The 57,671-nt window shown below is 61.1% G+C and carries 47 protein-coding genes (1 of these 47 running past the window's edge); 5 read left to right on the forward strand and 42 right to left on the reverse strand.

Annotated elements, in window-relative coordinates; translation table 11 throughout:
- The first annotated feature begins 244 nt into the window (after window positions 1–244).
- A complete protein-coding gene (locus FIV39_RS27875; RefSeq protein WP_090401179.1) occupies window positions 245–880 on the forward strand; it encodes a LysE family translocator in 636 nt (211 codons plus the stop codon).
- Window positions 881–1,055: 175 nt separating this feature from the next.
- Here the strand turns inward: FIV39_RS27875 and FIV39_RS27880 are convergent, their stop codons facing one another.
- The 7 genes from FIV39_RS27880 to FIV39_RS27910 form a co-directional block, all read right to left on the reverse strand.
- Window positions 1,056–1,661, reverse strand: coding sequence for a hypothetical protein (locus FIV39_RS27880; protein ID WP_090401180.1), 606 nt, complete (start codon window positions 1,659–1,661; stop codon window positions 1,056–1,058).
- Complete coding sequence (locus FIV39_RS27885) at window positions 1,658–2,230, reverse strand: RNA polymerase sigma factor (protein WP_090401181.1); 573 nt, start codon at window positions 2,228–2,230, stop codon at window positions 1,658–1,660. Before FIV39_RS27885 ends, FIV39_RS27880 begins: the two co-directional genes overlap by 4 nt.
- Before the next feature lie 131 nt (window positions 2,231–2,361).
- Entirely contained in the window at window positions 2,362–3,984 is a 1,623-nt protein-coding gene (locus FIV39_RS27890) for a vWA domain-containing protein (RefSeq protein WP_090401182.1), read from the reverse strand.
- Window positions 3,985–4,184: 200 nt separating this feature from the next.
- Window positions 4,185–4,835, reverse strand: coding sequence for a DUF799 domain-containing protein (locus tag FIV39_RS27895; protein ID WP_027608085.1), 651 nt, complete (start codon window positions 4,833–4,835; stop codon window positions 4,185–4,187).
- On the reverse strand, window positions 4,832–5,194 hold the full coding sequence (locus FIV39_RS27900) for a DUF4810 domain-containing protein (RefSeq protein ID WP_090401183.1): 363 nt from the start codon (window positions 5,192–5,194) through the stop codon (window positions 4,832–4,834). The genes FIV39_RS27895 and FIV39_RS27900 overlap by 4 nt, the downstream gene beginning before the upstream one ends.
- Before the next feature lie 29 nt (window positions 5,195–5,223).
- Window positions 5,224–5,904 (reverse strand): CsgG/HfaB family protein, encoded by a 681-nt coding sequence (locus FIV39_RS27905; protein WP_058426355.1) that lies wholly within the window; start codon window positions 5,902–5,904, stop codon window positions 5,224–5,226.
- A gap of 43 nt (window positions 5,905–5,947) precedes the next feature.
- On the reverse strand, window positions 5,948–6,529 hold the full coding sequence (locus FIV39_RS27910; protein ID WP_090401184.1) for a hypothetical protein: 582 nt from the start codon (window positions 6,527–6,529) through the stop codon (window positions 5,948–5,950).
- 173 nt (window positions 6,530–6,702) lie between these two features.
- Between FIV39_RS27910 and FIV39_RS27915 the strand changes: the two genes are divergently transcribed.
- On the forward strand, window positions 6,703–7,314 hold the full coding sequence (locus tag FIV39_RS27915) for a hypothetical protein (RefSeq protein WP_090401185.1): 612 nt from the start codon (window positions 6,703–6,705) through the stop codon (window positions 7,312–7,314).
- Window positions 7,315–7,330: 16 nt separating this feature from the next.
- On the forward strand, window positions 7,331–7,918 hold the full coding sequence (locus tag FIV39_RS27920) for a hypothetical protein (protein ID WP_090401186.1): 588 nt from the start codon (window positions 7,331–7,333) through the stop codon (window positions 7,916–7,918).
- Window positions 7,919–8,138: 220 nt separating this feature from the next.
- Here the strand turns inward: FIV39_RS27920 and FIV39_RS27930 are convergent, their stop codons facing one another.
- The 31 genes from FIV39_RS27930 to FIV39_RS28075 all read right to left on the reverse strand — a co-directional run bounded on the left by FIV39_RS27930 (window position 8,139) and on the right by FIV39_RS28075 (window position 52,269).
- The gene (locus tag FIV39_RS27930) at window positions 8,139–8,573 is read right to left on the reverse strand and encodes an RDD family protein (protein WP_090401187.1); all 435 of its coding nucleotides are present in this window, start codon (window positions 8,571–8,573) and stop codon (window positions 8,139–8,141) included.
- 7 nt (window positions 8,574–8,580) lie between these two features.
- Window positions 8,581–9,105: an RDD family protein gene (locus FIV39_RS27935; RefSeq protein WP_090401188.1), complete on the reverse strand. Its 525-nt coding sequence runs from the start codon at window positions 9,103–9,105 to the stop codon at window positions 8,581–8,583.
- Between the two features lie 78 nt (window positions 9,106–9,183).
- Complete coding sequence (gene lepB, locus FIV39_RS27940) at window positions 9,184–9,969, reverse strand: signal peptidase I (RefSeq protein WP_090401189.1); 786 nt, start codon at window positions 9,967–9,969, stop codon at window positions 9,184–9,186.
- 36 nt (window positions 9,970–10,005) lie between these two features.
- The gene (locus FIV39_RS27945; RefSeq protein ID WP_090401190.1) at window positions 10,006–10,455 is read right to left on the reverse strand and encodes an SMI1/KNR4 family protein; all 450 of its coding nucleotides are present in this window, start codon (window positions 10,453–10,455) and stop codon (window positions 10,006–10,008) included.
- Window positions 10,456–10,477: 22 nt separating this feature from the next.
- On the reverse strand, window positions 10,478–10,939 hold the full coding sequence (locus FIV39_RS27950; RefSeq protein WP_090401191.1) for an Imm6 family immunity protein: 462 nt from the start codon (window positions 10,937–10,939) through the stop codon (window positions 10,478–10,480).
- Window positions 10,940–10,991: 52 nt separating this feature from the next.
- Entirely contained in the window at window positions 10,992–11,471 is a 480-nt protein-coding gene (locus tag FIV39_RS27955; RefSeq protein WP_090401192.1) for a hypothetical protein, read from the reverse strand.
- A 251-nt stretch (window positions 11,472–11,722) separates the two neighbouring features.
- The gene (locus FIV39_RS27960; RefSeq protein WP_074848310.1) at window positions 11,723–12,127 is read right to left on the reverse strand and encodes a hypothetical protein; all 405 of its coding nucleotides are present in this window, start codon (window positions 12,125–12,127) and stop codon (window positions 11,723–11,725) included.
- A gap of 11 nt (window positions 12,128–12,138) precedes the next feature.
- Entirely contained in the window at window positions 12,139–12,714 is a 576-nt protein-coding gene (locus tag FIV39_RS33155) for a hypothetical protein (protein WP_159440115.1), read from the reverse strand.
- Window positions 12,672–13,034, reverse strand: coding sequence for a hypothetical protein (locus FIV39_RS27965; protein WP_090401193.1), 363 nt, complete (start codon window positions 13,032–13,034; stop codon window positions 12,672–12,674). Before FIV39_RS27965 ends, FIV39_RS33155 begins: the two co-directional genes overlap by 43 nt.
- Complete coding sequence (locus FIV39_RS27970) at window positions 13,031–21,388, reverse strand: two-partner secretion domain-containing protein (protein WP_244176237.1); 8,358 nt, start codon at window positions 21,386–21,388, stop codon at window positions 13,031–13,033. Before FIV39_RS27970 ends, FIV39_RS27965 begins: the two co-directional genes overlap by 4 nt.
- 31 nt (window positions 21,389–21,419) lie before the next feature.
- Window positions 21,420–23,141, reverse strand: coding sequence for a ShlB/FhaC/HecB family hemolysin secretion/activation protein (locus tag FIV39_RS27975; protein ID WP_090401194.1), 1,722 nt, complete (start codon window positions 23,139–23,141; stop codon window positions 21,420–21,422).
- Between the two features lie 546 nt (window positions 23,142–23,687).
- A complete protein-coding gene (gene pgaD, locus FIV39_RS27980) occupies window positions 23,688–24,170 on the reverse strand; it encodes a poly-beta-1,6-N-acetyl-D-glucosamine biosynthesis protein PgaD (protein ID WP_090401195.1) in 483 nt (160 codons plus the stop codon).
- A 2-nt stretch (window positions 24,171–24,172) separates the two neighbouring features.
- Window positions 24,173–25,513: a poly-beta-1,6-N-acetyl-D-glucosamine synthase gene (gene pgaC, locus FIV39_RS27985; RefSeq protein WP_090401196.1), complete on the reverse strand. Its 1,341-nt coding sequence runs from the start codon at window positions 25,511–25,513 to the stop codon at window positions 24,173–24,175.
- Between the two features lie 2 nt (window positions 25,514–25,515).
- Entirely contained in the window at window positions 25,516–27,513 is a 1,998-nt protein-coding gene (pgaB, locus tag FIV39_RS27990; protein WP_090401197.1) for a poly-beta-1,6-N-acetyl-D-glucosamine N-deacetylase PgaB, read from the reverse strand.
- A gap of 12 nt (window positions 27,514–27,525) precedes the next feature.
- Window positions 27,526–30,006: a poly-beta-1,6 N-acetyl-D-glucosamine export porin PgaA gene (gene pgaA / locus FIV39_RS27995; protein ID WP_090401198.1), complete on the reverse strand. Its 2,481-nt coding sequence runs from the start codon at window positions 30,004–30,006 to the stop codon at window positions 27,526–27,528.
- A 300-nt stretch (window positions 30,007–30,306) separates the two neighbouring features.
- Window positions 30,307–31,803 (reverse strand): YdgA family protein, encoded by a 1,497-nt coding sequence (locus tag FIV39_RS28000; RefSeq protein ID WP_090401199.1) that lies wholly within the window; start codon window positions 31,801–31,803, stop codon window positions 30,307–30,309.
- A 251-nt stretch (window positions 31,804–32,054) separates the two neighbouring features.
- The gene (locus FIV39_RS28005; RefSeq protein ID WP_090401200.1) at window positions 32,055–32,687 is read right to left on the reverse strand and encodes an NADH:ubiquinone oxidoreductase subunit N; all 633 of its coding nucleotides are present in this window, start codon (window positions 32,685–32,687) and stop codon (window positions 32,055–32,057) included.
- A gap of 95 nt (window positions 32,688–32,782) precedes the next feature.
- Window positions 32,783–34,225 carry an efflux transporter outer membrane subunit gene (locus FIV39_RS28010; RefSeq protein WP_090401201.1) on the reverse strand — a complete coding sequence of 481 codons (1,443 nt, stop codon included), beginning with the start codon at window positions 34,223–34,225 and terminating at the stop codon, window positions 32,783–32,785.
- The gene (locus tag FIV39_RS28015) at window positions 34,222–35,112 is read right to left on the reverse strand and encodes an efflux RND transporter periplasmic adaptor subunit (RefSeq protein WP_090401202.1); all 891 of its coding nucleotides are present in this window, start codon (window positions 35,110–35,112) and stop codon (window positions 34,222–34,224) included. Before FIV39_RS28015 ends, FIV39_RS28010 begins: the two co-directional genes overlap by 4 nt.
- The gene (locus FIV39_RS28020; RefSeq protein WP_012721577.1) at window positions 35,109–35,318 is read right to left on the reverse strand and encodes a DUF1656 domain-containing protein; all 210 of its coding nucleotides are present in this window, start codon (window positions 35,316–35,318) and stop codon (window positions 35,109–35,111) included. The genes FIV39_RS28015 and FIV39_RS28020 overlap by 4 nt, the downstream gene beginning before the upstream one ends.
- Window positions 35,315–37,393 (reverse strand): FUSC family protein, encoded by a 2,079-nt coding sequence (locus FIV39_RS28025; RefSeq protein WP_090401203.1) that lies wholly within the window; start codon window positions 37,391–37,393, stop codon window positions 35,315–35,317. Before FIV39_RS28025 ends, FIV39_RS28020 begins: the two co-directional genes overlap by 4 nt.
- The gene (locus tag FIV39_RS28030) at window positions 37,390–37,800 is read right to left on the reverse strand and encodes a MarR family winged helix-turn-helix transcriptional regulator (RefSeq protein WP_090401204.1); all 411 of its coding nucleotides are present in this window, start codon (window positions 37,798–37,800) and stop codon (window positions 37,390–37,392) included. Before FIV39_RS28030 ends, FIV39_RS28025 begins: the two co-directional genes overlap by 4 nt.
- A gap of 411 nt (window positions 37,801–38,211) precedes the next feature.
- Window positions 38,212–38,628 (reverse strand): hypothetical protein, encoded by a 417-nt coding sequence (locus tag FIV39_RS28035; RefSeq protein ID WP_090401205.1) that lies wholly within the window; start codon window positions 38,626–38,628, stop codon window positions 38,212–38,214.
- 319 nt (window positions 38,629–38,947) lie between these two features.
- Window positions 38,948–39,277 carry a hypothetical protein gene (locus FIV39_RS28040; RefSeq protein ID WP_143513839.1) on the reverse strand — a complete coding sequence of 110 codons (330 nt, stop codon included), beginning with the start codon at window positions 39,275–39,277 and terminating at the stop codon, window positions 38,948–38,950.
- Window positions 39,278–39,351: 74 nt separating this feature from the next.
- Window positions 39,352–40,845 (reverse strand): Fic family protein, encoded by a 1,494-nt coding sequence (locus tag FIV39_RS28045; RefSeq protein WP_090401206.1) that lies wholly within the window; start codon window positions 40,843–40,845, stop codon window positions 39,352–39,354.
- A 97-nt stretch (window positions 40,846–40,942) separates the two neighbouring features.
- Window positions 40,943–41,188 carry a DUF2789 domain-containing protein gene (locus tag FIV39_RS28050; protein ID WP_090401207.1) on the reverse strand — a complete coding sequence of 82 codons (246 nt, stop codon included), beginning with the start codon at window positions 41,186–41,188 and terminating at the stop codon, window positions 40,943–40,945.
- Window positions 41,189–41,197: 9 nt separating this feature from the next.
- Window positions 41,198–41,809: an adenylyl-sulfate kinase gene (gene cysC, locus FIV39_RS28055; protein ID WP_090401208.1), complete on the reverse strand. Its 612-nt coding sequence runs from the start codon at window positions 41,807–41,809 to the stop codon at window positions 41,198–41,200.
- Window positions 41,793–43,307: a TolC family protein gene (locus FIV39_RS28060; RefSeq protein ID WP_090401209.1), complete on the reverse strand. Its 1,515-nt coding sequence runs from the start codon at window positions 43,305–43,307 to the stop codon at window positions 41,793–41,795. The genes cysC and FIV39_RS28060 overlap by 17 nt, the downstream gene beginning before the upstream one ends.
- A 40-nt stretch (window positions 43,308–43,347) precedes the next feature.
- Entirely contained in the window at window positions 43,348–49,662 is a 6,315-nt protein-coding gene (locus FIV39_RS28065; protein ID WP_090401210.1) for an Ig-like domain-containing protein, read from the reverse strand.
- Window positions 49,663–49,714: 52 nt separating this feature from the next.
- Window positions 49,715–50,548, reverse strand: coding sequence for a sulfotransferase family protein (locus FIV39_RS28070; RefSeq protein WP_090401211.1), 834 nt, complete (start codon window positions 50,546–50,548; stop codon window positions 49,715–49,717).
- A gap of 116 nt (window positions 50,549–50,664) precedes the next feature.
- Window positions 50,665–52,269 carry a glycosyltransferase family 39 protein gene (locus FIV39_RS28075; RefSeq protein ID WP_090401212.1) on the reverse strand — a complete coding sequence of 535 codons (1,605 nt, stop codon included), beginning with the start codon at window positions 52,267–52,269 and terminating at the stop codon, window positions 50,665–50,667.
- A 199-nt stretch (window positions 52,270–52,468) separates the two neighbouring features.
- Here FIV39_RS28075 and FIV39_RS28080 point away from each other — a divergent pair, with 199 nt between their 5' ends.
- Together FIV39_RS28080 and FIV39_RS28085 are read left to right on the forward strand one after the other, a co-directional pair.
- Window positions 52,469–53,056 carry a phage tail protein gene (locus FIV39_RS28080; RefSeq protein WP_090401213.1) on the forward strand — a complete coding sequence of 196 codons (588 nt, stop codon included), beginning with the start codon at window positions 52,469–52,471 and terminating at the stop codon, window positions 53,054–53,056.
- Window positions 53,057–53,111: 55 nt separating this feature from the next.
- A complete protein-coding gene (locus FIV39_RS28085) occupies window positions 53,112–53,420 on the forward strand; it encodes a hypothetical protein (protein WP_090401214.1) in 309 nt (102 codons plus the stop codon).
- Here FIV39_RS28085 and FIV39_RS28090 read toward each other — a convergent pair.
- The 4 genes in view from FIV39_RS28090 to FIV39_RS28105 are tightly spaced (at most 15 nt apart) and all read right to left on the reverse strand, a layout consistent with a single transcriptional unit that may run on beyond the window.
- Window positions 53,396–53,911, reverse strand: a complete 516-nt coding sequence (locus FIV39_RS28090; RefSeq protein WP_090401215.1) for a GNAT family N-acetyltransferase — start codon at window positions 53,909–53,911, stop codon at window positions 53,396–53,398. The genes FIV39_RS28085 and FIV39_RS28090 overlap by 25 nt on opposite strands.
- A gap of 15 nt (window positions 53,912–53,926) precedes the next feature.
- Window positions 53,927–56,026 (reverse strand): HlyD family efflux transporter periplasmic adaptor subunit, encoded by a 2,100-nt coding sequence (locus FIV39_RS28095; protein WP_090401216.1) that lies wholly within the window; start codon window positions 56,024–56,026, stop codon window positions 53,927–53,929.
- Window positions 56,023–57,342, reverse strand: a complete 1,320-nt coding sequence (locus FIV39_RS28100) for an efflux RND transporter periplasmic adaptor subunit (RefSeq protein ID WP_090401217.1) — start codon at window positions 57,340–57,342, stop codon at window positions 56,023–56,025. The genes FIV39_RS28095 and FIV39_RS28100 overlap by 4 nt, the downstream gene beginning before the upstream one ends.
- Window positions 57,339–57,671 carry the end of an efflux RND transporter periplasmic adaptor subunit gene (locus FIV39_RS28105; protein ID WP_090409826.1) on the reverse strand. The gene runs 444 nt beyond the window's last position, so 333 of the gene's 777 nt are visible here — the last part of the coding sequence; the start codon falls outside the window, past its right edge; it ends in the stop codon at window positions 57,339–57,341. The genes FIV39_RS28100 and FIV39_RS28105 overlap by 4 nt, the downstream gene beginning before the upstream one ends.

Consider the following 57,671-nt stretch of genomic DNA (forward strand, 5'->3'; position numbering starts at 1 on the left):
TTGGGGTGCGAAGCGCCCCTGATGACGACGAATGCGGTGTATCAGGCACTCCTCTGCGCCTGGTCTTGGGGCTGCTGCGCAACCCAACGCGGGGCAAGCCCGCTCGCCACAGGTTGGTATGAGCGCAAGCCCCCTGTATGACGTTTTGTCAGCCGATCTGTATCTAACGCGCGCCCTTCTCCCGCCCTACCATCAAGCGCATCCAACCTGCGCAACGACGCGCTCAACCTACAGGAGTTAACCCATGCCCGAACTGTCGAGCCTGCTGGCGTATGGTCTGATTTCGCTGGGGATGGTGCTGACGCCCGGCCCGAACATGATCTACCTGATTTCGCGGTCGATCTGCCAAGGGCCGCTGGCCGGGTTGATTTCACTCGGCGGTGTGGCGCTGGGTTTCGTCGTGTATATGCTGTGCGCGGCGCTGGGTATTACCGCGTTGCTGATGGCGGTGCCGTATGCGTATGACGCGCTCAGGCTTGGCGGTGCGCTCTACCTGTTGTACCTGGCCTGGCAAGCGGTCAAGCCCGGCGGGCGCTCGGCGTTTCATGTGCGTGACTTGCCCAGGGACGGCCCCCGCAAGCTGTTCATGATGGGGTTCGTGACCAACCTGTTGAACCCGAAAGTCGCGGTGATGTATCTGTCATTGCTGCCCCAATTCATCACCCCCACCGGCCACGGCAGCGTGCTGACGCAATCCATCGTGCTGGGTTTTACCCAGATCATGATCAGTGTGAGCGTCAATGCGGTGATCGCCATCATGGCCGGTTCCATCGCGACGTTTCTGGCGGCCAAGCCGGTATGGCAGTTGGTGCAGCGCTGGTTGATGGGGACGGTGCTGGCGGGGTTGGCGGTGCGCATGGTGATTGAAGGGCGGCGCTGAATGCTCACGGTGGCGAGCGGGCTTGCCGCGCGTTGGGCTGCGCAGCAGCCCCAAAACCAGACGTTGTGCGAAATCGGGTATACCGCATTTGTCCTTCATTGGGGGTGCTTCGCCCCCCAACGCGGGGCAAGCCCGCTCGCCACAGGTTACCGGTGGCTCGTTCTTTCTGTTGTGGTCAATGCTTACGCAGCGCCTCTAGCCGTGCGGGCAGGTCTTCGTCGGGGAAACGCGTGTGCAAGGCCAGCAGTTTTTCATCCGCCGTTTTGCTTTCACCCGCTTCACGCAAACGCACGATTGTCTGTAACTCTTGCTCCAGCGACGGCAACGCTGACGGCGCGCGCTTGCTGAGTCTGGCGCTCGATTCATCTGCCAACGCACCTGCGATTTCAGCCTGCACCGGTGCACTTTCAGCCTTGGGCGCGGCGGCGATGCGTGCCATCGGCGCGGGTGCGGACAACGCTTGCGGCGCTGGGCGGGCGGCTTCCTCGTGCATGGCGGAGAAGGTCGCGGTGGAAATTTCGGGTGGTGGCACTGGCGAGCGCGTGACCACGCCGATCATCAGCGCCAAACCGGCCACGGTGGCGAATGCCATTTGCCAGCGCGGACGTTGGCAGGCTTGCAGCCAGCGTTGCCACAGGCTCGGCGGCGGCGCCGGGGCTTCGCGGCGGGCGGCGTTGAGGATGAAGGCGTCGAGGGACGCGGGCGGCTCGCCGGTGCTGTGTTGACGGTAATGCTGGATCAGCACGTCGTCGGTGTCGGGAGTGTGTCGGGAGTCGGTCATGCGAGTATCTCCTCGGCCAGCAGGCGGCGCAGTTTCTGCTGGGCGTAACGCAGGCGGCTTTTTACGGTTTCCAGCGGGGCTTTGGTGAGGGCGGCGATTTGCGGCACTTCGAGGTCGCCGTGCAGGCGCAGCAGGAAGACTTCGCGCTGGTCTTCGGGCAAGTCTTGCAGGGCAGCGTCGAGGCGTGCCTGGTCGCGGCTCAGGCTCAGTTGTTGCTCAGGGCCGGCGCTGTCGTCGGCCTGGGCGTGCAGTTGCTCATCGTAGCTGTCGTGCAGTGGATTGTGGATGCCGTGCTTGCGCCAGTGGTCGATCAGGCGGTTGCGGGCGATCTGGAACAGCCATGTACGAAAACTCGCCCGGCCTTGCGGCTGGGTGCTGCTGCGGATCAAGCTGAGCCAGGTCTCCTGGTAGATTTCCTCGGCCAGTTCGGCCTTGTTGCTCAAGGACACGAGGAAGCGGTAGAGGCCTTGGCGGTGCCGCGCGTACAAGGCTTCGAACGCGGCGGCGTCACCGGTTCGGTAACGGGCCAGCAGCGATTCGTCGCTGGATGGATCATCTGGAACAGCCATGTAGGGGGCGAACTCCTTTTGTAAAGTTAACGCTGTTCAAAGGTGGGAGGGAGCTTGCTCCCGATGGCGGTGTATCAGTAACAGATGTGTTGACTGTCCCACTGCTATCGGGGGCAAGCCCCCTCCCACATTCAGGGTTTGAGGCTTTGGGCCAATTCCACCAGTTGCACGAACTCATTGCGCAGGCCGAACGGGTCATCGCCCCGCGCCGAGCGGGCCAGTGCGGCGGTGTCCTTCAAACTCATGCTGCCAGTGTAGCGGCCATCACCCTTGAGCTGTTGGGCGAAGGCGGCCACCGCCGCCGAGAAGCGCAGGTCGTCGCTGGCCTGGGTGGTTTCGTGGCGGATGGGCCGTTCGATCAAGCGACTATCACCGCCCGTGGCAAGCTTGTAGCGCACCCGCAGCATCGCCAGTTCATCGGATTTACCTTCGGCCGCAGGCGCAGTGGCGTAGCGCAATGGCTCCAACCAGCCCTTCTGGCCCTTCGGCACAATTTCATACAGCGCGGTCACGGTATGCCCAGCGCCAATTTCGCCGGCATCGACGTTGTCGTTGTTGAAATCCTCACGCTTGAGGGCGCGATTTTCATAGCCCAGCAGTCGATACTCGCTGACCTGTGCCGGATTGAATTCCACCTGCACTTTCACATCCCGCGCGACCACCGCCAGGGTTGAACTGAGCTGATCCACCAGCACCTTGCGGGCTTCGCGCAGGTTGTCGATATAGGCGTAATTGCCATCGCCGGCATCGGCCAGTTGTTCCATCAGGTGTTCGTTGTAGTTATCCACACCGAAGCCGAGGGTGGTCAGGGACACGCCGCTTTTACGCTGCCGGGCGGCCATTTGCTTGAGGCTGTCGAAGTCGCTGACGCCCACATTGAAGTCACCGTCGGTGGCCAGCAGGATGCGGTTGATGCCCTTGTCGATAAAGCCTTCGCGGGCCATCTGGTAGGCCAGTTCGATGCCGGACGCGCCTGCCGTGGAACCGCCGGCGGTGAGTTGATCAATGGCATTGCGGATCTTGGCCTTGTCGCGACCCGACGTGGGCTTGAGCACCACGCGGGACTCACCGGCATACACCACCAATGAAACCCGGTCCTGATCACGCAACTGGTCCACCAGCAATTTCAGGGTGCTTTGCACCAGCGGCAAGCCTTCGCGGCGGTCCATGGAGCCGGACACGTCCACCAGGAACACCAGATTGGCCGGCGCCAGGTCCGCCACCGCACGGTCGGATGCCTTGATGCCGATGCGCAGCAGTTGGGTGTGCGGGTTCCACGGTGTAGCAGCGACTTCGGTGGTCACGCCAAACGGTGAGCCGTCGGTGGGCAAGGCGTAGTGGTAGGGGAAGTAATTGACCATTTCCTCCAGTCGCACAGCGCCGTCGGGCGGCAGGCTGCCTTGGTTGAGGAAGCGTCTGACGTTGGCGTAGCTGCCCGTGTCGACATCCACACTGAAGGTGGACACCGCCGTTTCGGCCACGCGGTGCACGGGGTTGTCCGGCAGGTTGGCGTATTGCTCGCGGGGCTCGCTGCGGTAGTCCATCGCCGCTGATTCCTGCATGCGCATTGGCGCGGGCATTGCCATGCGTTTGACCAGCGCACCCTGGGGCGAGGCGCTTTGCAGCTCGGCGACGGGCTCGGCCGGTTTGGCCAGCTCAGGGGATGAAGACAGCCCACAACCGGCCAGCGCCACCACCATGGTGAGGGCAAAGCCTTGGGCGGCAGGACGCAGGAAGAGCAAAGGGCGGGACATGGGCTGAACCTCGTGAATGAATGATCCGTTCACAAGGTCAGACGCACGGTGCGGGTGGTTCGGGTTAACTCTGATTCAAATGTGGGAGGGGGCTTGCCCCCGATGGTGGTAGATCAGTCAGTACATGTTTGACTGAACCACCGCTATCGGGGGCAAGCCCCCTCCCACATTTGGACCGTGGTGTTCTCAGAATCCGGATATCAGTCCGTGCCGTACTTCGGGTTACGCGGGCCGTACAGGATCCCCGCGCGTTGGCCCGGCGACAGCAGGCGTGCGCTGGTGATGCCGGCAATCGGGTGCGCCGCATCGGTGGAGCTGTTGATCACCTGCTTGACAGCCGCGGTGATCAGCATGCCCACCAGGCCGCCGCTGTTGTTGTTGCCTTCCTCGCTGGACGCCCGTGCCGAGCCGGTCCACAGGGTGGTGCCGGTGCGCAGGTCCACCAGCTTGGCCGAGGCCGTCACGGCGGTGTCGCTGGAGATCAGCATGTACTTGGTGCCGTACTCGCTGACGGTGATATACAGCGCCGCGTCCGCGCCGAAGATGTCATGCAGCTTGGCCGGTGGCACGCCCTGGATATCGTTGGCGGTGGTCAGGCCGTTCTGGCGGAAGGTTTCGTCCACCAGCGCAATCGGCAACACGTAGTAGCCGGCTTCGGCCAGCGGGTAGGTCACTTGCGAGACCAGGCTGTACGAGGCCTGCACTTCCGGCGACTCATTGATCGGCGGCAGTACCAGGATCGACTTGGGCCGCGCCTGCTTGTACGCCGTGTAGTCAATGGTCTTGGGGGCTGCGCAACCGCCGAGCAAGGCCAGGGCCAGCAAGGCGCCGGTGAGTTTTAACAGGCTCATTTAGTGGCCACTCCGGTCTTGGCGTTTTTCAACAGGAAGTCCATGTACGAGGCAGACTCGGGGAACAGCGCCTTCTCGGTGCGGAACTCCTGCACCATCTGGTCATCCTTGCCCATGCTCAGGTACAGCATGCCCAGGTGCGCGTGGTAACCCGGCGGCGCTTTGCGGCCACTGGCGTTGATCTTTTGCAGGTCGCGCTCCAGTGCCTCGACCTGCGCTTCCTTGGGCTCGCCCTTGAAGTATTCGTAAACCTGCGGCTGGTAGCTTTCCCATTGATACAGGGGCTGGGGCGCCGTCTGGCACCCGGCGACCGTCGCGATTGCTGTCAGCATCAGCGCCAACTTCACTGCCTTGCTCATCCGTGTACTGCTCCTTGAAGTGCTGTTGATCAGTTGCGCGGGTTCCAGGCGCCGGCGTTGATGCCGTCGACCAAGCGGTTGATCGCTTCGCGCATGGCCAGGTCCAGGACCTTGCCGTTGAGGGTGGAGTCGTAGCTGGCAGTGCCGCCGAAGCCGACCACTTCACGGTTGGACAGCGCGTATTCACCGGCGCCCTGGGTGGAATACACCACTTCGGAAGTGCTGATGTTGACGATGTTCAGTGCGACTTTGGCGTAGGCCACTTGGGTCTTGCCACGGCCGAGGATGCCGAACAGCTGGCGGTCGCCGGTCTCTTTGCGGCCGAACTCGGTCACATCGCCGGTCACTACGTAGTCAGCGCCCTTGAGCTTCTGCACGGTGCCTTTGATCGCGGCTTCCTGGGAGATTTCGCCCATGTTGTCGCGGTCCAGCACACTGAAGCGGTTGGTCTGCTGCAGGTGGGTGATCAAGATGGTCTTGGCCTGGCCACCGAGGCGGTCGACGCCGTCGGAGAAGATGCCGCGCATGTAGCTGGAGCGGTTGTCGAACTTGCCCACGGCGATTGGCACACGCACGCCGGAATAGGCGACGTTGGCGCTGGCGACTTGTTCCACCGGCATGGCGCGGTTGCTCTCCGTGGCGCAACCGGCCACGGTCAGCAGCGCTGCGGCGGTGAGGCCCGACAGCAGGATTTTGGACAGTGTGTTCACAAGGTGCTCCTGGGTGATAAATCGACAGTTGGAGTGAGTAGGGTTAACGAGAAGGAATGGCGCGCAGGTCATCGACGATATCGCGACTCAAAACGCCGGTATAAAAACGCTCGACGCTGGAGTTACCGGAGTTGGTGATGATCCCGCCCATGGTTTTCCATTTTTGCGCTTCACCCATCACGCCGGAAGGCACAAGGTTGTTTCGCGTCTTGGCAAAATGCAGGACCTCGCCAGCCCCCTTCTTGACCTTGACCCGATAGCTGAAATCGACAGCGGCCAGAATGGTGTTGTCATCCACGATCAACGTCGAGAGGCCGCCTTTGGAGTCGGGGATATGGCGCGTATAGACGATGCTGACATCCAGCAGGTAATCGGCCTTTTCCTTGCTGGTCGCATAACGCTTGGCGCTGAGCAGGCGGTCGACCAGATCGACACCGAGTTGCTGGCGAACCTTGTCATCCGGCAAGAAACGCTCGTTCTTGCCCACCACCTCAACATCAAACGTGTCGAGCCAGTAAGTGGCGTTCTTGGGAATCGTGACCGGCGCCGGCGAGATGTAGTACTCCGGCTTGGAGGTGCAGCCCGCCAGTAGGCAGATGCAGAGGAAGACGGCAAACGCGCGCATGTCTGAATTCATCCCTGAAAAGTATCGTGCTTTAAACAATCGCGGCATTTTACGGGGTTGAGAGCGCTTCTCAAGGTGTTTCGTCGGATGCCGTGCGGTGGCGCACATTCCCTCAAGTTATGCGGATACGGGTCGAAACAGTAACCTGGCTTGCTCACTTATAGGGATATTGCGTGCTTAACACTCTGCTTCGGGCGACAGCCCTGGTCGCCGCGCTGTCGATGACCGGCTGCGTTTCCTACACCGTCACCGGCCCCATCGCCGCCCCGCTCCACCCGGTCGCTGTCAGCAGCCCGCGCAGTGCACAAATCGCCGATGTGACGGTGAGCGCCGCCGATGTCAACGAAGCCAACAAGGCCGCCATCAGCAGCTCCTTGACTGCCCAGATCACCCAGTACGTGCGCACCGGGGGTTACTTCAAGCAGGTCACCGAGTATCCGGTGCGCCTGGGCGAGCAGGACGTCACGCTCAAATTCAACATGACCGCCCTCAAGGGCCATCGCGCGCCGCACCCGGCGTACGTGCCTGGCGCGCTGCTGACGCTGACCCTCTGGATCTGGGTCAACGGCCCGATCTACGTAGACAGCTTCGAGGTGGCCGGCGACCTGGTGATCGTCGACCGCAACGGCAAGGAGCTGGCCAAGGCCAAGGATTCGATCAAATTCGAACACAACGTCGGGCTTTACAGCGGCCAATACTGGGCACCGTCGATGGGCGGCCAACAGCTGACCAAACTGGTCGGGCAACTGCTCGACACCGCCACCGCCAACCTGGCTAAACCGTAATTTCAAGGAGTGATGCATGAAAGGATTGATTAAACACAGCCTGGTACTCGCCGCTGTCCTGCTGACTGGCTGCGTGTCTTACTCGCAGCACGAATTGCCCGCCGTACAGACCTGGCCACCGACCGCCAACGCCCCGGCGCAAAAGCCTACGGCGTACGTGCGCACCACGGCGCAGAACCACGTCAACGGCGGCCCGGGCAACGCGGCAGTCGGCGCGCCGGTGGTGCTGTGGGAAAAGGCCGTGGCCGATTCTTATCGCGACTCCCAGCGTTTTTCGCGGGTGAGCACCGATAAGGTCGACTCGGACATCTACGTCGACGCGACGCTGCACAACAACGAAGAGTACAGCCCGGTTTCGGCGTTCCTCACCGGCTTCACGTTCTTCGTCATCCCGACCACAGCAAAGAACATCTTTACCCTGGAGACAGTGTTCAAGGACAAGGATGGCAAGGAACTGGGCCGCGTTAAAAAGAGCGAATCGGTGCGCACGTGGGTGCATCTGGTACTGATCGTGGGCATCCCGTTCCAGAGCGATACACGGGAAGTGGTCGAGGCGCTGACGCGCAGTACGCTGGATGAAGCGGTGCAACGCAAATTGCTGTAACCCCGCGTCTATGTGAAAGGCTCTATTGTGGCGAGCGGGCTTGTCCCGCGTTGGGCTGCGCAGCAGCCCCAAGACCAGGCGCAGAGGTGTGCCTGATACACCGCATTCGTCTTCATCAGGGGCGCTTCGCCCCCCAACGCGGGACAAGCCCGCTCGCCACAGGTTACTTTTCGCCCGCTCTATCTCTTAACTGACCGGCATTGGGACCAGGCCGCCCTGCTCAGGTATTGATGACGATCGTCTTGGCCAACATATCGCCCAAGCGACGACGCAGGCCGAACAGAACAAAAAGACCGTCCAACACACTGAACAGCATCTTCGGAACATTGCGCAGGAACGACTGGAACAGCGTGCAGTTCGTGGGGTACGGGTAACCCACCACAGCCGTGCGGCACACCCGCTTGCCCAGGCTCTGGCCATTGGGCAAGGCATCGCAAAACAAGTAGTACCCGAAGGCTGAAAACCACAGCACATAGTGGAGACCATCAAACAATGCCGGGCCTCCTGCAGAGCCCAGATAGAAATAGGCATAGTCCAGGTTTCGGTTCAAAAACAGCAGGAAAAGCACCACCGCCATATCGATCAGATAGCCGAGCAACCGTCTGAACGGGCTGGCGATGTCCCAGGTTTGCGTAGCCGATACTGAATCGTTCATGACGTGTTTATCCCCTACCGTTGTCATAAATATCCGCAAGGCTGCGAACGCTCGTCAGGTTGCCAGTCTGAACCACGATGGTCTTGGCGAACATATCGCCCAGGCGCGTTCTGGACTCCATGAATATCCACACCCAATCGATCACCACCAGCGCTCCGGAATTGCGGGTTAACGCCTGGGAAACCGTGCAACTTTTGCGAGTTTTACGGTCGACGACGGCGATGCTCAACAAACGCTTACCCAGGCTCTGGCCGTTGGGCAACGCATCGGCCAGCAGGAAGTAGGCGAAGGCTGCAAAAAACGCCGAGAGAAAACCAGCCTTGGGCGTCACGGCCGGCACGTAGGCAGACAATGCACCGGCGCAGAATTTAACGATGAAAAAGATCAGGACTGCGATGGCGCAGTCGATAAGTCGCGCGGCCAGGCGCCGGCCGATGCTGGCCAGGATCGTCGGGCGTTTGGCGGTGTGGTTTGCGTCCATGCGGTATTGCTCCAGATTCATGGCGTTGGTGAATGTTTCGGCTGGGCGCAAATCGGCTCCCAGCCTTTCAATGGTATTGCTGTGCTGCCCGCTGGCCGGGAGTACCTGCGCCAGCGATGCTCGAAAGGCTCATGGGAAAGTCGTCCCGATGCGCCCCCGCTCATTCGAGAACCAGATGCCGGTGACCTTGCCCACCACATCCTCAACCGCGACCTGCCCCATGAAGCGGCTGTCGTTGCTGCCATCACGGTTGTCGCCCAAGAGGTACACATGCCCCGGCGCTACCTGAAGTGGCGCCAACTCAAGGGAGTAGTCCTTTTTGACGCGCTCAGCCGGTGCGTGAAACAAACCCAGGTTCTCACCGTTGCGGATCAGCTCGCCATGGACGATGGCCAGAGTGTCACCACCGATTCCCGCCACCCGTTTGACCGCCTCGGTGCCATTCCAGCGATACACCACGATATCCCCCACTTTGGGCACGCCAGCCCGCAGGTCCGACATGATGTAGTCGCCAATCGACAACGTCGGAACCATCGACCCCGATGGAATGTAATAGTTTTTGAAGCCCAACAGCGGCACCCGAAAGACGTCCAGCGTCAGCACCAGGACCACCACCACGCCGACGTAAAGAGCATGGAAGCGTTTACGCGGCACATTGGGCGGACCGCTGTAGCGACGGGCCAACACGGCGGACACGATGGCAGAGGTCAGTTTGACCGTGATGACGAAAGCGAAGAATGCATACAGCCCAAGGGGCGTAGTGACCAACCCCAAGGCGCCCATCAGCGCGACCCCGCCGAGCAACAACGCTGCGACCCGGATACCCCACTGCGTGCGACCTACATACACCAGGCCCCAGCCGGGTATGAGGCAGGCCATCAGGAAGGCCTGGAGGGAGAATTCTGCGGGTTTCATTGATCGTCCTTAATGCAAATGCTGGCGCCGCGCATATTACTGCTGGGCTCGCCAATCTACATAACCTTTAATCGCTGTTAACTGGCTAAGGATGAAGCTGGAAAAATCCTCATATAAGACTTCCGCATCATTCAATTCAGGGTCAATTTCGACAATTGACCAATCATTCGCAGCATCGAATGCATAAAGGACACCGCTCCCGGTACTGGCAAATACATACATATTACGATAAGCAACCACATCACATCCGGCGACAACTGAATATTTTGTTGGACCATCCTCGATGTAAAGTGCGCTATCCAGCTCACCAAATCCAAACTGTTCAAGGAATTCAAGATAGTCGAGTGGCACACCTACGCGGTCGAGAACCTCAACACCTCTCAAGACTAATTCACGGTTACTTATGCAGCTTCCATAATCACCTTCATACAACGCACTGGACACTATTTCTCTTATAAGAACGCCAACTTCCGACGCGCCTTTCATCGCCACTCCTTGCATCTGAACATTAGCCATTTTTAGATAGATAAACGTCTAACACGCCACCCGCTCCGACCTTATAGATATATTCGACTATGTATTCAACAGCCTGCTCACCTGCCTCGTTGACTGAGGCGGACATTCTTTCTTGCCGACCTGAAACCTTATAAGCCTGATGTGCAAAAAAGCCAATGACCAGAAGTATCAGAATCAAGCTGTCTTGCTCTAAGCTTTCCGTAATGAAATGATGCTCTCCCAAAGGACCATTTTGCATTTCATCCGAGTCTAAATAGTAGGCCAACTGCTCAGGGCTTAAACTTCTATCAGTTAACCATGACCAGCACAACTCAATAGCCTCACTACATTTAGTATAGATAGCGGGAGCTGACGATAGATTATCTAAAGCTTGATCGAGAATCAAAAGAAAAATAGCCGCTCTTTTAACCCACATTTGCCCCTCTAAAACAGACAGACTTTCCGAGTAACTCATAGAACCCGATCCTTTTTAGCTCAAACACAGAAAACAATTAAGCTCACTTCTATCAAACTCCCTGACACTTCCACAAAATTGCGTAAGGCACCTCATCATTCAATAACCCCAATGAGCGAAAATAATAGACCGCTGACGGACCCTCCAAACTCTTATGAACAAAAGCGCCATCAGACATCACACGATAAGAGGCATACTCTCGAATATTACCGGCAGTCTCCAACGCTCGCTTTATTTCAATATAGGTCGCCCCTGCCTCCTCTGGCATCAACTCAAAGGGCGGAGGGCAAACAGCCCCATCATCACTTTCGACGTCTCTGTAATAGGCTCGCTGAAATGCTGCGTCACTGGCCGCCCAGTAAAATGACAATACTTTCAGCTTATCCTGCCCATCCTCTTTAATCGCATCTGCCAAGCAGTACTGAGTGACCGAAATCTTGTACACTCCCTCATCGATGAGTAAAAGTCCTGCTTCGGGCACAGCAAGCGCATCACCCTTTTTAAGCTCGCGTAAAAGTGCCCATTCAGTCATCACAAAACACTCCTGTTGCGATTTCCAATTATCTCGATGGGAACCTACATGCGACGATTTGTCATACCGCTTAGTATCCTCCGACACTCAGAGGAAAGAGGGGCCTGACCCTGAGGAATCCCCACCGTATTGTCCCGTTCGAGATTGGCGGATATGGAGCTATTGGTGCGCGATGAAGTACACCGGCAAGCTCAGAAGCTAGAGTAGACTTGTGGGGACTCCTCAGGGTCTGCCCCCTTTTTTTCACTTATTCAGCCGTCGCTTTGACTCAAAATATTTATCTCACGCCAGTAGACAGTCGCTGGTAGAGACTGATTCTGATTAAACAAGGAAAAAACCTCGATTACATCATCAATATTAAACCACTCATCCTTTTTTAATGGTACACGGCCCGCACCAAACGACAGCAAGCTTCCATCTTCAAAGTTTGTACTAGAATTTGAATGATAACCTCTAAACAGTTTTTTACTTTTAGCGTCATATCTTTCAATAAAACAAGTGAATCTGCCTCCAGCCACTTGCACATAGTTACCCTCATCATCAGTTATACATGCGAATGAGCTAGGGCCGTAGCTTTTTAATTTTTTTAGCGTCTTTATAATCTGCGCTTGATTTACACCTACTACTACAGGACTATTTTCGGCTTCGAGCTTCATATTTCCCACCTTTATGGCACATAGACTGTTGTAGCGCTTTCGATGACTTGTCCATTTAGCCGTCCTTTCCCTTGCGCCCCAAACTCATTAACAAAGTAATCGGTAAATTCTTGATAGCTGGTCTTACTAGCCGACCCGCTTTTTACCTCAAGACCGCGCAATTTACCATTTGCGTCACGTACTACAATGTCATACCTACGATCACCGAGAGGACCTTTAACAACCATCTCAGTCCCCACAACTTCCATTCCATTTGATTCCAAATGTTTAGCAAACTCATCTGCCTTGGCTGTTCCCGGAGGAGATACACCAGTCGGGCTTGCAAATTTTCCATCAGGGGTTCGATAGCTTCCATCTGAATGCTGTTTTATTTCGGGAGTTAGATTGGTCTCTAAGCCAACTTTCGTCCCCTCAGTTGTAGCTGTATCTGCTACCTCGTTTGGACCATCAGTCGCTTTTGGCCCAGCCTCCTTTACCGGGTGGGCATCCGGCGAGACAGTCGAGGTATATGGCGCCTTTCCTGTGCCCGTCCCTTTTGTACCAACTAACTCATGCTGTAGTACTGATAAATGTCCGCATCGGGCCAAAATTCGTCATATGCAGTCAATACGCTTCGCAGAGCCTCACTACGAGGATCTTGTGAAGGGTTCATCTTTGAAATCACAAATTCTTTAATTTCGGGCCATTGAAGCTCTCGCATGCAAAATGCCACAGCCTCGAATGGTGAATTATTAGACATTAATATAATTTTAAATCCACCTACAAAATCATCTTTATATTCTGGATTATTTTTCACGAACTCTAAAATATTCAACAAAGACATTTCATAGGAAATCTCTAACTCTTCACCAAAAGCAGCCATAGCCACATCGCAAAGCATGTCAAATTGCTTAATTACTTCACTCATTTCGGCACCCACGCACCTGTTCTCGGATTGCTCGGGTTTGGAACCCAGACTTTTTCTATGTATTTACCTGCCACATCAAACCCTTTTTGAGAGAATGCATTTTCTGCTGCGGCCTGAGCAGCGTGACCAGAAGGCTCATAGTGTCCAGAGGTATTGTCAATATATTTAACTTTCCCGCTCAAAACCTTCACCTCTCCCGCCGCAATAACGGGTTTGCCATTTGCAAGGTCAATATGGCCACCACCCACATCGTTAAATTTTCGCCCGATTACTAACTGGCCATCCTCAAGAACAACATAGTTATATTTTCCTGCACCTTGGGCCAATTTTGTATCTGAGATAAGAGTTGGAACACCTGTTGGGTGATCCGGGAATTGATTTGGAAAACTAGGCGTCGCTTGAACTTTTACAGAACCTGCTGTCACTTTTGTACCACCTATCGCTTTGCCCAAAGCAATGGCTGCGGCGAATTTTAGAACATCCTCCCTGCTGGCGCCATTATCTACAAGGTTGATTACCCCCGGCACATCTACGGGAGCCAAGTTTGAACCGATTAATCCATCCTGCTGAGCAAGCGTGACAATCTTCTCGTTGCTTAGTCCTTGACGCTTCCACTCGGCGATCTTCTCACTAGTCCTAATCGCATCGACGTAAGGATTGCCGATCACTCCCGCCGGCGCCCAATCCGCGCCTGAAAGCGAATATATATCAAGAAAGCCTGCGCCCTCTCCATTACGCTGCCCTTCTTTCACTCCTTCCAACATGGCGATGGCATAGTCGACCACAAAAACGTTGTACTCATCCCGTGTCAGCTTCCCACTCTGATAAAGGCCCAGGAGTTTTTTCCCTGCTTCATTTTCTTGATTGCGGTATTCATTACGAATGTCGCGCTCACAAGCACCATCACCAGCGCAACCCTTGTAGCGTTTTTGCAGATCATCAATGCTGCCTATGTCCGCTTCCTTGAGCTTCTCATAGAGTTCAAGGCTGGCTTTATCCAGCTTTTTTACACCGTACTTGTTCGCCAACAAGTTATTTTCAACCGCATTCTTCCCAACCTGCGCGGCTGCCACCGCATTCAGCGCGTCCTTGCCAACCAACGATCCGGAGAGTCCAGCCGCCAACGTCGATAGGCTGGAGATCGTCTGCTTTTGCTCTTGGGTCAAATTTTCGTTACTGACATCGCCATACAGCTTCTCTTTGATCAGCTGTGCGGTTTTCTCCGCCACCACGGCCCCGGCGGCTCCTGCCAACGCCGAGTTACCACCTGCCCGCGCCAACACCGCACCCAATACCGCATGGGCCATCAGGTTGGCCTTGGGGTCATCCTCGGTCATCTTTTTGACCGTCTGCGCCAGATACGGCGCCGCCGCACCCGCCAACGCACCGCCCACGCTACCGCCCATCGCCGCTTGCACCACGGCAGTCACTGCCTGGCTGGCCTTCTGGAAGCTGCTGCCAACGCCATAATCCTGCTGGGCACGCTGGTTGATCTGATCCCGCGTCGGGTTGGTAATCCCTTCCTGCACGAGCTTCTCTCGGGTCGCCTTGTTGACGTCACTGTTAGGGTCGTCAGCGGCCCTGATCCTGGCCGCAGCAATCGCGTCGCCAATGCCCTTGGTCAGCTCCATCGAGCTTTTGATCAGGTCCATGCGTTCCTGCATGGCCTTTTCATCAGGCTTGTCGAGACGCTGGTTGGCGTTGGCGGTGTCGCGGTTCAGGCCGACCAGGTCACCCGCGCCTTCAGGGTTGCGCACCACGATCGTGCCTTCGCTGACAGCACTGCGCGTATAGCTGTGGTCCGAATCATTAAGCGCCATGCCATACAGAGCGCCCGGAGTGACGGTGCTCGCGCCGCTACTGTAAGAACCAGAGACGCTCATGCCCGCCGACTTGCTCTCGATTTCGCTCTTGTTCTTGATGTCGCTGACCAGCAGACGATCCGTGCTGAGGCGGTTCTTGTCAGCGCTGGCTTCACTAGCAATCACCGCGCCTTGCAGGGTAGTGGTCTTGCCGACATTGATGTCGTAGCCGTCTTTACCGGCAAAGAAGCCGCTCTGGTCGGTAACCGCCTGGTAGTCGCTGTTCATCTTCGAAGCCGCCAGGTTCGCCGACGCGGTTACCGGGGAGCCATAACAGATCGGCGGAATGCAGATGCTCGCACCGAAGCCCGCGCTGTTCTGCTTGCTCTTGGACGTTTCGGTGTCTTGGCGCGACAGGATGTTGAGGTTGCCGCCGATGTTGGCATCGATACGCTCAGCGCGTACCTGCGCCCCGATCAGGCTGGTGTCCTGGCCGCTGCGCAGCACCAGCGAGCCGGTGTCCAACGTGGTGTTGACCTGGGTAACCGAGCCACCCGAGCCAAGGTTCTTGGCGGTTTGTGCACCGAGGTCGATGGTGAAACCGTTTTGCTCGCCTATGTTGAAGCTGGCACCGATAGCGGTCCTGTTGCGTGAACCGTCGTTTTTGCGGTCGGTGGTGTTCTGTGCGCTTTGCATCAGGATGTTGTTTTTCGCGGACAGCAGCGTGCTGTCGGCTTTCAACGTACTGCCGGTAATCGTCAAGTCACCCACAGTGCCCGGCGCGTCGCCCGCAGCGATGATCGACAGTTTGCCCCCGGCGTTGAGGTTGCTCTGGTGAGCGGTCTGCGCCGTGTATTCGCTGCTGCTTTTGGTACGGGTGTTGGCCAGTTCGGTACCGATCTTGATCAGCGACCCGTTGCCAGCAGAGCCACCGGTCTTGTCCTTGAAGCCAGTACTTTGTTTAGCGAGATCGCCCGCCTGGTTATTCAGGTTGTACATCGACAGCGCCGCCTGGGCGATCTTCACGGCCTTGAGGCGCGGGTCGTCGGAGCTGCGCGCCGCCTCGGCTGCGTCGCGGATGCTGTTGGCGGTGTCGACCACGGTGCCCGCGATCACGCGCCCAACCGCCAAGCTCTTGGAACTGTCCTTACTGGTCTGACTGGCCGTCTCCATCCCCGAAGTAACGGTGACATCAGCCCCACTCAACTCCATGTTCTTGGTGCTCACCAGATCACTGGCCACCACCTTCAACTCACGCCCCGCTGTCAACGACACATTGCCCGCACTCGAACCAATCGTGCTGCCGGTCAAGGTCATTTCATTGGCCGTGCCGTTGTGCTTCGAGCTGTTGATGTACAGCTTCTGGTTGCCGGTCATGTCGTCCAGACCGAGCTTGTTGCCGGTCAGCACGCCGGTGAGGTCGCGATTTTTTTCCTTGTGCATGTCGGTGCGGGCGAAGGTGTTTTGCGCCGCGTCGATGGTCAGGTCGCGGCCGGCCTGGACGGCGAGGTCGCCGGTGCTGACCAGGGACGAGCCTGTGACCGTGGCATCGCGTTTGGCGGCGACGGTGACGGTTTCGCCGGAGACCATGCTGCCCATGGCGGTGGTGCGTTTTTCGTCGACTTTGTCCTGGACTTTGCTCGACTTGAGCCCGCCCCAGCTGCTTTTGCTTTCCTTGCGTTCGTGACGGGCGCTGTCGGCGTTGCTGACGGCGAGGATGTTCACGTCCTGCCCGGCGACCAGTTGCGTGGCGCCTTTTTCGGCAGTGACAGCACTGCCGGCCAGCAGCAGGTCTGCACCGGCCACGACGGTGCTGTTCGTCCCCGCACTGACCAGGCTGCCAACGTTGTTCACGACGTCGGTTTCATCCAGGCGGAATTTTTTGCCCTGGGAGGTTTTCTTGGTCTTGCTGTAGAAGCTGTAGTCCTGGTCTTGCGCGGCTTTGAGCTCGAGGTTTTTGCCGGATACCAGGTACGCCTCGTTGCCGGCATTCACCTGGCTGGCCACCAGTTGCAGGTTCTGCCCGGCGCTCAGGGTGGCGTCGCCGCCGGCCTTGATCACGCTGGACACTTGCTGCACGTGGTCTTCGATGCTCTTGACCTTTTTCGTGTTGCCCGTGGAGTGTTGCTCGTTGGCTGCCGCAATGGCATTGAGGTCGCGGGTGGCAATCAGGTTGACGTCGCGCTTGGCTTCGACCTGGCTGGCGATGGCGCTGATGTCGCGCCCGGCGATCACATGCAAGTCGCGGCCAGCGTCGACCACCGAGCCCTGTTGGGCGATGGTGGTGAAGCTGGAACGGTTGCCGATGGCGCCGCTGTCGAGGGTTTTCGAAGCGGTGATGTTGACGTCGCCCGCCGCCTTGACCGTGGCATCGGCACCGCTCTTGAGCACGCCGCCGACGTTGTTGACGTTGCCGCCAGCCTGCATGGCCAAATCGCTGGCCGATTCGATGCGCGCGGCGCTGTCGACGAAGTCGCTGCGTTCGGTGCGGTAGCTGCTGGCGCTTTCGTGGGTGGTGACGCTGCGTTCGTTGAGCAGGTCGGCGCCGGCGGCGAGGTTGACGTTGCCCGCGCTGATCACACCGCCTGCGCGGTTGGTCAGGTTGTTGCCGCTGAGCAGGTCGAGGCGACCACCGGCTTCCATCAACCCACTGTTGGTGAGGTTGCCGCCGACGTTCGCCAGCAGGCTGCCGGTAGCGCGCAAGGTGCCGGCGTTGTTGAGGTTGCTGCCGGTGATCAGGTTGACGTCAGTGCCGGAAATCAACGCGCCGTTGGGTGCCAGGCGGTTGCTGGCCTGGGCGAGGTACAGCACCGGCACCAGCACTTGTTGGCCGGCGACGGTGGTGCTTTCCAGCCACACGATGTCGTGGGTCAGGGCCGCGACTTGTTCGGCAGTGAGACTCACGCCCACCGACAGGTTAAGCGCGGTTTTGCTGCCGATGGCGTTGTCCATCAGGTGCTTGAACAAGTCGGCGTCGCTGGTCTGGCCGTCGATGAAACGCTGGCCGGTACGGGCGAGTACGGCTTGCTGGATCAGGCGCTGTTCGTAGAAACCATCGCCCAGGCGCTTTTGCGCGGTGTCGGGGTCATAGCCGAGCTTGGTCAGCATGTAGTCCGAGCCCAGGAACTGACGCATATCCGTGAACAGCGGGTTGGTTTCGATCAGGTATTTATGCGGGCTGGCCGCGAACTGGCTGGTGGGCAGGCCTTTGGCGCCATCGCTGTCGTTGAGGTGGAACAGGCCGTTCTGGCCGGTGGGCAGGTCGAAGCCAGGCAGGCCCAGCGGGTTGACCTGTTGCTGGGCCACGTCCGGCGGCAGTTGCGAGTTGAGGCTGACCAGGGTCGAGTAGCCCGGCGCCTTGGTGTTGGCGCCGCTGCCAACGTAGGTGTAGCCACCTCGCACGACACGGTTGTCGATGCCGGCCTGGGCCTTCACGTCCACGCTGCCACCGGCCTGGATGACGGCGGCGTAGCTCTGGTCGGGCACCATCAGTTGGGTGGTTTTGCGCAGGTCGGTCTTTTCGCTCTCCATTTTGCCAATGAACGCGGCCATGGCGGCTTCAACACCGTCCATGTTGTTGCCCGCCGAATAGCGCTGGGTGAAGGCCGCCGCCTCGCGGTTCCAGCCCCCAGGCTTGCGCTCGCGCTCGGAAGTGAAGATACGGTCGTATTGGGTGTCGTGGGTCACCAGGCCGACGTTGCTCAGTTGGTCGACGCGTACGGTCATGGCGCCACCGGCGGCGATGCTACTGCTGCTGTTGAGCAAGGTGCCGCCGGTGAGCAGCATGTTGGCGCCGGAGGTGATGCTGGAGCCGGCCGTAGCGTTGGTGACGATGAGGTGATCGCGCTGGGTGATCTGGAACGGCCGGTTCTGCTTGCCGCCTTCGCAGTCGCCACCGGTCACGCCGTCGATACACGCTGTAGGGGTGATGGACGCGCTGTAGATGCCCGACTCGGTGGTGAGCACGGTGCGGATGTTGTTGATAGTGCTGGCAGCCAGGATCAGGTTGCGCTCGCTTTCAATGGTGCCCGAGCTGTTGATGATGCTGGTGGCCAGGCCGCCCTGGCCGTCGCGGTCGACGCGCAGGTTGCCCATGGCGTAGATCGTGGCGCCGAGGTTTTTCAGGCGGTCGACCTTGAGGTTCAGGTCGCCGCCGCTGAAGATCAGGCCGTGGTCGTTGAGCAGGTTGCCCACCGCAAGATCCAGGCTGCCCTGGCTGGCGACGCTGCCGCCCACGCTCCAGTCCTTGCCGCTGCCGACCAGGGCGCGGGTGCCGAGCAGTTTGCCGGTGGCGGTCTGTTGCAGATTATCCACGTTGACGGTCAGGCGCCCGGCCTGGATCGCGGTGCTGTTGGTCCAGCTGGCTTTGTTGAGGGTCAGGTCGCCGTTGGTGGTCAGGCTGCCGCCCACGTCATCAAGGCTGATTTCACTGAGGTCGAGCAGGCCGGTGCCCACGTGCAACACCGTGCCGCCGGTATTCTGGAAGGTGGTGGCGGCGAGGCTCAATTGGTCGTTGGCGGTCTCCAGACGGCCGCTGTTAGTGAGCAAACCACCGATGGCGTAGCGGGTTTTGCCGCTGGCGCCCAAGGCACGCATTTGCCCGCTGTTGTTCAGGCTGGCGGTCTCGACATCAAGGGCCGTGGCGCTTTCGATCAGGCCACGGTTGGTCAGTGCGCCCTTCAGGCTGACGTCGATCTGGTTGCCGGCGATCTCGCCGCCGTTATCCACATTCATACCGGTCAGGTGCACGCGATCTCGAGCAAACAGCGCGCCGCTGCCGTTGTTGAAGTCAGTGGCGTCGATCTGCGCATCACCGGCTTTGGCGGCGATGCGGCCACCGTCGTTGTCGAGCGTACCGGCGGTGATGGTCACGCCAGAGTTTTCACTGTGGATCAGGCCGTTGCCGCTGTTTTGCAACAGGCCGCTGGTGGTCAGGGTCAGGCCATCGCTGGCGGCCAGGGTGCCGGTGTTACGGTTGTCGATACTGTTGGCAAATACCGTCAGCAAACCCTGGCTGACGAGTTTGCCTCCCTGGTTATCGATGTGCGCGGCGCGCTGGATCAGCAGCGGCCCGGCGCTTGCCAGCTTGCCGTTACGGTTGATCAGGTCGCCGATCAAATCCAGGGTGATCGCCCCGCCAGCGGTCAGGCTACCGGTGCTGTTATCCAGGGTATTGCCGTTGAGGGTGAACGCACCGGTGCTGTCGATGATGCCGCCCTGGCTGTTGTCCAGCAGGCCGCTGACGTTGAGGGTTTGTGCGCCGTCGCTGAGCAGTCGACCTGTGTTGCGGTTGTCGACGCTGGCGGCGGTGACGTTCAGCGCCTGCTTGGCGCTCAAGGTAGCGCCCTGGTTATCCAGGCTTTGCGCGGTGGCGGTGAGCTCGCGATTGGCGATCACCGTGCCGGTGTTGCTGATGTGCTGGGCCTCGAGCTTGACGTCGCCGACGGTGTTGCGCGTGTTGTCGGCGTTGACCCCGGCTTCGATGATGCCGCTGTTGGTCAGTTGGCCGTTGCTGGCCAGGGTGATGCTGTCGCGGGCGGCGAGGGTCTTGCTGTTTTTCAGGGTGCCCTTGGTCTGTGCCTTGAGGGTGGTGCCTGCATACACAGCGCCCTTGGTCTCCAGGCTCGCGGCCTTGATGTCCACCGCACCGCTGGCGGCGGCCTGGGCCATGCTCAGGTGGCCGTTGGCGTCGAGCTGAATATCGCCACCACTGGCCGCCAGTGTGCCGTCGAGCTTCACGCCCACACCGGCTTCGGTGCCCACCAGTTTGATGGCGCCGGCGTACATGCCGCCCAGGGCCGACGAGTCGATGGCCAGTTCCGGCTTGGCGCTGCCGTCGTCGGCGCGCGCGGTGGTTTTCAGGCTTTGGGCGTCGACGTCATTGCGCCCGGCGATCACCGTGAGTTGTTTCGCGTTGATCTGCGCATTGATCTTGGCCGAGCGGGTGATGATCTCGAAACGGTCGACGTTGCTGGCGTTCAGGCCCTGGCCGTCGATGGTCACCGCGCCGCCGTCGACCTGGTAGCTTTTCAGTTGCCCGGCCTGATCGATCATTGGCTTGCCGGTGGTCAGGGTGACGTTGGGGGTGTTGATGAACCCGCAACCGTTGCAGCTGATGCCGTAGGGGTTGGCGACGATGACCTTGGCCGACTGGCCCGCCACTTCGGTGTAGCCGCGCAATTGGCTGGGGCTACCGCCTTTGACTTCGTTGAGGATGACATTCGCCGCGCCGCCCTTGAGGTTCGGGTTGCCGACGATGATCCCGCCCAGTTGCGTGCTTTGCACAATGCTGTTGGCGTTGTTGAGGATCACGCCGTTGGGGCCGACGTTGTAGTCCTTGAACTGGTTATGGGACAGGCCGCTGCCATTAGGGGTGGCGATGTTCACCACCGGCACGCCGTTGCCCGCCTGGCCGACCGTGGTGCCCGGGCCACTGACCACGATCCCGTCGGCCTGGGCCAGCAGTGGCTGCCAGAACAGCGCGTTGGCCAGGATCAAGGCCAGGCCGCGTTGGCTCAGGGTTTTCAGGGCAGTAACGGGGCGAACGTCCATATTCAAAATCTCAAAGGCTGCGGGCGTTGAATTACAGGTAGAAATCCAGGCGGAAATAGATCGGCGCTTCGCGCTCGGTCATCACGCCAGGTCGCTCCAGGGAGTGGGCAAAGGTCACGCTGGTGCTGACGTTTTTGCCGCGGGCGAACAGCTCCAGGGAGTTACTCGACACCCTGCCGTGCTGGTCATCGTTGTAGCGATCGTTGCGAATCACGCCCTGGTCATAGCCGACGCTGGCGCCGTATTCGGCAAAGGCGGGGCGCATCCAGTCGAGGGTCACCGGGCGCGCCCAGCGCACTTCGTTGCGCCAGTAGCCGCCGCTGTCGCCGGTCAGTTGCTGGTCCTTGAACCCGCGCACCGAGTACGAGCCGCCAAGGCTCATGCGTTGCGCCGGGTACAGCACGTCTTCACTGCGCTGTCCGGTGGCCAGGCTGGAAAAACTCAACGATTCGCCCCACAGCGTGAAGGGTTGCAGGTAGCTCACGGTGGCGGTGTATTTGCGGTAGCGCGGGGTTGGGGTGAGGTTGCCGCGGATGCGTTCCTGGTCGTCCTTTTGGGCGTCAAAGGCACCGGTGCCGTTCTGCATGCCGACATCCAGGTTGACGAAGGCGCTGCCGATGCGGCGCCCGTGGTTGATGCCCACCTGGAACTCGCTGAGGCGGTTGCTGCTGACGTCCAGGCGCTCGTCGTTGAAGTAGTTGTTGGTGCGCAGATGGGTCAGGCCGACGTTGACCGAGGTCTTGCTCACGTCATCGCGATGCACCACGCGCTCGGCACGCAGCTGGTGGTTCTGGCTGTCGCCTGTTTGCTTGTACTTGTAGCCGTCAAGGTCGCCCGGCGCGCGGTACTCGCTCTCACTGTAGGTGTAACTGAAGTTCCACCAGCCCCACGGCACGTTGTAGTAGAGCATGCTGTTTTTCGAGGTTTTCTGGTGGTCGCTGATCGCATCGTGGCCGCCGCGCAGGATCAGTTGATCGGCCAGGCCCAGCGGGCTGTCCCATTCCAGGCCCGCGCCCCACTGCTGTTCGCCGGTGCTTTTCTGGCCGTCGTTATTACGCGACAGGCTGGCGCGCCAGGGCTTTTGCGGCTGGTTCTTGACCAGCACTTCGCTGCCGCCGATCTGCGTGCCGGGGGTCAGTTCCATTTGCGCCTGCTTGGACGGCAAGCGGCTCAGTTGATCCACCAGTTGTTCGACCTCACGCAGGTTGAGTGCCTCGCCAACCTTGCCGGGAAACGCCATGGCCAGCTCGCGGTCGGTGACCGTGCTGCCCTGGGCGCCCTTTATGCCTTCGAGTTTGCCTTCGACCACCAGCACTTGCAGATGACCGCTGGAAAGGTCCTGTTGTGGCAAGTAGGCGCGGCTGGTGACGCGCCCCTTGGCGATGTAGTCGTCGGTGATGACCTTGAGCAGTTCATTGAGCTGCGTAACGCCCAGGCATTGGCCGATATAGGGTTTGAGCAGGCGGTTACGGTCGGCAGCGGAGAGGCTGTCGGCGCCCTTGAGCTCGATGTCCTGGATGGGGAAGCAACGTGTGTCCGCGGGCTGTGCCGGGGCCTGTGGCTGGTTGCTCTTGCCGGGCAGGTCCTGGAGTTCTTCCAGGCGCCGGCGCTGCTCTTCGAGCAGGCGGTTCTGGCGGTCGCGGATCAGGTCCTGATCACCCGGCGTAGGGGCGGCCAAGGCACTGTTTGCGCTCAAATAAGAGAGCAGCAAAGTGCACAGGAAATACCGAGTCCGTGGCAATAAAAAAGACATGTTCGGTCCGTCGAAATTCAAGGGCCGGAAAACTAACATCGAAATTGCGCCAACCCAAGAAACTGGGTTAGTTGAACTTCCACACTAGCCATCCACGCAACCAATTGATTAATAACAATAAAAAATAATCAAACAGACTCACAACCGTTAAAGGAAAGTATTAATCCGACAGGCGGCGGCTGTTTTGATAGCTATTCGTCGGAGAACTTATAATTGCCATTATTTAGCCATCAAGTTCTTGCCGAGATAAGTTAGTACCGAAAAAAGCAGATAAGTTCGCGGGGGTTTTGTGAATTGGATCGCAATAACCGGTATTGGCAGGGTGATAGCCCCATGTGGGGGGGTGGTAGGACGATTCGACTTGCTCCCGATAGCGTCTGATACACCGCGTTCGTCTTTACTGGGGCCGCTACGCAGCCCAACGCGGGACAAGCCCGCTCGCCACAACAGCTCTCTCGGCCGGGCGTTCAGCGTTGAGACAAAGTTGTGTAGGTACCTATGCCCATCGGGGGCAAGCCCCCCCCACATTGGATTGGGCTTACAGCCTTAGCTGGCGTCTTTGTTCTGAGACGCGCCAGGCACGAGGGTCAAGCCTGGTTTTTCCACGTCGCGGGAGACGTGGGCTTTGACTTCCGACACACCGCCGTCTTCGTCGTTGTGGATCACCAGTACGCCCGGACGGCGCAGTTGCTCCAGGTCGCCGTCGGCGAGGCTGAAGCTCTCGCTCAGGTTCTTGTCGGTGAGGGCCTTGGCCTCGGCGCGGCGCTGGGCGAACTTGCGCCCCTTGCGTTGCTGGTAGCGTGCCCAGGTGACCAGGATCACGGCGTTGAACAGCGCGATCCACAGGTAGATCTGCAGGGTGTTGAGCGCTGCAAAAATCGGCGCCTCGATGCGCGGGCCACCATGGGTTTCAAGCATCGAGGTGATCCCGCGCGCCAGCAGCCAGACCAGTCCGGCCCAGGCCATCAAGGTCAGGATCACGTCGATGAGCCACATCACAGTACTTTGGCGAGTTCTGACCAGTTTCATGCTCACGCCTCCTCTTCAACAGGCTTGATACCGCGATCCGGGCTGACCCAGCGCGCGCGCTTCTGGTGCTGGTTGAACAGCACCTTGGGGAAACTGACCAGGGTGGTGAACAGGCTGACCAGCCAGAACACCATCGGGTACCACACGGTCCAGAACAGGGTTTTCCACAGGTCTTTCTCGTAGCGGCGGTCGATCAGGATGCTCACTGCGAACTGCACCAGGCACACCATCGCCAGCACCAGGCCGGTAAAGGCCGGGGGAACCAGGGAGTCCACCATGATCGCCGGCGGCAGCACGATGAATTTGCCCATGACCCAGAAAATCACCGAGAGCAGGAAGGTAAAGGCCCAACCGGTGGACAGGCAGTACTCGAACAGCAGCGGCCACAGGTAGCGATGACGCCACTGCCAGATACCGCGGATGTTCTTGAACAACACTTCGGCGCCGCCCTGGGCCCAGCGCAGGCGCTGTTTCCACAGGCCGCCGACGGTTTCGGGCATCAGGATCCAGCACAGGGCACGCGGCTCGTAGAAGATGCTCCAGTGATCGAGTTGCAGCTTCCAACTGACATCGATGTCCTCGGTGATCATGTCGGTGCTCCAGTAGTCGATGCGGTCCAGCGCCTTTTTACGGAACGCTACCACCACACCCGACACCGTGAAGATCCGCCCGAATACGCGCTGGGTGCGCTTGATCAAGCCGATGATCGAGGAGAACTCACCTACCTGTACGCGGCCGATCAAGGTCGAGCGTGTGCGAATGCGCGGGTTGCCGGTGACCGCACCCAGACGCGGGTTGTCGAGCATCGGCGCGACCATGTAGGCCGCCGCGTTTTTATCCAGCAGCGCATCGCCGTCGATGCACACCAGGTATTCGCTGCGCGAGGCCACCGCGCCCATGCGCAAGGCCACGGCCTTGCCCTGGTTCTGCGCCAGGTGCAGCACCCGCAGGCGTGGATGCTCCAGCGCCAGGGCGTCGAGGACGGCGGCGGTGTTGTCCTTGGAACCGTCGTTGACCGCGATCACTTCGATGTTCGGGTACAACTGGCCCAGCGCCGCATGGATGGTGTCGGCGGCGTTATCCCCTTCGTTGTAGCAAGGGATGATGATCGAGATCAGCGGGTTGCCGGCCAGGGTTGGCGCCGGGGTGTCTTCTTCCCAGGGCCAGTGGCGCTCCCAGTGCAGCCAGAAGTACAAACCGCCGGCGATCCACAGCGCCGACATGAACAGCGGGTAGAAAAACACGAAGTCCATCAGGAACTGCCCGGTGACCAGGAAGATCAGGCCCAGGGGCACGCCTAATACCAGTGCCAGCACGAATAAAGCCAGGATTCTGTCGAACATGGTCAAGGGTTCCATTGGTTGGAAAGGGCCGGACGCACAGTCTTCAGGTCCGGGGAGTTTTCCAGGAAGTTGTCCGGGTAGTAGCCAAAACTCGTGACACCCTGGCGCTTGAGCACAGCCATCCATTCAGCCATCTGCACAGCGTCGATATCCGGCGCGGCCTTGGTGCGCCAGTCTTTGGCTTGCAGTTCGAACACCGTGCGTTCCATCGCGCCGGGACGCGCCTTGACCGTCGCCACCAGCTTCTCCAGCCAGGCATTGGAGGTCTTGTACTCCTGGCCTTCCATCAGCGGCATGGCCATCGGCGCGGTCCAGTCATAGGCCTGGAGGAAATCATCGAGGTTTTGGGCGAACCAGGCCTCGCTCGCCGGGTTGAGCATCGGCTCGGCGAAGATATTGCGCGCGGTCAGCACCTGCGGCCCACCGATGGCGTGGACCTTGGCGGTCAGCTCTTTGGTGAAGTCGATCAGGTAGCGGCTCTTGAAACGCGTCCAGCGCTGCATCACCGCCGGGTCGGCGCGCAGGGCCTCGATGCTGCCCGGCAGGCCGTTGGCGGCATAGGCCTTGAGCGCGGCGGGGCTGGCGTCTTCGAAGTCCGAGAGCACCGCATCGTCGTGGTACAGCACACCGTCGATGGCATTGTTGCGCGCCAGGTCTTCATAGATCTCGCCAATGATCTTGCGCACCTGCGGGTCGAACGGCGACAGGCGCTTGTATTGGTCCGGGTCTGTGCCGACCTTGCCGGTTTCCGGGTCCCAGCGCGTCACGCGGGGCAGCTTGGGATCGAGGGCAAAACTCAACACCGGCATCCACGCATACACGGCGGCATGGGCACGGGTATGCAACTGCCAGGAGACGCGGTTGAACAGGTCGGCGCGCACCGGCAAGTGACGGTTGGGGAAGTACAGTTCGTGCACCAGGCCATCACCCTTGGGGTCGGCGAAGGCTTGCAGGAACACCGTACCGGCGCCCATGTCCACCACGCGTTGCACCAATTGGTCGAGGTTGCGCGCTTGCTGGGCCGGGTCCGGGTCGTAGACGTTGTCCAGGTCCACATGCAGCACCCGCAGCGGCGCCGGGGTTTGCACGGCGACGATGCTGTTGGCGAAATGCTCGCCGTCCGGGTCGGAGGCCACCAGGAAGCGCGGGCTGTTCATCAAGTCATTGGAGCTGTCGAGACCGTCTTCCAGGGTCAGCGCCATCTGGTAGCCCTGCTCGCCGACGATTGCCAGCGAGGTGCCCTTGGCGGCGCCGTACGGCCACACCCATACCCGTGGTTTTTTGCCAGTCACGGTTTGGATCTTGTTGGAGATCGCCACGACATCCGCACGTAGACGAGCATCGAACTGCGCCTGGGTTTCATAGCGACCAGTGGCCGGGTCATAACGCAACGATGTCGCCGCCGGCTCAAGGTTGCCCTGGGGGTTGGCCAGGATCCCGGTGTGGCTGGCATCGGTATGCGCGGCGATTTCCACCAGGCCCGATTGCGACACTTCGCGGATCTGCTGCCAGGTGAGGAACTCGCCGCGCGGCCGTGGCGAGCCGGCGAAGTCCACCGGTTTGTTCATCGGCGTGTCGATCCAGTAGCCCACCGGCGCCAGCAAGGCCGGCCAGCGATAGGCGCGCAAAATCGGCATTACGCGGGTGTAGAAGCTGGAATAACCGTCATCGAAGCTGAGCATGATGGCTTTGGGCGGCAGCGCGGGGCCGCCACGGCGGGCAGCCAGGATCTGGTCAACGCTGACGGCCTGGTAGCCGTTCTCGCGCAGCCAGGCCAACTGTTCGATCAATCGCTCGGTGCGCACCGCCACCACGGCCTGGTCAGGATCGCGGTCCGACACGTCATGGTAGGCAATGCCCAGGAAGTGGTTTTTCGGCCACGCCGCTTCGTTGGGCGGTGTCGGCCGCTCGGCGGGTGGAGTGAAAGGTGCGGGTTGCTGGGCGCAGGCACTGGCCAGCAATACGCCCAGAACCAACAAGCAACGGCTGAGGAAGGTCATGGTCAGGCTCTTTTAGAAACGGTAAGTGAGGTCGACGAGCAGGCGTAGATCGCGTTCGCGATCGCCGTCATAAGGTCGGCTGATCAGGCTCAGGTTGGCGCCGGCTTCCAGGACGTCGTTCCAGCGAAAGCGTTGGCCATAGCCCACCAGACCGATGCCACCGGTGGAGTAATCCCGCTGGCTATACGTACCCGCACCGACCTGGAACTGCTGACTCCACTGGGTCTCGTAGCGGTGATAGAGCACATGGTTGATGTTGAGGACGGGCAACACGGTGAAGTCCGACTTCGGGTTGAAGTACACCGTGTCTTCCTTGCTGTTGCGGCTGGCGCCGACTTCCAGGCCCAGGTCCACTTGCACTTTCGGCGAGCTGTAGAGGCCTTCGCGGCCGCTGAGCAAGGCTTCGAAGCGGTCGTTGCCATCGCTGAAATGGGAGGGGCTGAGGGTCAGTTTCCATTCGCGGCTTTCATTGGCGCGCCAGCGGATAAAGCCGCTGCCGCCGTTGGCCGTGACCCCGTCATTCAACGCGCGCAACGGCGTGGTACTCAGCAGGTAGCCGAGGCTGCCGCCGTATTGCCAATTGTCGTTGATGTCGCGGGCAATCGAGATCGCGGCACCTTGTTTGGAGCCATCGCCGTAGGAATGGTTGGAGACCTCGGCTTCAATGGTCATGTCACGGGTGCGCCGCTCCACGCCCACGACCTGCCAGCGATGCTGGCCGGTGCCTTCGCTGAAATCGGCCTTGGCGTACCCGGCGCCCGCGAATACACGCCAGTCTTCGTCGATGGGCGGCGTGTAGATCCGACTCTCAATGCCCCAATCGCGGCTACCCGCGACAGCGCCCGCATCACCGTCATTGCCGCCGCCAAAACTTTTACCGGTATAGGCCTCGACCCGCAGCTCGGCCATGTCATGCACGTCGCGCAGGCGACTCAGGCGCTGCACCTGGCGGTTGTCCGGGTTGCGCGCGACCACATCGTCGGTGAGCACATCGAGCTGGCGCCACTCCTGCAGGTCCATGGCGGTGTAGGCCTGGCTCACTTCCAGGCCGATGTCGCGCGGGGCCTGGGCTTCGGTTTCCTTGAGAACGCCTTCGGCGCGCCGTGGCAGGTCGCGGGCGCGGTACATGTCAGCCTGGGCCAGGCGCAGGCCTACGTTGCCGGGGGCTTTCGCTACCAGCGCTTCCAGGCCAGCTTCACTGCCCGGCAGGTCGCCGCCGTAGACGCCGGCCTGGGCCGACAGTTGCTGGGCGTCCATCCACGCGTCGTTGGGGTTGCCGATGGGCAAGCCCTTGAGTTCGACCCGCGGGTTCTGGCTGTTGGCGAGTCCCTTGGCGACCTCGTTGGCATCCTCGCCCTTGTTGCTTTCCTGCAAGGCGTAGAACAGTGCGGTGGTGTCTTCGACCCGATCATCGGGCTCGGCGTCGGTGGCGCTCAGGGCCTGGCGGTACAGCGGCTCGGCTTGTTCCGGCTGGCGCTGATCGAGGTAGGACGCGGCCACCCAACGCACTGCGTAGGTCGGCAGTTGCACGCCTTCGGCCTTAAGCGTTTCGTATTCGCGGATCACCTCGGCGGTACGCGCACGCGCCTTGAGTGCACCGAGGCGGTCGATACGCCAGCGCACCACATCGTCATGGGCGGTGGCGTCAGGCGTCCAGCGGGCGAGCAGTTTGTCGTAGTCCGCCAGGGCCCGGTCGGCAATCACGTAACGTTCTTTTTCGCTGCGCGTGGCAAATTCGGCCATGCGCACGCGTTCGGCGGCGAGGTCGCCTTCCAGGCGGCGCTGGGTCACCGGGTCCAAGAGGCCAGGACGCTGGGCCGACAGGCGCAACGCGGCTTCCGGCAGGCGGGCCTTTTGCAGGGCGACGATGTATTCGCGGGCGACGTCAGGTTTGTCGCTGGCGCGGATAAACGCCTGGTCGAACTCAAACAGTGCGTCGTAGTTCAAGCCGGCGCGGGTCAGTGCATAACCCAGGGCCATGCGGCGGTTGGGGTCATCGGGCCTGGCCGCCACCAGCGCGCGAGTGCGCTGCACGGCTTCGCTGGTTTTGCCGCCGTCGGCCTGGGTCAGGGCCAGGCCCAGTTGCAGGTCGACATTGTTCGGTTCACGCAGCAACGCCTGGCGATAGACCGCCTCGGCCTGGGCCCATTGCCGCTGGTTGCGATACGTACGCGCAACGGTGGCGAGCGCCTGGGTGCTGAGGTTGCGGTTTTTACCCTGGGCCTCGTACACCTTCAGCACTTCGGCGTCCTGGCCGGCCCAACCGGCGATCACCACATGATCGCTGACCTGGCCTGGCGTCTGGCGCTCGGCGGACAGTTGGCGCAATTGGGTCAGGGCGGGGGTGAAGTTGCCGTTGCGCGCCTGAATAATCAGCGCGTCATAGGCCGGATCGGCCATGGCGAAGGTGGGCATCAGTAATTGGCTGCATAAGGCTGCCCCGACGAGCAGTCGCAACCGGCCTGATGCACTGAGTGGTAGGTTTCGCAACATATCGTGAGCTTCCTTACACACGGAAAGCTGTAACGATAGGTGGTCCTGAGCGAATTGCCGCAGGGTGCCGGCGTCTAATGACCCGGCCTAGCTTTCCTGTGTGAACTATCTCTTAGGAAAGTAGGAAAAAGACCAATTCAAAACAATTGTTCAGAATTGCGCGGCCCCTCTGAAATGTGAATGTGGGAGCGGACTTGCCTGCGATAACGGGGTGCCAGCCGACACGCGCGTCGACTGTTTGACCCTTATCGCGGGCACTCCCGCTCCCACATTATTTATTTCCGGGCGATGGCGAAATCTTTACTGTGCGCCGCTGACCGCGCCGACCTTGGCCATCACAAAACCAATGAATTGCTCGACGGTCATCTTCTGGCCGTTGAAGGTCACTTCATTGTTGGCGTAGTGCAACTTGGACACCACGTCGCTGCCGACCAGGGTCGCCAACTGAGTGCCGACCGCCATGCCGCTGACCATCTCGGCGGCCATTTGGGACTGCTGCTCAATGGCTTTCGGGTCGGTCACGCCACCGAGTTGCGCTTGCAAGGCGGCAACGTCGCCAATCATCGGCTTGGACAGGGTCAGGTTGGCATCCAGCAATGCAATCATCTGCTTGCCCAGTTCGACCGGTGGCAGCTCCATGGACGCCGGCTTGGCCAGGTCCACCAGCAGGTTGAATTTGCTTTCGCCATGGGTGGTTTTCAGGGACAGGTTTTCCACGGCTATTTGCGGCTTGGCGGCCAGGACCTGATTGACGTTCGCTTCGGCCAGGGCCTGCTCGGCTTCGGTCAGTTGCAGCTCAGGTGCGGGCTCGCCCGCTGCGGCAGCGGCTTGCACCGGCTGCATCTTGTCCTGGTAAAGCTTGGTCAGCACCAGCATGGCCGGGATGTCGACGTTCTTCATGCTCAAGGCCATGGCCGCCGAACCCACGGGTTTGCCCTGGTAGCCGATCTCGTCGATCTTGTAGTCGACACGGCCGGCCAGGTTGTTGTCCTTGGTTTCGCTGGAGTCTTTCTGCTCGAAGCCTTTGACCGTCAGCACGGCTTTCTGCGGGCCGAAGGTGAACGTGCTGTCGGTCAGCTCAACGGTGTTTTGCCCGGTGTAGAAGCCAAAGGTGGATTTTTCCAGGTTGCTGGCGAGGGTCAGGCCAGACAATTGAGCTTCGAAGTGTTCGCCCTTGCTGTCTAGCCCGGCGATCTTGAAGCTGTTCATGAAGCCGTCAGCCTTGACCTTCTGGCCTTCGGCGGTGCTGTCGAAATTCAGGTTGGCGCCAGAAAAGCTCGCCGAAGCTGCGGCGTCCTTGAACTCCAGGGGCAGCAATTCGATGTTACCGTTGACCGAGCGGCTATAGCCGATATTGGCCACGCCTTTGAGCGGCGACACGTCTTTAGCGGCGGCGAACCACTTCTCGGTGGTGGCGTTCTTTTCCAGTTCGTAGTGACTGGTGGCCATGACCGGCAACCATTTGAGCGTCACCAGGCGCGAGAACGGCAGCGGCCCGTGTTCGATATGGTCGACGAACAGCAGTTCCGGATTAGGGTTGTCTTCGCCGAAGACCGAACCCTGGCCTTTCAAGCGGTAATGGGCGGTGCTGCTGAACACGCCACGCTCCAGGGACACCAGCTCCAGGTCCACGGTGCCATCGACGCCCGCCATGGAGGTCCGCAGTTCCTTGTTGGCGTTCTGGATCGCGGTTTGCAGCACCGGCTCCAGTTGTTTACCGGTGTACCAGGCGCCGCCTGCACTAACGACGCCTACGGCGACAACAAAACCCAAAAGAACGACTGCTGGCTTATTCATGAAGTGACCTGATCAAATCCTGTGAGAAGTGGGCTGTCTTCCTTGGACCCTGTTGGGGTTGGCTCAAGCCCGCCGAAAAATCCGGGAGAGGTTAGCATAGGCTCCGTAGCAGCGGTCGAGCGCAGCGAGGCCGCGTTCGACTGCGAAGCAGTCGTAAAACCACGCACCTTGGCTTATCAAAAACCGTGCGTGCTGGTTTTACGAGGACTTCGTCCTCGAACGCGGCCTCGTTCTACTCGACCACTGCTACGTCAGGAATACTCCAATTCGATCTCGTCGAGCTGGTGGTCGAAGGTCTTCAGGCGCGCCGTCCAGGTGTACACCAGCACCTCAAACTCGCGGTGTATGACCGCATTGCCGGGGGTGTCGGTCTTGGGGTCGCAGAAGTCCAGTTGGTAGCGCTCACGAGCCATCTGCGTGGCAACGTCGGACAATTCCCGCGCGTTATTCAGCCAATGCCTGCCATCGGCGACCTGCCGATCAAGCAACACACACTGTTTTTTCAGAACGTCGAGACTTTTTTCCAGGGGCGTGCCGGTGAGGTCGCCCATGACTTCCTGGAAGGTGCGCCCCGGCTGCCAATAGCTGCCCCAGAAATAGCGGTCGAACACGGTTTCGACCCGACGCAGCGCGACCTTTGTATCCCAGATCGCCACGCGGGTCTTGCCTTGTTCGAGGAGTTTTTTCTTCACGCGTTGGTTCTGGTAGGAGGCCCAGGCCACCACGCCGATGGACAAGGAACCGATCACCAGGCAGGCGCTGTCGAGAAACACCATGGCCTTGTCGAGTTGATGGGCGAGCATGACGCCGTAGAAATACGCGGCCGATAACAACACCAGTGCGAAGAGCACGCACCAGAAAGCGGGAGCATAAGGGTTTTTCATTATTGGAATCCCCATGAGCAAACGCGAGCAGTGTCTGGGGAGCGCCTGCCCGTCAAACCGCAGTGCGCTCCACCTGACAAAGCATAGTCATTCGCTCAGGGTTTGCCGGGCTGTGACGCTTGCGTTCGTCCGCTTTCCCAGCCGCCGCCCAGGGCCAGGAACAGATCGATCTGGCTCATGGCAACCTGGGTGTTCGCCGCCGCCAGTTGCGCGCGCATCGCGGTGTAGGTGCGGGTGGCTTGCAGGTCGGCGAGGAACGATTCACGGCCAGCCTGGAAGAACCGGTGGGTCTGGTCCGCAGCCTCTTGGGCCGATTGCTCGGCGTCAGCCAGCGCCTCGCGCCTTTGCAACACGGCGGTGTATTGCGCCAGGCCGGTCTGGGTTTCGCGGATGGCGTTGAGTACCACACCGTCGAAATGCGCCAGCGCGCCCTGGGTCGCGGCTTCGGCCTCGTGGATGCGCGCACGGGCGCCGTTGGTCGGCACCGTCCAACTGATCATCGGACCGAAGCCCCAGCGGTTGGTCGCGGGCTGTCCGAGGTTGTCGAGCAGACCCACGGTGCCCACCGTGGCGCCGATGGCGATGTCCGGGTACAACGCGCCGGTGGCCACGCCGATACGCGCGGTGGCGGCGGCCAGTTGGCGCTCGGCCTGGCGCACGTCGGGGCGACGCTTGAGCAGTGCCGCACCGTCGCCCACCGGCAACAGTTGGGCGATGTGCGGCAACTCGGCGCAGCTGCCGGTGCCCGCCGGCAGTTGGTCGACGGGCTTGGCCAGCAGCATCGACAGGCGGAACAGCCCGGCCTGGCGCGCCGCTTCGTAGCGCGGCATGTCGGCGCGCAAGGATTTGTATTGGGTTTGCGAGCGGGTGACCTGGGTTTCATCACCACGGCCCGCGTCGCGCAGGCGTTGGGTCAGCTTGGTGCTCTGGGCTTGCAGGTCGAGGGACTCGTTGGCAATCGCCAGCTCTTCGTTGGCCGCGCACACCTGGGTGTAGGAGCGCACCACATCGGCCACCAGGGTGATGCGCGCAATATCCACGGCGGCCTGGGCCGCATCGGCGCTGGCCTGGGCGCTTTCGATGCCACGTTGCAAGGTGCCGAACAGATCGAATTGATATGAGGTGGTAATGCCTACGCTGCCGATGTTATCCACCGGCACTTTTTCCGCCTGCAAAAAAGCTTCGCCGGATTCCTGCAGGCGCTGCACCTCGGCCTTCGCACCGGCACTCCAGCCGCCGGCGGATTCAGCCTGTTGGGTCTGATAGCGCGAGCGCTGCAGGTTGGCGGCCGCCACGCGCAGGTCGGTGTTGGAGGCCATGGCCTGGCGCACCAACTCGTCCAGGCGCGGGTCCTTGTAGAGCTTCCACCAGTCGGCCGGCACTGGCGCCGATACCACGTTGTGGCCCTCACCCGCCAGGTGCCCCTGCAGGTCAGCACGGTTGACGGCAGACGTTGGCGGCAGCTTGTAATCCGGCCCCACCACTTGGCAGGCCGACAGCAACAACCCCAGCGCAGCGGTTGCCCAAAGCTGCTTCATGGCTTGGCTCCCTCATTGGGTTTGTCGCCAATAATCGACACGGTGGCCGTACGCCCGGCGATCATGCGGAAGTCCGCCGGTACATCGTCAAAGGCGATGCGCACCGGAATCCGCTGGGCCAGGCGTACCCAGCTGAACGCCGGGTTGACGTTGGGCAGCAGGTTCGAGCCGCTGCTGCGGTCGCGGTCTTCGATACCGGCGACGATGCTCTGCACATGCCCGTGCAGGCGGGCGTTGTCGCCGATCACACGGATGTCGACGCCCATGCCGACGTGGATACCGTCGAGCTTGGTCTCTTCGAAGTAGCCGTCGATGTGGAACGAATTGCTGTCCACCACCGACAGCACCGGGCGCCCGGCGGTGACGAACTCCTGGGTACGCGGCGCGCGGTCGTTGACGTAGCCGTCCACCGGGCTGCGGATCACCGAGCGGTCGAGGTTGAGTTGGGCCGAATCCACCGTCACTTGCGCTTCGGCCAGGGCCGATTGGGCGCGGGCAACGCGGGACTGGCTTTCTTCCAGTTGCTCGCTGGGCACCAGGTTGCCGAGGCCACGGTTACGCTTGTACTCGCGCTGGGCCTGGGCCAGGGTTTCCTGGCGGTCGGCCACGGCGGCCTGGGCTTGGCGCAGGGCCAGCTTGAAGCGGTCCTGGTCCACGGCAAACAGTACCTGGCCCTTGGTCACCAGTTGGTTGTCACGCACATCGACGCGCTGGATCAGCCCGGATACGTCCGGCGCGATCTGCACGATGTCGGCACGGATGTGCCCGTCACGGGTCCAGGGCGCAAACATGTAGTACATGACCATGCGCCACACAACGACGACCGCGAAGCTCACGATCAACAACGTCAGGACTACACGGCCGATGGTCAAAAAAGGTTTTTTCATGTCATCAGGTATCGACTGAGTGAGTCCACCGCGCCCAGCAACAGCGCGTAGAGCCCCACATTGAACAATGCCCGGTGCCAGACCAGGCGATAGAAGTGGACGCGGGTCAACAGCCCGTGCACCACCAGGAACAACACGTACGTAATGCCCATCAGCACCAGCAGCGTGGGCAGGAACACCCCGCTGATATCCAGATCACCGATCATAAAGGCGCTCCATCGGGTAGCGGCGCTTCCATCTCCGTGCCGCCAATGAATTCCACACCCGGCAACAACGCCAGGCGCAGGCCGGCCAGCGCGTGCAACAGGTGCAGGCGGGTATCGTCTTCGTCTTGCAGGCCCTGGCCGTTGAGGGCGCGGCGCGTGCGGTCGAGGGTCATCAGCAGACCGCTGGGCGCGGGCAAGCGTTCACCCGCCTTGAGGCAGGCCTTGAAGTAACCGCCCACGCCTTCCACCACCTGGTTGAGCAGCACCCGCGGTACGCCGAGGATGCGCGGCGAATAGGCCAGCAGGTCGAGCAGGTTGAGCGCCACGCGCAAGTCGCGCAGGGCGCTGCCGGTGTCCTGGTTAATCAACGCCAGGCGCGGCAGGTGCTGCATCAGGCGGTCGAGCATTTGCACGGCCAGGTAGCGGTGTTCGTTCAGGGTGGCGGGCTCGGTCAGGCCGACGATGTCGCGCCAGCTGAAACGGGTCAGGCGCTTGGCTGCCAGTTCGGCGCCGAACGGCCGTGCGATCAACGTCCACACAAAGGCGAACAACAGGCCCACGGGCCCGGCCAGGTTGACGTTGGCGAAGTTGAGGAAGTCCGCGTCGTAGGCGCCCTGGATGCTGATGAACGACGAGGTGTTTACCAGCGTCAGCAGCATGCCCAGGTAAAAACGCGGCTGCACGGTCAGCGTGCCGATGCAGATAAACGGCACCGCGAACGCCAGCACCAGCATCGGGAAGTCATGCAGGTTGGGCAGTACCAGGAACAGATAGAGGCTGGCGAACAGCACCGACATGGCGGTCCAGAAAAAGAACCGATAGATCTGCGGCGCCGGGTCGTCCATCGAGGCGAAAAAGCTGCAGGCCACCGCTGCCAGGATCACCGCGCTGCCGCCGTCGGTCCAGCCCAGCAGAATCCACAGCACCGAAGCGACAATGATCGCGGTGACGGTGGAAAACGCCGAGTAGAACATCAGGCCACGGTCAAGGAACGGCGTGAGCCGGCCCAGGCGCCAGTGGCGGTAAACGGCGCGCCAGGAGTCCTGGCTCTCGCACTGGATGGCGGCTTGCAGGCTGCGACAGTCTTGCCACAGGTCGATCCACTCACCAAGGCGGTAGAGGGCGTTGGAGAACAGCAGCGTGTGGCGGTCGTCCAGCGCTTCGCCGTGGGGTTGCAGGGCGTCGACCTGGTCACGCAGGGCGCGCCAAAGTTCCAGCGGTGCGCTTTCCGTGGTGTTTTCCAGCCACTGCCGGCTGGCTTCCAGCAGCGGCGTGAGCGGGTCGAGAAACTGCGGCGCGCGGTGCTCGATGGCGTACAGCGCATCGTCGAGGGCATCGATCACCGGCAACAGATGGATCATGCGCCCGCGCAGTTCCTTGGTGTTGCGCACCGTCTGCGGCCGCGCGCCTTCGTGGGGCAACTGGCCAATCATCAACTCAAGGGTATTGAAGGTGGCAACCATGCCGCCGCGCAGGGTGCTGACTTCTTCCGGCTGCACATTGCGCGAAAGAAAGCGCTGGCTATAGACCTGAGCGTCGCTGAACCACTTGGCCACCGAACCATCGAACACCGGCATCAGCCGCCGTGGCCAGAACATGGCGCCCACCACCGCTGCGACCGCGATACCGAGGAAGATTTCTTCGGTACGCGCCTCGGCGACATCCCATACCGCCAACGGGTTATCCACCACCGGCAGGGCGATCAGCGGCAAGGTGTAGCCGGCGAGCATCAAGGCATAGTTGTTGGCGGTGCGCAGGTGCATCGAGAGGAACAGCAAGGTGCCCGTCCACAATGCGATCACCACCACCAGGATGTACGGCGACTGCACGAACATCGGCACAAAAAACACCGCCGCCGCCGCCCCCATCAAGGTGCCGATGGCGCGGTACAACGCCTTGGAACTGGTAGGGCCGACAAACGGGCTGGAGACGATATACACCGTGGCCATCGCCCAGTAGGGACGCGGCATTTGCATGAGCATGGCGATGTACAGCGCGATCATGGACGCGGCGAATGTACGAACCCCATAGAACCAGTCACGGGCGGGCGGAAAGCCGGTAAAAAATCCGCTCAAAGCGTCGCCGCCTCAAAAGCCCGCAGTACACGCAGTGCCGCTTCCATGTCGGCGGTCGCAATGTCCGCCAGCACTTCGCGACGCAGGCGCACCAGTTGCATCTCCACCGCCTGCACCAACTCGCGACCTCGCTCGGTCAGGCTCAGGGCCTTGGCGCGGCGGTCGTGGATGTCTTCGGTACGGCACACATAGCCGTCATGGCACAGCCGGTCGAGCAGGCGCACCAGCGACGGGCTTTCCATCCCGGAGGCCTGGGCGACTTTTACCTGGTGCACCCCGTCGCCCAGGCGGCCGATCATCAACAACGGCACGGCGCAGGCTTCGGAGATGCCATAGCTCACCAGCGTGCTCTGGCAGATTTTGCGCCAGTTACGGGCGCCCACCACCATGCTGCTGCTGAGGTTCATCTGGAGTTGTTCGAGGGATTGAGGCACTGGATAGTTCGCATAAAGTTAGTTTGCTAACTATCAATATGATGGACGCATCGAATTGCGTCAAGTTTAGAAACAATTTAGCGATGGATGGAGCGATCCAGTGACAACACCGCAGGACGAATGTGGGAGGGGCTTGCTCCCGATAGCGGAGCGTCAGTGAACAGATTCATTAGATGATCCACCGCCATCGGGGGCAAGCCCCCTCCCACCTTTGGATCGGTGTCGGCTTCAGGGTTGCTGTGCGGCCTGGCCATCCAGGCGGCGCTTGTTTTGGCCCATCACATCGCGCAGGGGGATCCGTGTGGCCGTGACCAAGTGGATGGTTGGGTCTGTGCAACCGGCTTATTGAGCGCTCAGTCTCCTAAGCGGCCCTGCTGGAAAACATCAGCACCTTTTGCTCCACCGCCAGACGCTCCAGATTTTCACTGCCTCGGACGCAACGACTAACGCAACCATTAACACCAAGTTGTAGTTAGGAAAAAACTGAGCACCTACCAGCAACAGCGAAACAGAAGGCACAATAAAAGCCAATCGCAAGGGTGTTTGAAGGTAAGTAACCCACCTCACCTGTTCATGTCCAAGAAAGAACAGCAAGCACGAGATTACGATGGAAACTTGCAGCAGCATGGCAAAGCCGAACATGTATAACTGCACAACACTATGATCACGCAGCCCCCATAAAGCACTTTCAAGATCGCTCAAATAAGGAATTCTTCCCGCTATTGCGCTGGCCACTGCATACCGAATCAGATAGAGGGCATCCATGGCTCCCCAAAACCAAAAAACATGCTTGCGCGTCATTTTCCTGCTTCCTTGTACTCATAGGCCACATCCGGTGTTACAGGCTGCCAATGCCATGACTTACCACCCACCTGCCAGTTGTCATCGCCCTCCAGATAACGTTGTTTTATATGCCGCAGCTCTCCATACCGACGCTCAACTGATCGGTGGGCAAGTTGATCATCTCGACTATCAAGCCTTACCCACCGTTGAGTCATAACTCTAGTGGTGTTCGCGAGACCTTTCCCATCCGAGAGAAATACCCTTCCCTCATCAGCTGCTGAAACTAACCGATTAGCAGCGAGTATCGCGGTATTTTTAACTCCATCGTAATCGATGCTTACCTTCTCCCATTTGCCAGGCCGACATAAAGTCGGCGTCCCATTAGATGTCCATATTTAACGCGACATTCGCGACTTAAAGGGAGAAAGGGATAGTCCATCACAAACAACCACTCACCGGCTGCCTGTTTATCCAAAACCCGCCGTTGGTCTTTTTCAGCGGAGCAGCAAACGGGAGAAAGACCGCACTCACTGAGCAATTCACTCAACCCGGGCAGCGCATATGGGGCACGAAAAAACTCTCGAACTTTTAATCCTGCAAAATAGGGACTCTCGATCTTTGTGAGTTCATAGCCTTCAATTTCGTTGTGTGGGACCAGGCGTTTCACGTTGTGTCCAGAGCAGGGAGTTAGCGCCTGTTAATAGCGACTCCCTCCCACCGGCCACTATCGTCCACTTCCGTTTAGTCGATAGGAAATTTCCCAATGTCACGCAGAGCATCCCCCACCTCCTCCTCAATAAACTCAAACACCTCCTCCGACACGCTGTACTGAAACTGCTTGCGTCGGTGCTTGGAAACCTTGCCCTCGTTATCCAGGCACATCATTACCAACTTCGACAAATCGCTGCCGCGCACATCAAAGCGTTGATTCACGGCCTTGATCACGCGGTCGTAGCGGTCCAGAAATTCGGTTTCTTCGCGCAGTTCCACTTCCAGCGCGCGGCGGGCCATTTGCAGGGTGAATTCGACGCAGTGAGTGGCGTCCCAGTAGCGGTAGATCGAGGGGTGGCCGATGAAGTCGAAGGCCATTTGATCGCCGTCCAGCCACGTGACGTTCCAGAATTCACGCGTCGGCTGGGAAAAGGCTTTGAGTGCAGCCAGATAGGCTTGCTCTTCGTGCTTCATCGCGACGGACACCGGCAGCAGCAGGCCGTTTTCCAGTGCCCCGTAATGGCAGAGCGTTTGATGGATCAGGAAGCGCGACAATCGCCCGTTGCCGTCCATAAACGGGTGCAGGAATACGAAGCCGAACGCAGTGACCGCCGCCGCTACCAAGGGGTCGACCTCACGTACAGGCTGATTGGCGAAGGCCATCAGCTCTTCCATCAGTTCCTGGCAAAGTTCAGGGGCTGGAGGAACATAGCTGACGCCCGCCGCACCGCGCAGGCCGTTGTGCAGATGATTCTGCTCATGGCGAAACGCGACGGCTTTGTCGAAGGGGTTGGAGACGGTGTTGTTCTGCAGATCTACCAAGTAGTCTTCGGTCAGCAAGCGGCCTTCGTGGGCCTGACGTAATAGATGAACGAAGCGGCGGGATTTTTCTTCGCTGGGTTGTTCTTTTTCGATGGCGAACGAGTCGCGCGTTTCGTGGAAGTAGGCCCACTGGATGGCACGGTCCATCATTTCGGGTGGGAGGGTGGCCATGAAGGATTTGGCGCGGCCGAGGATGTCGAGGCTCCGTAAAGCGTCAATTTCCGGCGTCCGCTCTACGGTCGCGCAATAAGCCAAAGAGCCCAGCCCATTAAAGTCGATGCGCCAGCGGGAATTACGCGTTGACGGTCCCGTCACGTAACGTTGAGGGTCAAACAAGGGAGAAACGCGGCTATTGATCGGCTTGCTGTAATTGAGCTGCTGAAGGGTCAGGCCTTCCCATAAGTAACAGACCTTGCGAATAAATACTCCGTTAGGTGCCTTATCCAGCTCGTTCAATAACTGGTCTGCGCTGACGGTTTCAAGCGCCTGAGCCAGAATGCCAAGGTTGATACCTTCGTGTTTGAGGGCGAAAAGAATATGGTCGAGCACTGCGCCAGTGACGGGCGCAACAGCCTGAGGAACCGCGAGGCAATCACCTATGATCGAAATCCGGGTGACTGGCTTGATCATCGCGGCCCGGGTAGGCGCAATGGCTTTTAACCCGAGGGATTGATGGAGATGGGCATAACCAACAAAAGACATCGCGCAACCTCAAAAAAAGTTCACTTACGCGATTAAAGCCCAGTTTTTTTCAACTCTCACCCGATTTTTTCAAGTTTTCGCGATTTCTCTAATTTTTTTACACCCCTCGCCCACCCCGCAACATCAGATTTAACTCATCCACCACTTCCGCCCAATCCGCATCGTCCAGAATTTCCTCACGCAAAAACGCTCTCTGGCTGTCTGTCCAAAAAAACGCATCTGCCAATTTCAGATCCGGCTTGAGTGGCGAGTGGGCGGTCACAAACTGATCAATACTGACCGGGTCATCCGGCAGTCCAAGCTGTTTGAACAGTGACGGCAAGCTGTGCACGGGCGATTGCATGGCGGACTCCTAAGAAGAGGATTTCCCAGAGTCTAGTTCAGGCACCAGCCAGGCCAACAGCCGCTCGACGCTCTGCGGTGCCGACAGCACGCCGGTATCCAGTACCAGCGACGCGTGGGGCGGTGGCTCGTAGGGCGAACCAATGCCGGTAAAACCCGGTAGCTCGCCCCGCCGTGCGCGTGCGTAATGGCCCTTGGGGTCGCGCTGCTCACAGACGGCCAGCGAGGCACTGCACCACACTTCGCGATAGTCAGCCCCCAGGCGCTCGGCAAAGACCGCGCGCAATTGCACCAGGGGCGCAATCAGCGCCAGGATCACGATATGCCCGTGGTCCACCAGCAGCGCCGCCAGTTCGCTGGCGCGGCGGATGTTTTCCAGGCGGTCACTGTCGGCAAAGCCCAGGTCTTTGTTGAGCCCGACGCGCAAGGCATCGCCGTCGAGCACGATGCTCTGGCGGCCTTGTTCGAAGAACGCGGCCTGGAGGCCCTGGGCCAGGGTCGACTTGCCCGAGGCGGGCAAGCCGGTGAGCAGGATCGCCACACCGCGATGGCCATTGCGCGCCTCGCGTTGACGGCGGGTGATGCTCGCCGTCGGCGCCACCAGGTTATTGGACGAGGGCACGCGGCACCGGTGCGGTGATGTTGCCGGCGGCCCAGGCCGATTCACGGCTGGCCAGGGCGGTGGCGATGCTTTGCACGCGGTCGGAGTCCAGTTGCTCCGGTAGCGGGTCGAGACCGGCGCTGGCGAAGATCTGGCCGTAGGCGTTGCGCAGGTCAGCGTAGGCCAGGTCGCGGCGCAGGTCGGCTTGCAGGGTGTTGAGCTCGCCCTGGATCAGGTCGAGTTCGCCCAGGCCCGCCGCTTCGTGACGGTTGCGCAGTTGGGTGAGGATTTGCCCGTCGATATTGGCCAGTTGTTCGTTGGTCTTGAACTGGCGCACGGCGTCCTGGAAGTTGGCGTTGGCCACGTAGACCTGCGCCAATACCGCGATGGACATGGCCTGGCGCCGAGCGGTAGCGACTTCTTCACCGGCCTTGGCGACGTCGATGGCGGCCGGGGCGGAGATCACGTTGAACAGATTCCAGGTGATCTTGGCGCCGTAGTCGGCCCAGCGGTTGTCCACCAGGAACGAGTTGCTGTCGTAATGGCCGCCGGCGGAGAACTCCAGGCCGGGCAACAGGCGCAGCATGGCTTTGCGGGTTTCGGCGGCGCTGATGCGGGTCTGGTAGTCCTGCTCGCGCAGTTCGGGACGATTGGCCAGGGCTTCCTGTTCCAGGCTCGCCAGGTTGACCTTGAGCTGGGGCACCACGTAATCGTCCGGCGTGGCCAGTTTCAGGTCGGTGCCCATCGGCAAGTTGATCAAGGTCGCCAGTTCGGTCTTGGCCAGGGACAAGGCGCGGCGCTGTTCCTGCAACTGGCGCGTGGCTTCGATCAGCGAGCGCTGGTATCCAAGGGCCTGGATCGGGTCGCCGATGCGCTGTTCGCTCATGTTCTGGCTGTCGGTCTGGGCCTGGTCGACCCGTACCATCAGGCTGTCGATCTGGGTCAGCAGACGCTCGGCCGCCACCGCTCGCCAATAGGCCGAGCGCACGTCCTGGACGATGGTGTTGATGACCTTGCGCCGACGCTCCTGGATGATCAGGCGCTGGTCGCCTTGCTGTTTGGCACTGATGTAGCTGACGCCGAAGTCGAGGACGTTCCACACCATGGTCAAGTCCGCCACACGGCGGTCGCGGTCCTGGGAGGTCGACGGTTCCAGGGACTGGGTGCCGGTGAGCACGCTCTGGCTGCTGGAGGCGTTGGTGTTGTTGCGCCCAGCGTAGCCGGCGGACAGCGCCATGCGCGGCAACATGTCAAAGCTGGAGAGGTCCGACTGACGCTTGGCCAAGGCTTCTTCCATCACCTTCAAACGGCCTTCGAGGTTGTATTTCACGGCGCGGGCCATGGCCTGGTGCAAGGTAAGCGGGCCGCTGAGGGGTTCCTGCCCCGTGTACATACCGTGCAGATCATTGCGGGCGCGTTGCTCGCTGACACTGCGCTCAATCGGCTCACTGGTGACCGCGCAACCGCTGATCGCCAGCACCAGCACGCTGGCGCCGAACAACTTATGACGTGTATTCATCCTTGTACTGCCCCTGTTCCTGCGTCGAAATTAGTTGTGTTCAAGCCTGCATTTCGCTGATGCCGACTTGTTGCAGTGCGTGTGCCAGGTCCATCACCTGGTGACGCTCCCTCTCGTTGATCTGTTGCAATTGTTGGCCAAGGGTCGGTGCGCCAAAGACGCCGCGCAGGCCTTGGGCCGCATCGCCGCCGCTCTTGATCGACTGGTTGTCGAACGCTTTGAAGCCTGAGTCGCTGCCACCGGTATCGCGGTTGAACAGGCCTGACAACGTGCTTGAGCCAAATACCCCGCCGTCGCCGCCGCCGAAGCCAAGGAAACCCTGGCCACTGCCGTCCCCGCTACCGTCAGCGCTGAACACCTGGGCGATAAAGCTGGGCGACGACGCGCCGGTGTTGATGAAAATGCTGCCGATGGGCGGCAAGCCGCCACCCATCTCACGTTGCTCGAACAGCGGCGGGAAACCGATGGGCGAACCCAGATCGCCACCCGGACGGCCGAAGATGATCGGCTGCAACGGCTGGTTCGGCGCATCCTGGGGCGCAACCGGAACGGTGACGCGGAAGAGGGGGTCGCCCGTCAGCGCAATGGTGTTGATCGCAAAATTGTTGGAGTTGGCAAAACCGCTGCCCGCGTTGCCCGCCAGGTCTACCACCAGGCTGGAATCCAACGTGATGAAGTTGCTCGGATCGTTGATGTTCGCCGTGGGTGTCAGGGTCGCAGTCCAGGTCTTGCCGCCGTCGTTGGTGGCCAGGTTGGACACGGTGCCGTTGGCCACACTGAGGTCATCAAGCTCGAAGCCGCTGACCTTCTCGTTGAAGGTGAAGGTCACCGTGGTGGTCTGCCCGACCGTCAGACTGGGGTTGGCGACGCTGATGATCGCGGTAGGTCGCTCCCCATCAATCGCAAAGTTGTTGGAAATTACGATGCCGCTGCCGACGTTACCCGCGGCATCATTCACCAGGCTGGTGTCCAGTACGATCAGGTTGGTGGCATCGCTGATGGCCGCCGTCGGCGTCAAGGTGGCGGTCCAGGTTTTACCGCCATCGCTGCTGGCCAGGTTGGACAAGACAGCATTGGCCACGCTCAGGTCTGACAGATCGAAACCGCTGACCGCTTCACTGAAGCCGATGGTCACCGTGGTGGTCTGCCCGATGCCCAGGTTGTTGTCAGCTACGGAAATCGTCGCGGTTGGGCGCTGGGTGTCAATCGTGAAATTGTTGGAATCGGTGGTGCCGACGCCTGCGTTGCCGGCGCCGTTGACCAAGCCGGTATTGTCCAGGGTGATCAGGTTGGTGGTGTCGCTGGTGCTGGCGTTCGGTGTGAACGTGGCGGTCCAGGTAACACCGCCGTCGGCGGACATGACGTTGCTCAGCGTGCCGTTACTGATGTTCAGGTCGCTGTTGTCGAAACCGCTCACCGCTTCGTTGAAGGTGATGGTCACCTGGCTGGTTTCACCGATGTTCAGCGATGTATCGGCGACCACGATGGTTGCCGTCGGCACCTGCGTATCGATGCTGTAGTTGGCGGAATTGCTGGTACCGGTTCCGGTATTGCCCGCCGCGTCACTCACGCCGATGTTGTCCAGGGTGATCAGGTTGGTCGCGTCGCGCACGCCGAGGGTCGGGGTGAAGACGGCGGTCCAGGTCACGCCGCCGTCGCTGCTGCTGACAGCGCTCAGGGTGCCGTTGGCAACGCTGAGGTCATCGTTGCTGAAACCGGTCACGGCCTCGCTGAAGGTGATGGTCACCAACGAGGTTTCTCCAACACTGAGGGAGGGATCGGCCAGCACAATCGTTGCAGTTGGGCGCTGGGTATCCAGCGCGTAGTTGTTGGAATCGGTGGTGCCGACGTTGGCGTTGCCGGCCAAATCAACGATGCCACCACTGTTTAGCGTGATGACGTTGCTGGTGTCGGCGACGCCATTGGTCGGCGTGAAAGTTGCAGTCCAGGTGATGCCGCCGTCACTGCTGCTCAGCCCCGAAATCAAGCCGTTGGCGACGGTCAGGTCAGCACTGGTGAACGCCGTTACGGCCTCGCTGAAGGTGATGGTCACCAGCGAGGTCTCGCCGGCGGCAATGGCGGTGTCGGCCACGACGATGGTCGCGGTCGGGCGCACCGTGTCGACGGCGTAGGTGTTCGAATCGGTGGTGCCCACACCCGCGTTGCCGGCGCCGTTGACCAAGCCGGTATTGTCCAGGGTAATCACGTTGCTGGTGTCGGAAATACTGGCGCTCGGCGTAAACGTGGCCGTCCAGGTGACGCCGCCGTCGCTGCTGCTCAGAGTGCTGAGCGTGCCGTTGCTGACGGTCAGGTCCGCATTGTCGAACCCGCTGACCGCCGAGTTGAAGGTCACCGTGACCAACGATGTCTCGCCAATACTCAGCATGGTATCGGCGATGACGATGGTCGCCGTCGGCACGTTGGTGTCGACCTGGTAGTTGTTGGAGCTGGTGGTGCCGGTACCTGTGTTGCCCGCCGCATCGTTGATGCCGGTGTTGTTCAGGGTAATCACATTGGACGTGTCGCTGATACCGAGGGCCGGTGTGAAGGTGGCGGTCCAGGTGATACCACCATCACTGCTGCTGACCGCGCTCAATGTGCCATTGGCCACGCTCAGGTCCGAATTGTCGAAACCGCTGACCGCCTCGGAGAACGTAATGGTCACCAGCGAGGTTTCGCCGACGCTCAACGCAGTGTCAACCACGACGATGGTCGCGGTCGGGCGCTGGGTATCGATGGCGTAGTTGTTGGAGTCGGTGTTGCCACTGCCGACGTTGCCCGCCCCATCCACAACGCCGGTGTTATTGAGGGTGATCAGGTTGGTGGCATCGCTGGTGCCGGCGCTCGGGGTGAAGGTCGCGGTGTAGGTGATATTGTCGCTGGTGCTCAGGCCGCTGAGGCTGCCGTTGGCAACGGTCAGGTCGGCCAGGGTGAAACCGGTCACCGCCTCACTGAAGGTAATCGTGACCAGGGACGTTTCGCCGATGTTCAGCGCGGTGTCGGCCACCACGATGGTGGCGGTCGGGCGCAGCATGTCGATGGCGTAGTTGTTGGAATCGGTGGTGCCGCTGCCGGCGTTGCCCGCCGCGTCACTCACGCCAGTGTTGTCCAGGGTGATGAGGTTGCTGGCATCGCTGGTATTGGCGCTCGGCGTGAGCGTGCCGGTCCAGGTGATACCGCCGTCGCCGCTGCTCAGGCCGGTAAGCGTGCCGTTGGCGACCGTCAGGTCGGCGCTGGTAAAACCTGTCACCGCTTCGCTGAAGGTGATGGTCACCAGCGAGGTTTCGCCGACGCTCAGCGCGTTGTCGGCCACCACGATGGTGGCGGTGGGGCGCTGGGTATCGACAGCGTAGTTGTTGGAGTTGGTGGTACCACTGCCAGCATTACCGGCCGCGTCCGCCACACCGGTATTGGCCAGGACGATCAGGTTGGTGGCATCGCTGGTGCTGGCGCTCGGCGTGAGCGTCGCGGTCCAGGTGATACCGCCGTCGCTGCTGCTCAGCCCGCTCAACACGCCATTGGCAACGGTCAGGTCGGCCAGGGTGAAACCGGTCACGGCCTCGCTGAAGGTGATGGTCACCAGCGAGGTTTCGCCGATGCTCAGGGCGTTGTCGGCCACCACGATGGTGGCGGTCGGGCGCAGGGTATCGATGGCATAGTTATTGGAATCGGTGGTGCCACTGCCGGCGTTGTCCGCCAGGTCACTCAAGCCGGTGTTGTCCAGGGTGATCAGGTTGGTGGTGTCACTGGTGCTGGCGCTCGGGGTAAGCGTGCCGGTCCAGGTGATACCGCCGTCGCCGCTGCTCAGGCCGGTGACCGTACCGTTGGCGACCGTCAGGTCGGCGCTGGTAAAGCCTGTCACCGCTTCGCTGAAGGTGATGGTCACCAGCGAGGTTTCGCCGACGCTTAGCGCGTTGTCGGCCACCACAATGGTGGCGGTCGGGCGTTGCGTGTCGACGGCGTAGTTATTGGAATTGATAGAGCCCACACCAACATTGCCACTGAGGTCTGCCACGCCGGTTTTATTCAGGACAATGAGATTGGTGGCATCGGTGATAGCCGCGTCCGGCGTCAGCGTGGCCGTCCAGGTGATGCCACCGTCGCTGCTGCTCAGGCCGCTGATTGAGCCGTTGGCAACGGTCAGGTCGGCGGTGGTGAAACCGCTGACTGCTTCGCTGAAGGTGATGGTCACTACGCTCGTTTCGCCGATCCTGAGGGCGGTGTCGGTGACCACGATGGACGCCGTGGGTGCCACGGTATCGTTGACGATGTAGTTGTTCGAGTCAGTGGTGCCCACACCTGCATTGCCAGCCAAGTCGGTCACGCCGGTGTTGTTCAGGGTGATGATGTTGGTGGTGTCAGCAATGTTGCCGGCTGCGGTCAACGTCCCCGTCCATGTGATCCCACCGTCGCCACTGGTCAAGGTCCCGACGCTGCCGTTCTGCACTGCCAGGTCTGCCGCAGTGAGGCCGGTCACGGCTTCGGAGAAGGTGATGGTCACCAGCGACGTACCGCCGGAGTTCAGGTTGGTATTGGCGACCACGACGGTCGCGGTGGGAGGTGTCTCGTCCGGCACATAGTTGGTGTTGAGAGTGCCGCCGTCACCATAGATATTGACCACCGACGCCGGAGAAACACCGGCAGAGCCCGCGCTCGTCCCCCCTACGCCGCTGCCGCCGACGTTACCGGCCAGTGCCATGAAGTTGGCCGCGGTCATCAGGATCGAACCCTTGTTCCAGATAGCACCGACGCCGACGCCACCCGCACCGCCCGCCTGGAGGTAGCTACCCCCCGCACCGCCGCCACCGCCACCACCGCCGGCACCCACGTTATTGGAAATGACCGAGTTACCGATGACCCGCAAGGTCGCGCCGGTATCGTTGTAGATCCCGCCGACTGCACCGCCGCCAGCGCCACCGATGTCGTCATAGCCGTCACCACCGCCGCCACCGCCGATGGACAATCCGCCACTGGTGGCCGTGCCACCGGCCGAACCGGTGCTATAACCCGGATACGCCGCACCGCCGGCGCCACCGGTGGTGGAACCGCCACGCCCGCCAATATTGAAGAAACCACCGCCCGCACCGCCCTGCCCCGCCGTGCCGTTGGAGCCCGTGGAGTTGAGCGTATCGCCGCCCTTGCCGCCGGTACCGCCGGTGATCGCGCCGCCGCCGCCACCGCCGCCCCCGGCATATTGCGGCGTTACACCGCCGCCGCCGCCACCGCCCGAAGCGGCGTTCGCGGTCACCGTGACGTTTTTCAGGGTCAAGGTACCGGCGTTGTAGATGCCGCCGCCCTTGCTCACCAGCGCATCGTCGCCGCCGTTACCGCCGTTGCCTGCCGCCATGCCACGGGTAATCACCAAGCCATCGAGGGTGGCCGTGGTGCCGGCCGTCACATTGATGACCTGTGTGCGGTACTGGCCGTCGAGGGTCACGTCGGCCACGTTGTCGTTATTGAGGTCACCATCGATAGTGACGTTCTTGTCGATCACCAGCACCGACGTCAGCCCGATGGTCATGGTGTTATTGAACGTGACAATGTCGCCGTTCTGCGCGGACGTCAGCGCCGCGCGCAGGGAACCCACGCCGGCATTGAGGTTGTTGGTGGCGGTCCAGGTTGCCAGGCCCCATTGATACTCGCTCATGGCGCTGGCCGACAGCACGTTGGCGCTTTCGATATTGCCCGTGGCGATTTCCAGGTCCCAGTCGCCACCCAGGCCGGTGCGGTCGGTTGACGCCGCCACGTCGCGGCCGGTCAACTGCGCCAATGAATCGACCAGGCTCAAGCCACGCTCGCCTTCGGCGGTGTAGCAGCCATAGATCAGGATATCGCCACCGACATTCATGTCCTGGCCGATCTGCGCCAGCACCTCGCTGCGGGCCTGGACGTTATCCGCCGACAGGTAGCTGTTGCCCAACCACAAATCGCCGGCGTTACCGTGGGCGATGATCTGCACCGAGCTGACGCCCTGGTGGCTATCCAAGTAGTCGGCGATCTGCTGCAAACCGTCCTTGGTCGCATCCAGTTGCACCACCTGGGTACCGGTCGCCACGCCTTCGAGCAGGCTGGCGGAATCCTTGACTCGTGAGTCGACGAACAGCACGCTCTTGCCCGGCACCGCCGCCTGGGTCGCATCGACCTGGCCCTGGGGCGCGTGAGTGTCCGCCGGCTGATCCGCCGTGGGGGTCTTGGCCGCCTCGGCCGTAGGCTGGGCATCCGGCTGCGCGGCATCGACCACGGTTGCGGCCACTGCACCGTCGAACAGCATTCGCGGCTCCAGGAACATGATCATTGGCGATGCCAGGGCGTGTGCACCCTCGGTTACCCGCGATTTGCCTTTGCTCCACCACATGACGATCACCTGGACTCGAACGCTTTGAACACGCAAAAAAGAAAAACCGCAATCAGCTGATCGCGGCGTCGGTTTTCATACGAATGACATTGGCTGCACTGGCAGACCCATCGCGCCAGAACGACAACGCGGCATACTTTTCAAACAGGTCCGGCGGTAACACGGTTCGCCGGGCTTGTGGCGCGACCTTGGGCTTGACCTTGTGCAGGCCGGCAAGCCCCAGCGCCTCGTCAAAGGCCGGTGCGTCGTAGGTCAGGTGATTGAAATCATGTTCGAACCACGGTTCACCGATGAACTCATACACCAGCCGCATCACGCGCTCCGGGGCCTGGCTCAACAAGTCGTAATCGACGATCAGCAACGACTCGGCGTTCTCGCCGTAATACGCCTCTTTGAGCGCCGTCCAGGCAAAGCCCACCAAGCGATTACGCTGGGCCAGGGTTTCGCAACGGCTGTACACGGTGTTGCGCTCGTCATCGTCATTGAACAGTTTGGTGTTCTCGAACGGATTGGCGCGGTACAGACGTTCAAGGCTGTCCAAGACCCACGCCACGTTGCGCACGCAGGCGATTACCTTGCCCTGGGGGAACAGGTCATGCAGTGCGGGCATGCGCGCGCACCACTGGCGATTGGTGTCGAACACCACCGGGGTGGAGGTCTGGTTGGCGTAATAGGAGTCGAATAGCCCGCGCAACAAACGGCGGCGAGTGCCGGCATCGATCACCGAGCCGAACTCACTGCCGGCGCTGCATTGCGCCAGCACCCCGTTGAACAAAGGGCTCACTGGGCTGCTCATGCCTGCGTGGAAACGCGGGTTCTGCAGGAGAATCGCAGAGAGCAGAGTCGAACCGGAACGCGGCAGTCCGGAGATAAAGTGATACTGCATCCGTTCACCACTTTGTAGGACAACATCCATTTGTCGCCGAAGAGTAGTTGAAGATTGCACGCACCACTAGGACGCAGTTGCCACCATTTTGATATTCCTTTCATAACGAATGGGTATTAGCGGCAACCTTCCGGTCGCAAGGGCTCGGGGCCGCGGCACAACACATAAAGACGCGCCCTCGCCCCGCCGCCATCTTGTTGGCTGACTAGTCGCCAATCCGCTGGCAGCGGCGCAAATTCGTCCGGCTGTTCGTTGCTGCTGATCAGCCAGACACGCCGGGTATCGGCCGGCAAATCCGACAAACGGTCGAGGTAGATGCGCCCGCCGTCCTGGTCCACCAGGGTGCCAAAGCCGTAGGCATTCGGCCGGGTTGGCGTGCCATCGGCCTTGGGCGGGGTGTAGAGCTGCAACTGGGCGTCGGTCTGGTCGTAATACACGTAGCTGAGGTACCACAGCATGTCACTGAGAACGATGCGGTCGTCCTCCTGGTAGTTGCGATTGACGAACTCCACTGGGCCGTTGAACTGGTCATGTTCATCCACCGTGAAGTTGTTCTTCAGCCCCAGCAGTTCCACACCGACCAACAGCACGAACAGCGCCGCCCCCAGCAGAGACAGGCGCGAGGGCAAGCGGTCGATGGCTATCGTCACCAGAATCGGCAAGCCCAGGGCGTATACCGTGAGGTAACGCTCGATAAACACCGGGGAGATAAACGACACGCCGTAGACGAGTAACAGCGGCAACAGGAAGAACAGCGCCAACAGGCTGGCCGGACGATAACGCTCGCGATCACGCCAGGCCGTAACACCCACTACACCCAGCAGCAGCAACGGGAACAGCCAGAACAGCGGCGCCCAAATGCCCAGGCCCTCATCCTGGAGCAGAAACTGCCAGATCATCGACGGCACGGAGAGCAGGCTGACCGGGTCTTCCCAGCCTATATCGCCGCCCACCTTGAGTTCATCGACATGCTGCACCAGGCCCAGCAGGTTCGGCAGCCACGGCAGGTACAACAGCACGATGACCACGTTGGCCAGCCACCACTGCCGACGCAGAATCAGGCGCTCGCCAGGCCGCTGGGACGTGCACAGCACGCCCAGCCACGCCCAATGCACCAGCACGCACAACGCGGTGAAGTAGTGGGTGTAGAAACCGGCGGCCATCAGCAACACGTAGGCCACCAGGCAGCGGCTGCGTTCGGGTTGGCGCACCCAATACACCAGCGCCAACGTGGCGGCCAGCAGCCACACGCCGAGCAGCGAATACATCCGCACTTCCTGGCTATAGCGCACCGCCGTGGGCATCAGCGCCAGCAGTACGCCGGCCAATACGGCGGCACGCTGGGTCGACAGCTGGCGTGTCAGCCAGACGCCAAGCCCCACGACCACCACGCCGGGCAGCGCACTCATGCTGCGTATGGACCAGATCCCGTCGCCAAACAGTTCGATCCAGCCGCGCAGCATGAAAAAGTACAGGGGTGGATGCACATCGTGCGCGGCGTGAAACCACAGGTCGCCCACGGCGTATTCGCTCAGCAGCAGGCTGGAGCCTTCGTCGCCCCAGATCGCCGCCGCCGTCAGGCCATAAAAACGCACGGCCATGGCCAGCGCCAGGATCGGCAACCACCATAGCCGGCTCAGCCATCCGGCGCCTGCCCAGGCGCCGTTGTACGCGGTAACGGCCGCAGCCTTTTCGTCTTGCTCTACCACAGACCGTCGCACCTCAATTCCCCTGCCATTGCCTGTTTCCAAAGCAAAACCCGTGCATGCACAAACAGTCGCCACTCTAGGTCAAAAGCCCCCGGTTCGCTCGCTGTTTCGAAAGCGCCAGGCAGCGAGCGAGCGCTGCGTCTACGCTCTGCGATGACGCCCGATCGATTGGCGTCACACCCCGTAAAGCCCATACAAGGATGAACGAATCATGGAAGTATTCATCGGCACCATCCAACCCTTCGCCTTTAATTTCGCTCCACGAGACTGGGCCTTGTGCGCCGGTCAGACCCTTTCGCTCAGCCAGTTCCAAACGCTGTTCGCCTTGATAGGCGTCACCTACGGCGGCGATGGCGTGCAAACGTTCAAGCTACCGGACCTGCAAGGTCGGCTACCCATCGGCCAAGGCAACGGTGCAGGGCTGTCGCCACGGGTCATGGGCGAATTCGCCGGCACCGAAAGCGTCACAGCCACCCTGGCCAACCTGCCCGCCCACACCCACGATGCAACAACGCTCGCCATCAGCACCTCGGTGCAACTGACCAGCGTCACCAGCAACCCAGTGACGGTGCCCACCGCCACCAACGCGTTTATCGGTGCTTCCGGCGCGGGACCGGGCAGTGCCACGATCTACTCCGACCAACAAGGCGTCAGCCCGGTGCCGCTCAAGGGCGTCGCCTCCACGGTGACGGGAACCCTCGCGCCTGCGGGCCAAGGCCTGCCGATGGGGTCGATGAATCCGTTCCTGGCGATCAACTTCAGCATTGCCCTGAACGGGATCTTTCCATCACGCAGCTGACACCTGCACGTGGCCGAGGCTTACAGGCCTCGGCCCTTCTGACGCGGAGCCCCCTATGTTGAACCTGGTCACTCCTGAGCATTTTCGGCCGTTGCTGAACCGCACCAGCGTGCTGTACCTGCCCGATGGTTCGGCGCTGCCGATCCAGATCCAACGCTTGAACGATGCACCGCAAGCGAGCATGCCGGGCAGCCCTCGCGGGGCGTTCAGTGTGTTGTTCAATAGCCTGGAACCTACCGACTTCGTCGATGGCCTGTGCCGTTTGCCACTGGCGCACACCTGCCTGGAACACGTGTTTGTATCCCGCGAGCCCGCCATGGGCCGTGACGCGCAGCGCGGTTATTTCTGCATCGTGTTCAACTGAGACGGGTACCACACCAAGCGCTGAGCGGCAGGCGTCGCTTCTTCCACCTGAAACCCCAGCGCCAGGTAATGCTGGCGCGCATGGGGGTTGCTCGCCCAGACCACCGTGGCCACCGGGCAACACACCTGTTGTGCGGCTTGCTGCACGCCCTGCAGCACTGCCCGGCCAAAGCCTTGGCCTCGGGCGGCAGGGATAAACGCCAGGTACAACACGCGGATTTCATTGGGCCCGAAGTCGGCACTCAAGGCGCCGATGGGGGTATCGAGTTTCTCGATCACGTAATGCAGCGCACCCGGAAAGTGCTCGCCCATGCCGCGTTCCTGAACTTGAAACTGCTGGGCGATGACCTCTTCCACCAGGGCCTGCTCACCATCGATCCACTGCAAGTCCGCGCGTGCCGAGCGGTAAAGCCTGTGCAAAAACGGCTCGTCGGTACTGCGTGACGGGCGCACCGAGAGGCCCTGCGCCAAAGCGCCTTCCTTGTTCAACATCGCGTTCAACTCCTGTCAGAACCCGCTTTCCCTGACCCCCAATGCGGCGACCCGTCGCCAGGCCACGCCCAGCACCGACTCGCTGCGCCCTTGTAACACCACCACACCGCGCAGCGGCTGATGGGGCGTCGGGATCGATTGCACACTTTTCAAGCGGGCGCCGTATTGGGCCTGTACCGGCTCCGGGCGCTGGTTTTCGTCACGGCGCACGGCTATCGGCCCATGGTGGTCGGAGGTCAGCGCCTCTTGATCCAGATAGGCCACGCCGTTGGCGTCGATGTCGGTCAATTCCACCGCGATGGCGGCGTGCATCGGGTCATCGGCGATAAAACGCCCGGTCGCCCCCGGCGCCACGCGCCACAACTCGGCTTCAGCCACATAGCCGCGCAGACGGGCGCCGTCTTCCACCACCCGCGCCAGCGCGTCCTTGGGTGACAGCCAGCGGCCCACGCTCAACTGCGGCAGCACATCGCGCACGATGCCGGCATGGGGCGCTCGCAGCAGCAGGCGCTCACGCTGCGCGGCGAGGCCACGGTACTCGGCCAGGGCCTGGGACAGGCGCTGGTCGTTGATGCCCGCGTCCGCCGCCGTTTCACTGCGACCCGCCTGGCGGCGCATCTGCAACTGCAGGATCTCCACTTCGCGGCGCACGATACTTTGCCGGGCATCAAGGTCAGGGGATTCCAGCTCAATCAGCACCTGGCCCTGAGTCACCGCTTGACTATCGACGACCTTCAGCCCCTTGACCCGCGCCGCCACCGGTGCATGCAGCGCACTGGCGCGTCCCGCCTCGAGCATCGTCGGCAGCTCCACGGCGCTGCGCCATGGCACCACCAGCGCCAGCAGGATCAACAGCAACCCCAGGCCGGTCAGCAGCACCCTCGGTGCATAGGCCTGGCTGCGCCGGCTCCACCATTCGCGCCATTCCTTGAAGATCGGCAGGAAGATGAACCACACCAACTCCACCAGCATCAGGAAGATCCCGAGCAATTTGAAAAACAGGTGGTACACCGCCAAGGCGATCCCCAGGAACAACGCCGCCCGCCACAACCACGCCAGGTAGCCCCACCACAGCAGGCGCCGCTGCATCGTCGGCGACCAGGGCTCCGGGGCCGGCTCGCCGTAGCCGAACAGCCACTCACGCAGGCGCCAGCGGCACAGGGCGAACGCGCGGCCTTGCAGGTTATCGACACCCCACACGTCACTGATCAAAAAATAACCATCAAAGCGCATGAACGGGTTGAGGTTGATCGCCAAGGTGGTCAACCACGTGGCACTGGCCAGCATGAACGCCGCCGTGCGGGCCGGGCCGTCCGGCAACAGCGACCAGGCCAGCAGCGCGACACAGGCGAGCAGTAATTCGGCCATCACCCCACCCGCGCCGATCATCAGGCGAGAGCGGCGGTCATTGACGCGCCAGGCGTCACTCACATCGGTGTAGAACATCGGCAGCATCACCATGAACGCCACGCCCATGCTCTGTACCCGGCAGCCGGCGCGCTTGGCCATGAACGCATGGCCGAACTCATGGCACAGCTTGGCGAAAAACAACGCGCTGCCAAAGGCCAGGGCGCCCCCCAGGCTGAACAGGTGCGGGAAGGTCGCCAGGAACCGCTGCCAGTCCCGCGCGACCAGAAACACGCCGAACCCCAGGATGATCGGCAAACCATAGCGCAACAGGCCCGGCCCGAAGCGCGCCAGCCACGGCCACGCCCGGTTGAGAAAAGTGTCCGGACGCCACAGCGGGATGCGGAAAAACAGGTATTGGTGCAGCAGGACTTTCCCCAGGCTTTGTTTCTGTGCGGCGGCTTTATACAGGTAGCTGGCCCGTTGTTCGGGGTCGAGGGCGGCGATCAGGTCGTGGGCGCGCAGAAAACTCAGCAGCTCGTCCACCTCGCTGCCGCCCAAGGGCAGGCCCGGCTCGCGGTTGGCGGCTTGCAAGACTTTTTCCGGGTCGCCCAAAGCCCAGTGACGCAACAGGCGGATGGCGGTGGCACCGAGCTTGAAATAGCGCCCGCGCACCGGATCGGCCAAGGTCCAGCGCGGCGAGCCATCCAGGGCGGCGCCGGCGCTGGACAGTTGCAGGTCTTCGCGCAGCTTGGGTAGGCTCGTCACAGGCCCACACTCTGGCGCAGGCCCGCCAGCGGTCGGCGCAAAAGGTACAGGGCCAGCGGCGCGCGCTCGCCAAAAATTTTCGCGGTACCGCGCAGGCCAATACGCGGCGGCGCTCCATCGAACTGCGCGTCCAGGCGATAAGCCAATTGCCCGCCCGGAGTGGGCTGGGCCTCGTAGGCGGCGCGTTGCAGGGTAGCGAGATGGCGCTGCAATGGGTCGCTGTCGAGGAACAGCGCGACCTGGGCGTTCGGTTCCAGCGCAATCGCATCGCCCACTGCCAGTTCAATGCGCAACTCGGCCTGGGCCGGGTCGGCGATCTGCAACAGGCGCTCGCCGGTCTGCACCGGTTTGCCGGTCCAGCGTTCGGCGTCGGCGAATACCGCGATACCGTCGCGCTCGGCGCGCACTTCGCTGCGCTTGAGCAACTCGCGGGCATAGTCACGTTCGGCACGTTTTTGCTCGACCCGCGCGGCCAGCAGGTCGATGCGCGAACTGGATTCGGCATCGGCAAAGGCACGTTGGGCATTGGCCTTGAGTTCCGCTTCGGCCACGCCCAGGGCGCGCGCCGCCACGTCGGCCTGAGCCGTGAGGGTGGTGCTTTCAAAGCGCAGCAGCAGGTCACCGGTCTTGACGACCTGGTTGGGTTTGACCAGGAATTCGGCGATCACCCCGTCCAATGGCGCTGCCACCACCTGCCCGGCCAGCGGCACCACTTCAGCCGGCGCCAATACCGATTGGCGCACCGGGATCAGCAGCGCGAGCAACAACGCAACCCCCACCAGCACCTGGCGCTTGCGGGTCAGGCGCAGCCGCCACGGCTGGCGCGGTTGCAGGGCGAGCCAGGCATGGCTGCAGGTATCGCCCCACTGCGCCAGCAACACCTGCTCGGCCGGGTTCCACGGGGTGTCCCGCGCCAGCCACAGACCACCGAACACGCGGCCTTGCGGGTCGATAAAAGGCAGCCAGAACACATGGCCGGCGGACAGGCTTTGCCAGTCGGCCTGCACCTGGGCGCTCAATTGCTCGGTCGGTACCACCCGTGCGGCCTGGACCAGCGCCTGCTTGTGCAATTGCGCCACGGCCTGCTCGACGAACGCCACAAACGGCGCATTCGGATCGACACTGCTCACCGCCGTCACCGCCCGCACCTTGCCGGCAATCAGCAGCGCCGCATGGCGGTAGCCGAACAACGGCTGGCCATCGTTGACCAGGCTGTAGGCCAACTGCTCGGTGGTTCGGGCGGCACGGGTCTGGTGCTCAAGCGCCAGAAACTGGGCGAATACCCGCTCGGTATTGCCCGGCATCGGGGCGTTCATTGCAGTTGCGCGAAGTGGGCGGTACCGCTCATGCCCGCCATCAGTCCCGTGGCATTGGTCACAGCGGCAACCAGCAAGAGCGTCTGGCTACCTTCATCGATGCGGGCGCCCAAACGCTTTACGGTGGCGCTGAACGCCTGGCCGGTTTCGTCCGGGGTAAAGCTGAAGGTCTGGCCGGGCTTGAGCTTGCCCATCCAGCGCGATGGCACCAGCAGGTGGATTTCCAGGCTGCGGTTGTCGACGATTTCCAGCAGCGGCGCACCCGCCGAAACGCTTTCATAACGCTGGACTTTGCGCTGCACCACCTGGCCGTCATACGGCGCCAGCAC

This window comes from Pseudomonas grimontii (assembly GCF_007858185.1).
GTDB lineage: Bacteria > Pseudomonadota > Gammaproteobacteria > Pseudomonadales > Pseudomonadaceae > Aquipseudomonas > Aquipseudomonas grimontii.

What these genes read in the sequence shown, in the direction of transcription:
- FIV39_RS28050 (WP_090401207.1), bottom strand. Translation starts at nt 41,188, where the DNA reads ATGCAATCGCCCGTGCACAGCTTGCCGTCACTGTTCAAACAGCTTGGA.
- FIV39_RS28035 (WP_090401205.1), bottom strand. Translation starts at nt 38,628, where the DNA reads ATGACGCGCAAGCATGTTTTTTGGTTTTGGGGAGCCATGGATGCCCTC.
- FIV39_RS28065 (WP_090401210.1), bottom strand. Translation starts at nt 49,662, where the DNA reads ATGTGGTGGAGCAAAGGCAAATCGCGGGTAACCGAGGGTGCACACGCC.
- FIV39_RS28090 (WP_090401215.1), bottom strand. Translation starts at nt 53,911, where the DNA reads ATGTTGAACAAGGAAGGCGCTTTGGCGCAGGGCCTCTCGGTGCGCCCG.
- FIV39_RS28085 (WP_090401214.1), top strand. Translation starts at nt 53,112, where the DNA reads ATGTTGAACCTGGTCACTCCTGAGCATTTTCGGCCGTTGCTGAACCGC.
- FIV39_RS27885 (WP_090401181.1), bottom strand. Translation starts at nt 2,230, where the DNA reads ATGGCTGTTCCAGATGATCCATCCAGCGACGAATCGCTGCTGGCCCGT.
- FIV39_RS27920 (WP_090401186.1), top strand. Translation starts at nt 7,331, where the DNA reads ATGAAAGGATTGATTAAACACAGCCTGGTACTCGCCGCTGTCCTGCTG.
- FIV39_RS28005 (WP_090401200.1), bottom strand. Translation starts at nt 32,687, where the DNA reads ATGAAAAACCCTTATGCTCCCGCTTTCTGGTGCGTGCTCTTCGCACTG.
- FIV39_RS27910 (WP_090401184.1), bottom strand. Translation starts at nt 6,529, where the DNA reads ATGCGCGCGTTTGCCGTCTTCCTCTGCATCTGCCTACTGGCGGGCTGC.
- FIV39_RS28045 (WP_090401206.1), bottom strand. Translation starts at nt 40,845, where the DNA reads ATGTCTTTTGTTGGTTATGCCCATCTCCATCAATCCCTCGGGTTAAAA.
- FIV39_RS28060 (WP_090401209.1), bottom strand. Translation starts at nt 43,307, where the DNA reads ATGAATACACGTCATAAGTTGTTCGGCGCCAGCGTGCTGGTGCTGGCG.
- FIV39_RS27895 (WP_027608085.1), bottom strand. Translation starts at nt 4,835, where the DNA reads ATGAGCCTGTTAAAACTCACCGGCGCCTTGCTGGCCCTGGCCTTGCTC.
- FIV39_RS27950 (WP_090401191.1), bottom strand. Translation starts at nt 10,939, where the DNA reads ATGAGTTACTCGGAAAGTCTGTCTGTTTTAGAGGGGCAAATGTGGGTT.
- FIV39_RS28015 (WP_090401202.1), bottom strand. Translation starts at nt 35,112, where the DNA reads ATGAAAAAACCTTTTTTGACCATCGGCCGTGTAGTCCTGACGTTGTTG.
- FIV39_RS27955 (WP_090401192.1), bottom strand. Translation starts at nt 11,471, where the DNA reads ATGACTGAATGGGCACTTTTACGCGAGCTTAAAAAGGGTGATGCGCTT.
- pgaB (WP_090401197.1), bottom strand. Translation starts at nt 27,513, where the DNA reads ATGACCTTCCTCAGCCGTTGCTTGTTGGTTCTGGGCGTATTGCTGGCC.
- FIV39_RS28070 (WP_090401211.1), bottom strand. Translation starts at nt 50,548, where the DNA reads ATGCAGTATCACTTTATCTCCGGACTGCCGCGTTCCGGTTCGACTCTG.
- pgaA (WP_090401198.1), bottom strand. Translation starts at nt 30,006, where the DNA reads ATGTTGCGAAACCTACCACTCAGTGCATCAGGCCGGTTGCGACTGCTC.
- FIV39_RS27890 (WP_090401182.1), bottom strand. Translation starts at nt 3,984, where the DNA reads ATGTCCCGCCCTTTGCTCTTCCTGCGTCCTGCCGCCCAAGGCTTTGCC.
- FIV39_RS28000 (WP_090401199.1), bottom strand. Translation starts at nt 31,803, where the DNA reads ATGAATAAGCCAGCAGTCGTTCTTTTGGGTTTTGTTGTCGCCGTAGGC.
- FIV39_RS28080 (WP_090401213.1), top strand. Translation starts at nt 52,469, where the DNA reads ATGGAAGTATTCATCGGCACCATCCAACCCTTCGCCTTTAATTTCGCT.
- FIV39_RS28020 (WP_012721577.1), bottom strand. Translation starts at nt 35,318, where the DNA reads ATGATCGGTGATCTGGATATCAGCGGGGTGTTCCTGCCCACGCTGCTG.
- lepB (WP_090401189.1), bottom strand. Translation starts at nt 9,969, where the DNA reads ATGAAACCCGCAGAATTCTCCCTCCAGGCCTTCCTGATGGCCTGCCTC.
- pgaC (WP_090401196.1), bottom strand. Translation starts at nt 25,513, where the DNA reads ATGTTCGACAGAATCCTGGCTTTATTCGTGCTGGCACTGGTATTAGGC.
- FIV39_RS27945 (WP_090401190.1), bottom strand. Translation starts at nt 10,455, where the DNA reads ATGAAAGGCGCGTCGGAAGTTGGCGTTCTTATAAGAGAAATAGTGTCC.
- FIV39_RS27975 (WP_090401194.1), bottom strand. Translation starts at nt 23,141, where the DNA reads ATGTCTTTTTTATTGCCACGGACTCGGTATTTCCTGTGCACTTTGCTG.
- FIV39_RS28010 (WP_090401201.1), bottom strand. Translation starts at nt 34,225, where the DNA reads ATGAAGCAGCTTTGGGCAACCGCTGCGCTGGGGTTGTTGCTGTCGGCC.
- FIV39_RS27900 (WP_090401183.1), bottom strand. Translation starts at nt 5,194, where the DNA reads ATGAGCAAGGCAGTGAAGTTGGCGCTGATGCTGACAGCAATCGCGACG.
- FIV39_RS27930 (WP_090401187.1), bottom strand. Translation starts at nt 8,573, where the DNA reads ATGAACGATTCAGTATCGGCTACGCAAACCTGGGACATCGCCAGCCCG.
- FIV39_RS27965 (WP_090401193.1), bottom strand. Translation starts at nt 13,034, where the DNA reads ATGAGTGAAGTAATTAAGCAATTTGACATGCTTTGCGATGTGGCTATG.
- FIV39_RS27960 (WP_074848310.1), bottom strand. Translation starts at nt 12,127, where the DNA reads ATGAAGCTCGAAGCCGAAAATAGTCCTGTAGTAGTAGGTGTAAATCAA.
- pgaD (WP_090401195.1), bottom strand. Translation starts at nt 24,170, where the DNA reads ATGAAACTGGTCAGAACTCGCCAAAGTACTGTGATGTGGCTCATCGAC.
- FIV39_RS27880 (WP_090401180.1), bottom strand. Translation starts at nt 1,661, where the DNA reads ATGACCGACTCCCGACACACTCCCGACACCGACGACGTGCTGATCCAG.
- FIV39_RS28100 (WP_090401217.1), bottom strand. Translation starts at nt 57,342, where the DNA reads ATGAACGCCCCGATGCCGGGCAATACCGAGCGGGTATTCGCCCAGTTT.
- FIV39_RS28030 (WP_090401204.1), bottom strand. Translation starts at nt 37,800, where the DNA reads ATGAACCTCAGCAGCAGCATGGTGGTGGGCGCCCGTAACTGGCGCAAA.
- FIV39_RS27970 (WP_244176237.1), bottom strand. Translation starts at nt 21,388, where the DNA reads ATGGACGTTCGCCCCGTTACTGCCCTGAAAACCCTGAGCCAACGCGGC.
- FIV39_RS27875 (WP_090401179.1), top strand. Translation starts at nt 245, where the DNA reads ATGCCCGAACTGTCGAGCCTGCTGGCGTATGGTCTGATTTCGCTGGGG.